Source organism: Chitinimonas taiwanensis DSM 18899 (genome assembly GCF_900119825.1).
Classification (GTDB): domain Bacteria; phylum Pseudomonadota; class Gammaproteobacteria; order Burkholderiales; family Chitinimonadaceae; genus Chitinimonas; species Chitinimonas taiwanensis.
The window spans coordinates 283715-340643 of sequence record NZ_FPKR01000001.1; the positions used below are offsets into that span (position 1 = coordinate 283715).

Genomic DNA, 56929 nt, shown 5'->3' on the forward strand with positions numbered 1-56929 from the left:
GGTGTAGCGCATGAAGTACCAGCTCGAATCGACGAAGGTATCCATGGTGTCGGTTTCGCGCCGTGCCGGCTTGCCGCACTTCGGGCAGTCGACCTTGAGGAAGTCATCGCGCTTATTGAGCGGGTTGCCCGAGCCATCCGGCACGCAATCGGTCGGCAGCACCACCGGCAGCTGATCGTAAGGCACGGGCACATCGCCGCAGCAGTCGCAGTGGATCATCGGGATCGGCGTGCCCCAGTAGCGCTGGCGCGAGATACCCCAGTCGCGCAGGCGCCAGGTGGTTTTCTTCTCACCGATGTGCTTGGCGGCCAGATCGGCAGCCACCGCATCGACCGCGGCCTTGTAGCTCAGGCCATCGTATTTGCCGGAATGGATGGTCAGGCCACGGCTCTTGTCGCCGTACCACTCAGCCCAGACCTTGCTGTCGAAGGTTTCACCCTCCACGGCCACCACCTGCTTGATGGCGATGCCGTACTGGTTCGCGAAGGCAAAGTCGCGCTCGTCATGGGCTGGCACGCCCATTACCGCGCCATCGCCGTAGCTCATCAGCACATAGTTGCCGATCCAGATTTCAACCTGCTCGCCGGTCAGCGGATGGGTGACGAACAGGCCGGTCGCACGGCCCTTCTTTTCCTGGGTGGCAATCTCGGCTTCCGACACGCCGCCCTTCTTGCACTCCTCGATGAACTCGACCAGTTCCGGCTTCAGTTCCGCAGCGCGGGTGGCCAGCGGGTGCTCGGCGGCCACCGCGCAGAAGGTCACGCCCATGATGGTGTCGGCGCGCGTGGTGAACACCCACATCTGGCCGTCACCAATCAGCTTGCCCTCGGCGTCGCGGATATCGTGGCTGAAGGCGAAGCGCACGCCTTCCGACTTGCCGATCCAGTTGCGCTGCATGGCGCGCACCTGGTCAGGCCAGCCATCGAGCTTGTCGATATCGTTCAGGAGTTCATCGGCATACTGGGTGATGCCGAAGTAGTAACCGGGGATCTCGCGCTTTTCCACGATGGCGCCCGAGCGCCAGCCGCGGCCGTCCACCACCTGCTCATTGGCCAGCACGGTCTGGTCGATCGGGTCCCAGTTCACCACCTGGGTCTTCTTGTAGGCAATGCCCTTCTCGAGCATCTTCAGGAATAGCCACTGGTTCCACTTGTAATAGGCCGGGTCGCAGGTCGCCACTTCGCGTGACCAGTCGAACGCCAGGCCCAAGGGCTGCATCTGCGACTTCATGTCGGCGATATTCGCGTAGGTCCACTCGGCCGGCGGCTTGCCATAGGCGATGGCGGCGTTCTCGGCCGGCAGGCCGAAAGCATCCCAGCCCATGGGCATCAGCACATTGAAGCCCTTCATGCGCAGATGGCGGGCCAGCATGTCGTTGATCGTGTAATTGCGCACATGGCCCATATGCAGCTTGCCCGACGGGTAGGGCAGCATCGAGCAGGCGTAGAACTTGGGCTTGTTCTGGTCTTCGACAACGCGGTAGGCATCGCGGCTTTCCCAGTGTTGCTGGGCAGCGGCTTCAACCTCGGACGGGCGGTAGTGTTCTTGCATGTGGGCTATCCTGAAGCACTTGCCGCCCACAACCAGCGTGGCGGCCAAAAATAAAGCGTCGATTATAACCGAGCCCCGTGCTCGCACCGTTTCGGGAACTGCATATGCACGCTGCCTTGTTTCGCCTGTCTGCCGCCATCCTGCTTAGCCTGGCAGCCCAGGCCGCCCCCACCACAGTGGGCGCGGTCAATATGCCGGCCTGGCTGGAACGGGCCGGCCAGATGCGCCCGCTGGCGCCCGGTGCGGTACTGCAGGCGGGCGATGTGCTGCATACGGGCCGCGCCGCGCGCGTGCTGCTTAATCTGCCCGAGGGCAGCCAGATCAAGCTGGGCGAGGAGGCGGTGTTCCGCATCGATCAGCTCAATGTCGCCGATGGCCGCAGCAGTCCGTTCAGCGCGGCGCTCAATGTGCTCAAGGGCGCGTTCCGCTTTACCACTGGCCTCTTGGCCAAGGGTCGCCAGCGCGAAGTGGACGTGCGCATCGCTACTGTCACCGCCGGCATACGCGGCACCGACATCTGGGGCAAGTCGGATGCGGAGAAGGACCTGGTCTGCCTGTTGGAAGGACGCATCAGCGTGCAGCGTGAGGGCGAGGCCGAGCAGCATGTACTCGATCAGCCACTCGACTTCTTCGTCGCCCCACGCGACAAGCCTTCGCTAGCGGTGGCCAAGGTGGCGGCCGACAAGGTCAGCCAGGAATGGGCGCCACAGACCGAGCTGCTGAATGGCCAGGGCCTGGCCAGCAGCGGCGGCAAATGGCGCTTGCTGGTGGCCATCGTGGCCAATCAGGACGAGGCACTGGGCTGGTATGACAAGCTGCAGTCCGCCGGCTACCCGGCGCGCATCCGCCCGATCAGCGGCAACCGCTATCGCGTGGGGCTCGAGCAACTGCACAGCGAGGGCGATGCCAAGCAGCTGGGTGAGCGCCTGCAACAGGAGCTTGGTACGCCGCTGAGCACTGTGCTGCCGATGGCATCCTGAGCCCGGCTCGCTTCCATAAGAAAACGGCAGCCTGGGCTGCCGTTTTGCTTTGCGCTACTGCGCCGCGTCAACGCACCACCACCGCGCGCACATCGCCGCTGGCAATGATGCGGTCGGCCATGGCCTGTGCCTGCTTACGGTCGGGATAGGGGCCAAGGCGCACGCGCCAGACACCGGCACCCTCGGCCAGCGCGGGCGCGCTGTCTAGCCAGCCCAATGCGGCGCTGACCTTGCTGCGAAAGCTTTCCGCCGCCGACTGGGTGGCGAAGGCGCCCAGCTGCACCCAGCGGATGGCGGCATTGCCATCGGCCTGCGCCACGGCGGGCAGCGCAGGCGCAGGTGGCGGGCTGCTTTCGGTATTTTCCGGCTTGGCCTGCAGCTCGGCGGCGGCCACGGTTTCGCCCGGCTGCAGCGACTCGACCTTCACCTTGGCACTGCCCAGATTGTGAAAGCCTAGCCGATAGGCGGCCGCGTAGGACAGATCAATCTCACGCCCCTTGTGGAAGGGGCCGCGGTCATTGACCCGCACCACCACCGCCTTGCCGTTGGCCAGATTGGTCACCCGCGCATAGCTAGGAATCGGCAGCAGCGGGTGGGCGGCGCTGAGCCGGAACATATCGTAGGGTTCGCCGCTGGCGGTACGTTTCCCGTGAAACTTCTTGCCATACCAGGACGCACGCCCCTCGGCGCTGTAGTCGCCATATTGCTTGAGCGGCGCATAGCTGCGCCCCAGCGCGCGGTAAGGCCGATTCGCATAGCGGTGCAGCGGTTCGGCCTTCACCTCGGGCTCCTGCAGGGCGTCCAGATCATAGGGCACGGCCAGGATGGGGCCATCGTCCTGGTAGTAGCCCCCCATCTGCTGGGGAATCTGCTCAGGTTTGGCTGGGAGCAGGGCAGGCTTGGTGGGCTCAGTCGGCTTGCTGGCCGGCGACACGGGCAGACGCGGCGCCGGGCTGGGCAGTTGACTGGCACAGCCGGCCAGCAGCAAGAGCGGCAGTAGGTAAGGGTAGATCTTCAATTCTTCATCAACTTTCGGTCACGCTGGATGGACATCAGCATACCGAAACCGATCAGGATGGACAGCATGGCCGTCCCCCCAAAACTGACCAGCGGCAGGGGCACACCCACCACCGGCAGCATGCCCGACACCATGCCCATATTGACCATCGCGTAGGTGAAGAAGGACAGGGTTAGCGCACCGGCCAAGAGGCGGCCGAATACGCTGGAGGCATTATTGGCGATCATCAGACCGCGCCCGATCACGCACAGGAACAGGATCAGCAGCACGATATTGCCGAGCAGGCCGAATTCCTCGCTGTACACGGCGAAGATAAAGTCGGTGGTGCGCTCGGGGATGAAATCCAGATGGGTCTGGGTGCCGCTCAACCAGCCTTTGCCAAACAGGCCGCCCGAGCCGATGGCGATGGTGGACTGGATGATGTGGTAGCCGGCGCCGAGCGGATCGGCCATCGGGTCGAGCAGGGTCATCACACGCTGGCGCTGGTACTCATGCATATGGGTCCAGGCCACCGGCAGGCTGGCGAGCGTAATGACCAGCAGGCTGAGCATGACTTTCCACGACAGGCCGGCGAAGAACAGCACATAGAAGCCGGCCGCCGCAATCAGCAGCGCAGTACCAAGGTCGGGCTGCTTAAGCACCAGAATCATCGGTACCGCGATCAGCAAGGCGGCCACGCCAAAGTGCTTGAGGCGCAAATTCGCCTCATAGCGTTCGAAGTACCAGGCCAGCATCATCGGCACGGCCAGCTTCATCAGCTCCGAAGGCTGGATACGCGCAATGCCGAGGTCGAGCCAGCGCCGCGCACCATTGGTGATCTCGCCAAACGCCGCCACACCAAACAGCAGGATCAGCCCCAAGGCATAGATGATGGGCGCCAGCCACATCAGCTGCTGCGGGCGCAGATTGGCGATCAGCCACATCGCACTGAATGCCACGCCGACCGAGACCAGCTTGCTGCTGATCTTGGCCATGCTCTCGTTCGACGCCGAGTAGATGGTCAGCAGGCTCACGCTGACCAGCATCAGCACGAATAGCAGCAGCCAGGGGTCGACTGGCTCGGTGATGCGTTTGAACAGGCGTTTAGTCCACATGGGGGCGACTCATGAATTCTTCGATCGGGCTCTGCGGCGGGCTGGGCGGCGGGCTGGGCGGCGCAGGCTGAGCCGGGGCAGGCGCCTCCGCGGCCGGTAGCTTGCCCAGCAGATAGTAGTCAAAGGCCTTCCGGGCGATCGGGGCCGCATGCTGGGCGCCAAAGCCGGCGTTTTCCACAATCATGGCCAGCGCAATCTTCGGCTTGTCGGCCGGGGCGAAGGCCACAAAGAGCGCGTGGTCGCGCAGCTCTTCACGCGTGGTACTGGCGTTGTACTTGGCACCCTTCAGGCTGAACACCTGCGCGGTGCCGGTCTTGCCGCCCGAGGTGTACTGGGCGCTGGCAAAGGCCTGCGCCGAGGTCCCGGCCAGGTTCACATTCACCATCGCCTGTTTGATCACTTCGATATGGGCCGGTTTATACGGTAGCTGCTTGGCCGGCTGCGGTTCAACCGGACGACGCTCGCGGCTGGCGCTGTCCTCGATAAAACCCACCAGATGCGGGCGGTACTGCACACCGTTATTGACCAGGGTGGCGGTGGCCTGGGCCAGCTGCAGAATCGTGTAGCTGTTATAGCCCTGGCCATTGCCGATCGAGATCGTGTCACCGGCCAGCCAGCGCTGCTGTTCCTTGCGCTTGAAGGCTTTGCGCTTCCATTCCTGCGAGGGCAGGATGCCGGCTTTCTCGCCGGGCAGGTCGATGCCGGTCTTGCTGCCGAAACCCAGCGGCCCCATGAAACCGGAGATCAGGTCGATGCCCATATCGTTGGCCAGCTTGTAGTAATAGGTATTGCAGCTGACCACGATGGATTTGACCATATCGACCATGCCGTGGCCGTCGAGCTTGTCGTCGCGCCAGCGGTGGTTGCCGAGGATGAAGAAGCCCGGATCGGCAATCGCATCGTGCGGGCGGCGCTTACCGGTTTCCAGCGCGGCCAGCGCCATAAAGGGCTTGAAGGTCGAGCCGGGCGGGTAGAGGCCCTGAATCGCGCGGTTGTTCAAAGGCCGGGTGGCGGCATCGTTCAGCTCGCGCCAGGACACCGGGTCGATGCCGTCCACAAAGAGATTCGGGTCGAAACCGGGGCGCGACACCATGGCCAGCACACCGCCGGTGGACGGCTCGATCGCCACCAGCGCGCCCTTGCGGTCGCCAAAGGCCTGCTCGACCAGCTGCTGCAGCTTGATATCCACGGTCAGGACCAGATTGCTGCCCGCCACCGGCGGGCTGCGACGCAGGCTGCGAATCGCGCGGCCACCGGCATCGGTTTCCACTTCCTCGTAACCGGTCTTGCCGTGCAGTACTTCCTCGTAACTCTGCTCGAGCCCGAACTTGCCCATATGGTCGGTGCCGCGGTACTCGGCCAGGCGCTCGTCTTCTTCCAGCTTTTTCAGATCGCGGTCATTGATGCGACCGATATAGCCGACCAGATGCGAGGCTGACTCACCCATCGGGTAGTGGCGGAACAGGCGTGCCTTGATCTCCACGCCGGGAAAGCGGAAGGCATTCACGGCAAAGCGCGCCACCTCCTCGTCGCTCAGACGGGTCTTGATCGGCAACGACTCGAAGTCCTTGCTCTCTTCCAAGAGCTTGCGGAAGCGCCGTCTGTCCTTGGCGGTGATCTCGATCAGGCCGGCCAGCGCGTCGATGGTGTCATTGAGCTTGCCGGGCAGCTTGGACGGGGTGACTTCCAGCGTATAGGCAGAGAAGTTGTGCGCCAGCACCACGCCGTTACGGTCGGTGACAATGCCGCGCGAGGGTGGAATCGGCACCAGCGAAATACGGTTCGATTCCGCCAGCGTGTGGTACTTGTCGTACTGGATCACCTGCAGGAAGACGAAGCGGCCGAGCAGGATGCCGAAGCCGATCAGTACGGCGGTGATCGCGACCAAGAGGCGCAGCTGGAAGCTGTAGCGCTCGCCATGGTGGTCGCGCAGAACAGTGCGCCGGCTCATGACTGGATTTCAGCGCGTTTTTCCGAGCGCTGCTGCAGCTGCAGGATCAGCGTGAGCAGCGGCCAGAAGATGGCGCCGCTCAGCGCGCCGATAAAGATGTACCAGCCGGGGAAGGCACTGCCGGTGGCCAGGCGCACCAGCAGCATGATGGCCTGATTGGCGAACAGCAGCGGGCCGATATACAGCGCCTGTTGCCAGAGCGGGAACATGCCGAGCTGGCGATGGCGCGCCAGCACGAACCAGGCGGTCAGGCAGTAGGCGAGCGCGTGCTGACCGAACACATTGCCGTCGGCGATATCCAGCACGATGCCGAGCCAGAAGGCCCAACCGATGCCGATGCGGCGCGACTGATACATGCACCAGTAGAACAGCACCAGGGCCACGAAATCGGGCAGCACGGCACGGATGGTGGATCCCCAGGGGATCAGCGCCGTGGTGACGGCGACGACGAAGGTGAACAGGATGAAACTGAAGGAGACGTGCTTGAGCAACTGGCGCGATACCGGCATCAGTGCGCTCCCTTTTTCTTGTCCGCCACCGGCTCGGGCGGGCGCGCGGGCAGCACGCGCTGCTCGTCCAGAATCAACATGAAGCGATGCATATCCACATCGGCGGCCGGCTCGCAGCTGATACGTGCGAAGGCCGAACCGGCATTGCGGTCCACCCGGGTGACCTTGGCCACCGGCAGGCCGGCCGGATAAGTGCCATCGATGCCCGAGGTGACCAGCAGGTCATCATTGCGAATATCGGCATTCACCGGCATGAAGCGCACCTCGAGCGGGTTCTGCGGACCGGCACCGAACACCACGCCGCGCAGGCCATTGCGCACCACCTGCACCGGCACCGGTTGGTTTTTGTGGGTGATCAGGGTCACTTCCGAGGTCAGCGGCTGCACGCGGGTGATCTGGCCGACCACACCGAGCGGATCGATCACCACCTGGCCCGGCTTGACCTTGTCCTGCTCGCCGCGGTCCACCACCAGCTTGGCCGTGTAGGGGTCGCGGTCGTTATAGAGCACCTCCGCCAGCACGCCGCGCCCGCCCTGGGTATCGCGCGCCACCAGGAGCTGACGCAGCTGGGCATTGTCCTGCTGCAAGGCCTGCATACGCAGCAGCTGGGCATTGGCCAATAGGCGCTCATCCTGCAGTCGGCGGTTTTCCTGCTGCAAGGCGGTCTGGGTGACGAAGAAATTGCTGACCTGATGCGCGACCGATACCGGCGCGGTAGCCAGCCACTGCAGTGGGTAGAGCGCCACCGAGACGATCTCGCGCGCCGGCTGCAGGATATGCCAGCGCACGTCGATAAGCAGCAGCGCTAGCGACAGGCTGGCGTAGATCAGCAGGCGGCTGAACGGTTTGGGGCCTTGCTTGAAGAAGGCCGGCTGGGTGGTGGCTTGCATGGCAGTGTGAGGTGCAAGGAGCAAGGGGTGAGGGGAGGGCCGTACTACGCCACTCGCCTCACCCCTCGCGCCTCACACTGTTCCGATCAATCGTTGGTGAAAATCGTGCCGACCTTGTCCATCTTTTCCAGTGCGCGACCCGAGCCACGCACCACGCAGGTGAGCGGATCATCAGCCACGATCACCGGCAGGCCGGTTTCTTCCATCAACAAGCGGTCCAAATCGCGCAGCAGCGCGCCGCCACCGGTCAGCACCATGCCCTTGTCGGCAATATCGGCGCCCAGTTCCGGCGGGGTCTGCTCAAGCGCCTGCTTCACGGCCGAGACGATCTGGTTCAGCGGTTCGGTCAGTGCTTCGAGGATTTCATTCGAGGAAATCGTGAACGAGCGCGGAATGCCCTCGGCCAGATTGCGGCCCTTCACTTCCATTTCACGCACTTCGGCGCCCGGGAAGGCCGAGCCGATGCGCTTCTTGATCTCTTCGGCCGTGGTTTCACCAATCAGCATGCCGTAGTTGCGGCGGATGTAGTTGATGATGGCTTCGTCGAACTTGTCGCCACCCACGCGCACCGAGTTCGCGTACACGATGCCGCCCAGCGAGATCACGCCCACTTCGGTGGTACCGCCACCGATATCAACCACCATGGAACCGGTCGCTTCTTCCACCGGCAGGCCGGCACCAATGGCGGCGGCCATCGGTTCTTCGATCAGCTCAACCTTGCGCGCACCGGCACCGAGCGCCGATTCCTTGATCGCGCGGCGTTCCACCTGGGTGGAGCCGCAGGGCACACAGATCACGATGCGCGGGCTGGGCGAAAACAGGCGGCTCGGGTTCACCTTCTTGATGAACTGCTTGAGCATCTGTTCGGTGATGGTGAAGTCAGCGATCACGCCGTCCTTCATCGGGCGGATGGCGGTGATGCTGCCCGGCGTGCGGCCCAGCATCTTCTTCGCTTCGGCACCGACGGCCAGGATGGTCTTCTTGGCGGCCGGGCCGCCTTCCTGCTGGATGGCGACCACCGAAGGCTCGTCCAGCACGATGCCCTTGCCGGACACGAAGATCAGGGTATTGGCCGTGCCAAGGTCGATGGCCAGGTCGTTGGAAAAGTAGCCGCTGAGAGAACCGAACATGTAGACGCTTATCCTGTATTGAGTGGCGCGGTGCGCCGGAGGCGACGAGGCATTCGTCGCATCGGTTGATTGGGCTTCCTCGTTGCGCCCGGCTTTATCGGTTTGTCCTTGAGAGTCAACGCCTTGCGTTCCTGGCTGGCCAGTCGCGCGTTTCCCCAAGGCTTGGGCGCAATAAACCCGGTATGTTACCCTAAAGCGCTGAAACGGAATAAGTCTCAGCGCATTAAATGTGCACCGCAACAAGCCGGTTTGACACAGTGTGTGGCGGGCAAGCAAAGCTGTTCGCCCCCCGTGCCAGACCCGGCTGTCTGAATAAAGTTTTGGAAGGGTTGTCCATGTCCCTCACCGACGCCGATGTGCGCCGTATTGCCCGCCTGGCGCGCCTGCGCGTTTCCGACGCAGAAGTCAGCGAAGTAGGCCGCCAGCTCAATGGCATCTTTGGCCTGATCGAACAACTGCAAGCGATTGATACCGATGGCGTCGAGCCGATGAGCCATGCGCGCGACGTGGCCCTGCGCCTGCGCGAAGACGTGGCCACCGCGCCCAACCGCCGCGAAGCCTTCCAGGCCATCGCCCCGGCGGTAGAGAACGGCCTCTACCTCGTGCCCAAGGTGATCGAATGAGCCGCGCCGCGCATATCCAGGCCACGCTGCGCGAAGGCCATGCGCTGCTGGAACGCGTGCTCAATGACGCAGGCTTCATTGCCAGCGTCGAGCAGGCGGCCGACACATTGATTGCCGCCTTCAAGGCAGGCCACAAGGTGATCTCGGCCGGCAATGGCGGCTCGCACTGCGATGCCATGCACTTTGCCGAGGAGCTGACCGGCCGCTACCGCGATAACCGCCCGGCCCTGGGCGCGATTGCGGTATCCGACCCCTCGCACCTGTCCTGCGTGGGCAATGACTACGGCTTCGACTTCGTGTTCTCGCGCTTTATCGAAGGCGTGGGCCGCGAGGGCGACGTGTTCGTCGGCATCAGCACCAGCGGCAACTCGAAGAACATCCTGCGCGGCGTAGAAGCGGCGCGCGCGCGCGGCATGCAGGTCGTGCTGCTGCTGGGCAAGGACGGCGGCCAGCTCAAGGGCCTGAGCGACGCCGAGATCATCGTGCCGCACTTCGGCTATGCCGACCGCATCCAGGAAATCCATATCAAGGTCATCCACATCCTCATCGACCTGGTCGAGCGCGGGATGGATTACGTGGAACAAGCATGACTTACACCCTCAAACAGGCAGCTGAGCTACTGGCTGCCGGCAAGACTTCGGCTGAAGAACTGGCCACCGACTATCTGGGCAAGATTGCAGCGGCGAACGCCACGCTGAATGCCTTTATCACCGTGGACGGCGACAAGACCCTGGCGATGGCCAAGGCAGCGGACGCGGCACGCGCCGCGGGCAATGCCGGCCTGTTGACCGGCGTGCCGATCGCGCACAAGGACATCTTCTGCGCCGAGGGCTGGAAGACCACTTGCGGCTCGAAGATGCTGGAGCACTTCGTCTCACCTTACGACGCGCATGTGGTTGAGCAGTGCACGGCCGCCGGCCTCGTCACGCTAGGGCGGACCAATATGGACGAGTTCGCCATGGGCTCGTCCAACGAGAACAGCGCGTTTGGCGCGGTAAAGAACCCCTGGGACCTGAATGCAGTACCGGGCGGCAGCTCGGGTGGTTCAGCCGCCGCCGTGGCTGCGCGCCTCGCCCCGGCCGCCACCGCCACCGATACCGGCGGTTCGATCCGTCAGCCGGCCGGCTTCTGCGGCGTGACCGGCATCAAGCCAACCTATGGCACGGTCAGCCGCTACGGCATGGTCGCCTATGCGTCCTCGCTCGATCAGGGCGGCCCGATTGCGCAGACCGCTGAAGACTGCGCGCTGCTGCTGAATGTGATGGCCGGCCATGACAGCCGCGATTCGACCAGCCTGGAGATGGCCCGCGAGGACTACACGCGCGATCTGGCCAAGCCGCTGACTGGCTTGCGCATCGGCCTGCCCAAGGAATACTTCGGCACCGGCTTGTCGGCTGATGTGGCCCAGGCCATCGAGGCCGCCCTGACTGAATACAAGAAGCTCGGTGCCGAAGTGATCGAGATCAGCCTGCCGCGCACCGAACTCGCCATTCCCGCCTATTACGTGATCGCCCCGGCCGAAGCGTCAAGCAACCTCAGTCGCTTCGATGGCGTGCGCTATGGCCACCGCGCAGCCGAGTACAGCGACCTGAACGAGATGTACGAGAAGAGCCGCGCCGAGGGCTTTGGCTGGGAAACCAAGCGCCGCATCCTGACCGGCACCTATGTGCTGAGCCACGGTTACTACGACGCCTACTACCTGAAGGCGCAGAAGGTGCGTCGCCTGTTGACCGAGGACTTCCTCAAGGGCTTCACGCAGTGCGACATCATCGCCGCGCCGGTGGCGCCCAGCGTGGCCTGGAACCTGGGTGAGAAGAGCAATGACCCGGTCGCCAACTACCTGGCCGATATCTACACGCTCGGCGTGAACCTCGCCGGTCTGCCCGCGCTATCGCACCCGGTCGGCTTCGGCGCCCAGGGCCGCCCGGTGGGTCTGCAGCTGATCGGCAATTACTTCGGCGAAGCGCGCCTGCTGAATGCCGCGCATCAGTTCCAGCAAGCTACCGATTGGCACAGCCGCGCACCGGCGCTGTAAGAGACAAGGAATCACACCATGACGTGGGAAGTTGTTATCGGGCTGGAAGTGCATACCCAGCTCTCGACCCAATCGAAGATCTTCTCGGCCGCCAGCACCGCCTTTGGCGCCGAGCCGAATACCCAGACCGCGGTGGTCGATATCGCCCTGCCTGGCGCGCTGCCGGTGATGAACAAGGTGGCGGTGGAAAAAGCCATCCAGTTTGGCCTGGCCATCGGTGCCAAGGTCAATCGCAAGTCAGTATTCGCGCGTAAAAATTACTTCTACCCCGACCTGCCCAAGGGCTACCAGATCAGCCAGTTCGAGCTGCCGGTGGTGGAAGGTGGCGCGATCACGATTCGCGTGGGCGACGAGGAAAAGCGCATCAATCTGACCCGTGCCCACCTGGAAGAAGACGCCGGCAAGTCCGTGCATGAAGACTTCCATGGCATGAGCGGCATCGACCTGAACCGCGCCGGCACACCGCTGCTCGAGATCGTGTCCGAGCCGGAAATGCGCTCGGCCGCCGAAGCGGTTGCTTACGCCAAGGCCTTGCACAGCATCGTCACCTGGATCGGCATCTGCGACGGCAATATGCAGGAAGGCAGCTTCCGTTGTGACGTGAACGTGTCGGTACGCCGCCCGGGCGAACCACTGGGCACCCGGCGCGAGATCAAGAACCTGAACAGCTTCAAGTTCATGGAACAGGCGATCAAGTACGAGGTGAACTGGCAGATCGAACAGATCGAGGACGGCCACAAGATTCAGCAGGCCACCATCCTGTTCGACCCGGACAGCGGCGAGACGCGCATGATGCGCAGCAAGGAAGACGCGCACGACTACCGCTACTTCCCCGACCCCGATCTGCCGCCGCTGGTGATTAGCGAAGACTGGATAGCACGCGTGCGCAGCGAATTGCCCGAGCTGCCCGAGGCGATGCAGGCGCGCTTTGCCCAGCAGTACGGCCTGTCCGACTACGATGCGCGTACGCTGACCGCCAGCAAGGCGCTGGCCGGTTATTTCGAAGCCACCGTCGCCGCGGGTGCCGATGCCAAATTGGCCAGCAACTGGATTACCGGCGAAGTGGCCGCCACCCTGAACCGTGAAGAGCAGGACATCACGGCATGCCCGGTGGCCGCCGAAGCACTGGCCGGCCTGATCCGTCGTGTGATGGACAACACCATCAACAACAAGACCGGCAAGGATGTGCTGAAGAAGATGTGGGAATCGGGCGATGCGGCCGACACCATCATCGAGCGCGATGGCCTGAAGCAGGAAAACGATGCAGGCGCGGTGGAAGCCATCATCGACGGCGTCTTGGCCGCCAACCAGGCCATGGTGGACGAGTACAAATCGGGCAAGGAAAAAGCCTTCAACGCCCTGGTCGGCCAATGCATGAAGGCCAGCAAGGGCAAGGCCAATCCGGCACAGGTCAACGAGATCCTCAAGCGCAAGCTGGGCTAAGCCTCAGCCCGCCAAGGCGCTCATAAGCCTTCGTGCCACGCCGCCAATATGGCGGCGTTTTTCTTTGTTGCACATTCAGCGCACCGCCTGGCTGGTTCAGCCAAACCGCCTTGTGCTAGCCTGCGCGGGCCTTGGCTTAGCCTATTCACCATGTACGCCGCTCCCTGTCCCTCCTGTGGCGCTCAAGTCGCCTTCCTGTCCGCCGCCTCGGTCATGGCGGTGTGCGCGCATTGCCGCAGCACGCTGGTGCGGCGCGACCTCGATTTGGACAGGCTGGGCGAGATGGCGGTGCTGGCCGAGGACCGCAGCCCCTTCGCGCTGCGCTGGCGCGGCGCCTACCGCAAGGTCGGCTTCGAGCTGATCGGCCGCCTGCAGCTGCGCTATGCCGAGGGCTATTGGAACGAATGGTATGCACGCTTCGACGATGGCCGCCTGGGCTGGCTGTCCGAGGGCTCGGGCCTGTGCTATCTGACTTTCGAGCGCACACTGAAAACCCAGCTGCCGGCCCAGGAGGCCTTCCAGATCGGCATGCAGGCACGCCTGGATGGCGTGGCTTATACGGTCAGCAATATCGAAACCGCGCATTGCGTAGCGGCCGAGGGCGAGCTGCCGTTTCACGTGGAACCGGGCTACGCGGCACCCAGCGTGGACCTGCGCGCCGAGCAGGGTTTTGCCAGCCTCGATTACAGCGATACGCCGCCCAAGGTCTATATCGGCGAAGCGCTGTCGCTCGACGAGCTGCTGGCGCCCGGCACCGCCAACGCACCGGCCCAGCCCAAGCGGGTGGCCGCACGCGCCTTCAAATGCACCAGCTGCGGTGCGCCGCTTACCGCGCGCAGTGGCGAAATCCACGCGGTGGGCTGCCAGCACTGCGGTGCGGTCATCGACCCCGATAGCGCCGAGCTGAAGATACTGAGCCGTGCCAAGCGCGCGCTGGAGATTCCGCTGCTGGGCATAGGCAGCAGTGGCCGCCTGCGCGGTCACGACTATGTGGTACTGGGTTGCCTGCTGCGCAGCTGCGTGGTGGATGGGCTCAGCTACTTCTGGGACGAATACCTGCTGCATAGCGAGCAGCGCGGCTATGCCTGGCTGGTGTGCAATGACGGGCACTGGAGCCTGGGCCAGCCCTGCAAGACGGCGCCGCAAAACCTGCGTGGCGGCAAACCCACGCTGAACAAGCGCCAGTACGCGCATTTTTCGCAATACCCGGCGGTGGTCGAGCAGGTGTTCGGCGAATTCAACTGGCAGGTGAAGGCCGGCGACAAGGTGAAGGTGGACGACTATATCGCGCCACCCTTCATGCTCAGCCGCGAGCGCGACAAGAAGGAAGAGACCTGGACCGAGGCCGAGTATCTGCAGCCCGATGAAGTGGCCCAGGCCTTCAAGCCCACCCAGCCTTTGCCCCACCCCACGGGCGTGGGCGCCAACCAGCCTTCGCCCTACCGCGATGGCAAGCGCTACCTGATGGCACTGCTCGTATTCGGCCTGCTCACCGTATTGCTGCAGATCGTATTCAGCAGCAGCGCGGACGAAGCGCGCCTGTGGCAGCAGCAGCTGACCCTTGACGCCGATCAGCAACGGCTCAGCTTCACCAGCGCGCCTTTCCGGCTCGACGGCCAGCACAATCTGGCCATCCGCCAGCACAGCAATCTCGATAATCGCTGGGTGTACGCCGATCTGGCCCTGATCAACCGCCAGAGCGGCGAGGCGATACGGCTGGGGCGCGAACTCAGCTATTACTCGGGCTATGACTCGGACGGCCACTGGAGCGAGGGCAGCAACGACGACGAAGCGCTGCTCAACCGCGTACCGGCCGGCGAGTACCTGCTGGAAGTCGAGCTGGAAACCGAGCAGCAGGGCAAGGTGCTGCAGCACCAGATCGAGCTGGTGCGCGATGTGCCGATCTGGTCGAGTTTCTGGCTATTGCTGCTGTGGCTGCTGGCCATACCCGCCTGGGCCTGGCACCGCGCGCAAGTATTCGAAACCCGGCGCTGGGCCAATAGCGACCACCCCAAGGGCGATGACTGATGCTGAAAACCTATCTGATCACCAGCCTCTTGGCCCTGCTGCTATTCGGCTGGGGCCAAAGCCGCGGCTATTCGCTGTTTGCCGATGAGGGCGAGCGCGAAGGCCGGCCCGGCACCGGCAGCGCGCGCCAACACCATAAATAAACCGGAGCCTCACCATGGAACTGCTCAAGCTCGACTATCTGCTCGCCTCGCTCGTCTACTCGCTGCTAGGCGTGGGCATCTTCTGGCTCAGCTTCATCGTCATCGACAAGCTCACGCCTTACGACTTGTGGAAGAACCTGGTCGAGGAGCGCAACCAGGCCTTGGCCACCGTGGTGGCCGCCATGTGCTTGGGCGTGGCCATCATCGTCGCCTCTGCGATCCACTAAGCGCCGCTTCGCGCCTTCCTTCTGCTCCCCCGGCGCGAGCCGGGGTGCCATTGCCATGCCGCATATCCTGCTGTTTTCCGTCTTCGTCGTTGCTGCCTGCGGCCTGGCTTACGAGCTGGTCGCCGCCGCGCTATCGAGCTATCTGATCGGCGATTCGGTCACCCAGTTTTCCACCGTCATCGGCGTCTACCTGTTTGCGATGGGAGTCGGTTCCTGGCTGTCGCGCCATGTACATCGCGACCTGGCTGGCACCTTTATCCGCGTCGAGCTGGCGGTGGGGCTGATCGGCGGCTTCTCGGCCGCCATGCTGTTCTGGGCCTTTGTGTGGATCAGCGGTCCCTTCCTGCTGCTGCTCTATCTGCTCGTTTTCCTGATCGGCACCATGGTGGGCTTGGAAATCCCGCTGGTGATGCGCCTATTGGAACCCAAGCTGCAATTCAAGGAACTGGTCAGCCAGGTGCTGAGCGTCGACTACCTGGGTGCGCTGGCAGTCTCGCTGCTCTTCCCGCTGTGGCTGGCGCCCAAGCTGGGCATGGTGCGCACGGCGCTGCTGTTCGGCCTCTTGAATGCCGGTGTCGCGCTGTGGACGCTGTGGCTATTCCGCCAGGAGTTGCCGCGCCCACGTTTGCTATGGGCGCAGGGCAGTCTGGTCGTGGCTTTGCTGACGGCCGGCTTTATCGGCGCGGACAAGCTGAGCAGCCTGGCCGAAACCGCCTTGTACGAGGACAGCATCGTGCTGAGCGAAAGCACGCCGTATCAGCGCATCGTGATGACGCGCTGGAAGGACGACTGGCGGCTGTTCCTGAACAATAATCTGCAGTTCTCCTCGCGCGATGAATACCGCTACCACGAGGCGCTTGTGCATCCGGGCCTGGCCAGCCTGCCCTGGGCGCGTCGTGTGCTGGTACTGGGTGGCGGCGATGGCATGGCGGTGCGCGAAATCCTCAAGTATCCGCATATCGAGCAGATCACCCTGGTCGAGCTCGACCCGGCCATGCCGCGCCTGTTCCGCGAGCACCCGGCCCTGCGCAAGCTCAATGGCGATGCGTTGAACTCGCCGCGCGTGCGTATCCACACCACCGATGCGTTTGGCTGGCTGGAGCAAAGCCGCGAGAGTTTCGACTTCGTGGTGGTCGACTTCCCCGACCCGAGCAATTACGCAGTGGGCAAGCTGTACACGAATACCTTCTACCGCCTGCTCGAACGCAATCTGAATGCGCGCGGCCGCGCCGTGATCCAGACCACCTCGCCGCTGTTCGCGCGCCTATCGTTCTGGACTGTGGTCAATACCGTGGAAAGCGTCGGTCTGCTCAGCCAGCCCTATCACGCCCAAGTACCCAGCTTTGGCGAATGGGGCTATGTGCTGGTCGGCCGCGAAGCCTATACCCCGCCCAGCCAGCTGCCTGCCGGTCTGCGCTATCTGAGCCCGGCCAGCCTGCCCGGCCTGTTCCATTTCCCGCCCGATATGGCGCGCCTGCCCAGCGAAGTGAACCGCCTGAACAACCAGATTCTGGTGCGCACCTTCGAGCAGGAATGGAAGCAGGTGCTGCGATGAAGCGGCGCGACTTTCTGGCCGCCAGCGCCAGCCTGGGCCTGCTGGCTTGCGGCCAGCGCGCGGGCAGTGCGCTGCCGCCCGGCGAGCTGCTCGGGCCTCGCCTTGATCTCGGCCACCGCCTGCGCGGCGGGAACAGCCTGCCCGCGCCAAGCGAGCAGCGTCGCGTCGGCGCGCTGATCGTCGGCGCTGGCATGGCCGGGCTCAGCTGTGCATGGTGGTTACAGCGCCAGGGCGAGCAGGACTTTGCGCTGCTGGAACTGGAAAACGAGGCCGGCGGCAATGCGCGCGCCGGGCGCAATGCCGTATCGGCCTACCCCTGGGGTGCCCACTACCTGCCGATTCCTGGCGAGGAAGCGATCGAGCTACGCCAGATGCTGGCCGAGTTCGGCGCCTTGCAGGGCGACCCGGCCGCCGTACGGCCGCGCTATGAGGAACGCTATCTGTGCCATAGCCCGCAGGAGCGCCTGTATATCCACGGCCGCTGGCAGGAAGGCCTGCTGCCGCAGTTTGGCCTGGCGGCGGGCGAACTGGCCGAGCAGCAGTGTTTTCTGGCCCAGATGGCCGAGCTGAAACTGCAGCGCGATGCACAGGGCCAGCGCCGCTTCACCGTACCGAGCGCGCGCGGCATGCGCAGGGACGGCGCGGAAGTCGGGCAGAGCATGTATGACTGGCTGCATGCGCACGGGTACCGCGCGCCCAGCCTGCACTGGTGGGTCAACTACGGCTGCCGCGATGATTACGGCACCGACTACCGGCACACCTCGGCCTGGGCCGGCCTGCACTATTTCGCCAGCCGGCATGGTCTGGCCAGCAATGCCAGCGAGGACGAGGTGCTGACCTGGCCCGAGGGCAATGCCTGGCTGACACGGCGCATGGCAGAACGGCTCGATGAGCGCCTCATCACCGGCGCGCTGGTCTGGCGCGTGGCCGAGGTGAAGCAAGGCATGCAGGTGGATGTCTATCTGCCGGCCGAACAGCGCAGCGTGCGCTATCTGGCCGATAAGCTGGTCTGGTCCGGCCAGCTCGGTTTTCTGCCCCATCTATGGCCGAGCCTGCCCGCGCCCTGGCGCGCCGCCTGCGCCGCGCTCGACTATGCGCCCTGGCTGGTGGCCAATCTGTCCCTGCGCCAGCCGCCGGCCGAGCGCGGTGGCGCAAACGCGCCGCCCAGCTGGGACAATGTGCTCTACCAGGGCCAGGGCCTTGGCTATATCGACGCGCGCCATCAGGACCTGTCCCAGCATCACCCAGCCACCGTACTCAGCTATTACCGCCCCTTGAGCGAGACCAGCCCGCGCCAGGCGCGCCAGCAGTTGCTGGCCACCAGCCAGGCCGACTGGGCTGCGCAGATTCTGCGCGATCTGGCCCCCGCCCACCCCGACCTGGCCCAGCACTGTGTGCAGCTCGATGTGTGGCGCTGGGGCCATGCCATGGTGCGCCCTACGCCGGCGCTGCTGGCGGGCCCGGCCCTGGCCAGCCTGCGCGTACCGCAGGGCAGGGTGATCCTTGCGCATAGCGATCTGTCCGGTTTTTCCCTGGCCGAGGAAGCGCACTACTGGGGCGTCAGGGCGGCGCGCTGGCTGGGCGGCGAGCGGGTGGTGACAGCATGAACGGCCTGCACCTGACTGCCGATCTCTACGACTGCGCGAATCAGGCCCTGCTGCGCGATGCTGACGCGCTGATGGCGCTGTGCCGCAGTGCGGTGGCCGAGGCCGGCTTGCAGGCGGTGGCCGAACGCTGGCATCCGTTTCCGCCCGGCCCGGAAGGCCCGGGCGGCCTCACCGGCGTGATCCTGCTGGCGGAAAGCCACCTGGCCATCCACACCTGGCCCGAGCGCGCGGCGGTGACGCTGGATGTGTATGTGTGCAATTTCGGGCGCGATAACAGCGCGGCGGCCGAACAGCTGCTGGCCCGCTTGCAGCAAGCGTTTGCGCCGGCCCGCCAGCAGCTGGAACGCCTACAGCGCGGCAGGGCCTGGTCGGCTTGAAGCGCAGCGCTTACTGAACCCGCCACTACGCGCTTTACACAACTGGCGGCCAGAGCGCGGATAATGCAGGCTTTCTCGTTTACCCCCTGGGTGGCCATGGCTGCCCATGCAAAGCACCATCTATGTCTGCCACCAAGCTTGCCATTCTGCTGATCTTCATCGGCGCCACCGCCTATATCCACCTGCGCGGTCGCGTACGGCTGGGCTTTTGGCGCCAGCTGACCGACCACTCGACCTTCATGGCGCCGATCAACTGCTTCATGTACCTGTTCTCCAAGGTCCCCAGCACGCCCTATATCCCGGTCGCCCAATTCCCCGAACTGCAGCGCCTGCAGGACAACTGGGAGGCGATCCGCGTCGAGGGTGAAAAGCTGTACGGCAACGGCGATATCAAGGCCTCGGACAGCTATAACGATGCCGGCTTCAATTCCTTCTTCAAGACCGGCTGGAAGCGCTTCTACCTGAAGTGGTATGACGAGGCCCATCCCTCGGCCGCCACGCTGTGCCCGTTCACCACCGCGCTGTTGAAGGAAATCCCCAGCGTGAAGGCCGCCATGTTCGCCGCTCTGCCGCCGGGCGCCACCCTGGTCCGCCATCGCGACCCGTTTGCCGGCTCGCTGCGCTACCACCTGGGACTGAGTACGCCGAATGATGATCGCTGCTTCATCGATGTGGATGGCGAGCGCTATAGCTGGCGCGACGGCCAGGCGGTGATGTTCGACGAGACCTATCTGCACTATGCGGAGAACACCACCGAGCAGAACCGCATCATCCTGTTCTGCGATATCGAACGTCCGCTACGCTTTGCGCCGGCGCGCTGGATCAACCGCTTCATCAGCCGCCAGCTGATCGGCGCGGCTGCGGCACCCAACCAGGCCGGCGACCGCACCGGCGGCATCAACAAGGCCTTCGCCACCGTGCAGCGCGTACGCCTGTGGGGCAAAGAGATCAAGGCGCGTAGCCGCTTCCAGTATTACGCGCTCAAATGGGCGCTGTTCGGCGGTCTGTTCGCGCTCTTCCTGTGGGCCTGAGTTCTACCGCACTCCTTCAATAAAAACGCCACCTTTACGGTGGCGTTTTTATTGGCTAGCCGGCGAGATCAGGGCTGGCAGGGCTTGACGGCCGCTGCCGCCAGCTTGGCGCGCACACGCGCCTCGTCGGTGTCGCTGCCAGCCGCCAGTGCTACGCCCATGCGACGGCGCTCGAAGGCCTGTGGCTTGCCGAACAGGCGCAGATCGCTGCGCGGCACGGCCAGTGCATCGGCCACGCCATCAAAGGCAATGCCGCTCGCTTCCATGCCGCCATAGATGACCGCGCTGGCACCCGGTTCGCGCAGGCCAGCATCCACCGGCAAGCCGAGGATAGCGCGCGCATGCAGCTCGAATTCCGACTGGTACTGGCTGGCCAAGGTAACCAGACCCGTGTCGTGCGGACGCGGGCTCACTTCGCTGAACCACACTTCGTCACCCTTCACGAACAGCTCCACGCCAAAGATGCCGCGTCCGCCGAGATTGTCGGTAACAGCCTTGGCAATCTCGCGCGACTTCTGCAGCGCGGCAGCCGACATGGCCTGCGGCTGCCAGCTTTCCACATAGTCGCCCTTGACCTGCACATGGCCAATCGGGGCGCAGAAAGCCGTGTCGACCGTGCCGTCGGCAGCCAGCGCGCGCACGGTCAGCTGGGTGATTTCATAATCGAAATCGATCTGGCCTTCGACGATGACCCGGCCCTGATCGACCCGACTACCGGCCGCGGCATAGGCCCAGGCGGCATCCACATCGGCCGCCGAGGTGAGCCGCGATTGGCCCTTGCCCGAGGACGACATGACCGGCTTCACGAAGCAGGGAAAACCGATCTCGGCGCAGGCGGCACGCATCTCATCCAGCGAGGAGGCGAAACGGTAGGGCGAGGTCGGCAGGCCGAGGGTTTCGGCGGCCAGGCGGCGGATGCCTTCGCGGTTCATGGTCAGCTGGGCGGCGCGCGCGGTGGGAATCACGGTGGCCAGACCCTCGGCCTCGATCTTGACCAGTTCCTCAGTGGCAATCGCCTCGATCTCGGGCACCACGAAGTGCGGCCGCTCGGCCACGATCAGCGCGCGCAGGGCGGCCGCGTCACTCATATCGATCACATGGGCGCGGTGGGCGACCTGCTGGCCGGGCGCATCGGCATAGCGATCCACGGCGATCGTCTCCACACCCAGGCGCTGCAGCGCAATCAACACTTCTTTGCCCAGCTCGCCCGCGCCAAGCAACATGACGCGCAGCGCGCTGGGGCTGAGGGGGGTTCCGATACGCATGGGGTTTTCCTGCCTGAGGCTAAGTAAAAGCCGGCATTGTAGGCGCCCCGCGCCGGGGCGCGAAATGCCTGCAGTTCGCCACCGTTGCCGACCTCGATTGCTTTCAGGCTATCGGCAGTTGCACAAAAATTAAGCGAAATGGCTTCGCGCCGCTCCGACTCGCAGGTAGAATGCCGTCCATTGCCGCTGGACGCCGAACCGTTTCGTTCTCCAGCGGCTTTGCTTTCTGCACCCCCAGCGCACCCCAAAGGGTAGGGGGGTGCGAAAGACGAGTCGCACGGCGCCGCCGACCAGCAAGACTCGGCAGCCCAGCGAATCGGAACCCATGCATATCGGACCTTATCAACTCAGCAACCGCCTGATCGTGGCGCCCATGGCGGGCGTGACCGACCGGCCGTTCCGCATGCTGTGCAAGCGGCTTGGCGCCGGCCATGCGGTGAGCGAGATGATCACGTCCAATGCCATGCTGTATGGCAGCGACAAGACCCGGCGACGGGCGAATTTTGAGGGCGAGCTGGCACCGGTGGCGGTGCAGATTGCTGGCAGCGACCCTGAGCAGATGGCCGAAGCCGCACGCCATAATGTGGCGGCCGGCGCGCAGATCATCGATATCAATATGGGCTGCCCAGCCAAGAAGGTCTGCAATGTACTGGCCGGCTCGGCGCTGCTGAAGGACGAAGACCGCGTCAAACGCATCCTCGATGCGGTGGTGGGCGCGGTGGCGGTACCCGTCACGCTGAAGACCCGCCTGGGCTTCAAAAACGGGGAAGAAAACATCCTGCGCGTGGCACAGATTGCCCAGGACGCCGGGATTGCCGCGCTGGCCCTGCATGGGCGCACGCGCGAAGACATGTACAACGGGGCAGCACGCTACGAGCTGATCGCAGAAGTAAAGCGGAGCCTGGCGATACCGGTGGTAGCCAATGGCGACATCACCAGCCCGGAAAAAGCCAAACAGGTACTGGATGCGACCGGCGCCGATGCGATCATGATTGGTCGCGCGGCGCAGGGGCGGCCGTGGATCTTTCGCGAGATCGACCATTATCTGAATACCGGTGAGCACCTGCCGGCGCCGCGTGTGAGCGAAATCCACGCGATCCTGATCGAGCACCTGCAAGATCATTATGCGTTTCATGGCGAATACTCGGGCTGCCGCATCGCCCGCAAGCATATCGCCTGGTACACCAACGGCCTGCGTGGCGCGAACGCGTTCCGCCAGGCCATGTACCAGCTGGACAGCACCGCCGAGCAGCTGGCGGCGGTGGATAACTATTTCAAGCAACTGGCGCGCGAAAACGAGCGACTGGTTTATCAGGCCGATGCCGACACCGCGCTGGCCTGAGCAGGACGTGAATAGAGGAAAACAACAATATGTCGAGTCATGATCAGATTTGTTTTGCCGTGCGCGATGCGCTGGAGCAGTACTTCCGCGATCTCGATGGTGAAGCACCGCAGGCGATCTACGACATGGTCCTCGCCAAGGTAGAAAAACCGATGCTGGAAGTGGTGCTGGACAAGGCCCAGGGTAATCAGACCCGCGCGGCCGAACTCTTGGGCATCAACCGCAACACCCTGCGCAAGAAGATGCAGGACCACGACCTTATCTAAACGATTCATCACGCCCGCGCCTTGTCGCGGGCGTGCGCATTTTCATCCTTACTTAAACTCGCAAGGCTTTCATCATGGTCAAGATTCAGCGCGCACTGATCAGCGTGTCCGATAAAACCGGTGTACTCGAATTTGCCCAGGCCCTGGCCGGCTTCGGCGTGGAAATCCTCTCCACCGGCGGCACCGCCAAACTGCTGGCCGATGCTGGCCTGAAGGTAATCGAAGTGGCCGATTACACCGGCTTCCCGGAAATGCTGGATGGCCGGGTGAAAACCCTGCACCCGAAGATCCACGGCGGCATCCTCGGCCGACGCGATCTGCCCGAGCATGTGGCCACCATGCAGGAACACGGCATCGGCAATATCGATCTGGTGTGCGTGAACCTGTATCCGTTTGAAGCCACCATTGCCAAGCCCAACTGCAGCTTTGCCGATGCGATCGAGAACATCGATATCGGCGGCCCGGCCATGGTGCGCTCCAGTGCCAAGAACCATGCCTTCGTCGCCATCGTCACCGACGCCGCCGACTACCCGGCCCTGATTGCCGAGATGCAGGCCGGCAACGGTACGCTCGGCCCAGTTACCCGCCGCAAGCTGGCCCAGAAGGCCTTCAGCCACACCGCCGCCTACGATGGCGCGATCAGCAACTACCTGACCGGCCTAACCGATGATGGCGAGAAGCTGACCTTCCCGCAGCGCCTGAATGTGTCCTTCGAGAAGGTGCAGGACATGCGTTACGGCGAGAACCCGCACCAGGCCGCCGCCTTCTATCGCGACCTCGATCCGGCCAAGGGCGCGCTGGCCAACTACCGCCAGCTGCAGGGCAAGGAGCTGTCCTACAACAATATCGCCGACTCGGATGCCGCCTGGGAAGCCGTCAAGGCTTTCGATGAGCCGGCCTGCGTGATCGTCAAGCATGCCAACCCCTGCGGCGTGGCCGTGGCACTCGACACGCTGACCGCCTACAAGCTGGCCTTCGCCACCGATACCACCAGCGCCTTCGGCGGCATCATCGCCTTCAACCGTACGGTGGACGCCGCGACCGTGGAAGCGGTGACCGGCCAGTTCCTGGAAGTGCTAATCGCCCCGGCCTTCACGGAAGAAGCCAAGGCCATCATCGCCGCCAAGAAGAATGTGCGCGTGCTGGAAGTGCCGCTCGAAGCCGGTGCCAACCGCTTCGACCTCAAGCGTGTTGGCGGTGGCCTCCTGGTGCAGACCCCGGACATCCACGCCATCAGCACGGCTGACTTCAAGGTGGTGACCAAGAAGGCACCCACGCCGCAACAGCTGAACGACCTGCTGTTCGCCTGGCGCGTGGCCCAGTATGTGAAGTCGAATGCCATCGTGTTCTGCGCGAACGGCCAGACCCTGGGCGTCGGCGCCGGCCAGATGAGCCGCGTCGACTCGACCAAGATCGCCGCCATCAAGGCCAGGAACGCCGGTCTCGAGCTCAAAGGCTCGGTGTGCGCGTCGGACGCCTTCTTCCCCTTCCGCGACGGCGTGGACGTGATCGCCGAAAACGGCGTGAGCGCCATTGTGCAGCCCGGTGGTTCGATGCGCGATGAGGAAGTGATCGCCGCCGCCGACGAGCATGGCATCGCCATGGTGGTCACCGGCGTGCGCCATTTCCGTCACTAAGCGTTTGCACGGGCTGCTGCTTGGCAGCAGCCCGGCCGGTTTCATGTGAAACCTTGCTTCAACCCCTTCCCCTCATCGAGATTCATCCATGAACATTCTCGTCATTGGCTCTGGTGGCCGCGAACACGCGCTGGCCTGGAAAATTGCCCAATCGGGCCGCGTGGGCAAAGTCTTCGTTGCACCGGGCAATCCGGGCACTGCCCGCGAAGTGGGCCTGACCAATGTGCCGATCACCGCGATTCCCGAACTGGTGGAATTTGCCAAGCGTGAAAACGTGCTGCTGACCGTGGTCGGTCCGGAAGCCCCGCTGGCCGCCGGCGTGGTGGATGCCTTCCGCGCCGCGGGCCTGAAGATCTTCGGCCCGACCCGCCAGGCTGCCCAGCTGGAAAGCTCCAAGGACTTCGCCAAGGCCTTCATGGCCCGCCATGGCATCCCGACCGCCCAGTATCAGACCTTTGCCGATGCGGCCGAGGCCCATGCCTATGTGAATGCGCGTGGTGCGCCCATCGTGATCAAGGCCGATGGCCTGGCGGCCGGCAAGGGCGTGATCGTGGCGATGAACCTGGATGAGGCGCATGCCGCCATCGACAGCATGTTGCTCGACAACAAGATGGGCGACGCCGGCGCACGCGTGGTGATCGAGGACTTCCTCAAGGGCGAGGAAGCCAGTTTCATCGTGATGGTGGACGGCAAGAACGTATTAGCCCTGGCCAGCAGCCAGGACCATAAGCGCCTGCTGGACAACGACGCCGGCCCGAATACCGGCGGCATGGGTGCGTATTCGCCCGCGCCGGTGGTGACACCAGCCGTGCATGCGCGCGCCATGCGCGAGGTGATCCTGCCCACCGTGGCCGCCATGGCCAAGGATGGCATTCCCTACACCGGCTTTCTGTACGCCGGGCTGATGGTGGACGATGAGGGCGCCGTCAGCGTGGTCGAATTCAACTGCCGCATGGGCGACCCGGAAACCCAGCCCATCATGGCGCGGCTGAAGTCGGACCTGGTTGGCCTGCTCGAACACGCGGTCAATGGCACGCTCGATCAGGCCGAGGCCGAGTGGGATCGGCGCGTGGCGCTGGGCGTGGTGCTAGCGGCCGGCGGTTATCCCGATGCGCCGCAAAAGGGCGAGGTCATCCACGGCCTGCCGGCCAACCATGGTGAGGACAGCTTCGTCTTCCACGCTGGCACCGCCCAGCAAGGCGAGCAGGTAGTGACCAATGGTGGCCGCGTGCTGTGCGTGACCGCGCTCGGCGATAGCGTCAAGCAGGCGCAGAAGCAGGCCTATGACCTGATCAGCCAGATCCATTTTGCCGGTATGCAGTTCCGGCGCGATATCGGCTTCCGCGCCCTGGCGCGCAAGCCGTCTGGCGGCAACTAAAACAGGCGTTCTGCAGACAAGCCCCTGAATTTTCAGGGGCTTATTTATATGTAGTTTCCCTAATAGACTAATGTATGCCTTAGGCATAGCGTGGCGGACTAAGATGGCAGCTAACCCGTGCTGGCCATTGCCTATTTCTGGAGAACTACCGTGAACCTCAAGCTCCTGCTGTCAGCTGTACTGGGCCTATCCCTGCTTGGCACCGCTGTCGCCGACGATCTGGATGAAATCAAGAAACGCGGCACCCTGGTGGTGGGCGTGAAGGACTCCACGCCGCCCTTCGGTGTGCGCAATACCAAGACCAATACGATTTCCGGTTACGACGTGGATTTCGCCCTGGCCATCGCCAAGAAGATGGGCGTGAAGGTTGTGGTCAAGGCGGTTGAATCGGCTCAGCGCATTCCTTCGCTGCAGAACAAGGAAGTGGACCTGATCATCGCCACGATGACCAAGAACGCCGAGCGGGAAAAGCAGGTCGACTTCAGCCATGGCTACTTCATCACCGGGCAGAAGTTCGTGGTGCGCAAGGGCAAGGTCAATGCGATTGAAGACCTGATGAATGCCACCATCGGCACCGTGACCGGTTCGACCTCGGAAAAGCAGCTGCGCCGCGAAATGCCGACCGCCAATGTCGTGCTGTTCGCCGACTATGACGAAGCCTTCGCCGCGCTGGGCAAGGGTCAGCTGGATGCCGTCAGCACCGACGAGCCAATTCTGGCCGGCCTCTTGAACAAGATGCCGAACAAGCGCGATTTCGAAATCCCCAATGTGACCATCTCGCTCGAGGTGTATGGCATTGCCGCACGCAAGGGTGAAAAGCGCCTGATCGAGGAAGTGAACAAGACCATCGTCGGCATGGAGCAATCGGGCGAAGCCGCCAAGATCTTCGATCACTGGTTCGGCCCGAACACCAATGCGCCGCTGACCCGCCTGTTCAAGATCAACGCCAAGTAAGCGCATTGATCCTGCAGCGAAAGCCCGGCCATGCCGGGCTTTTTCTTGCCCGTGCCAAGTGCTTGTCGAATAAGCGTTTCTGGCTGTCGCCCCCCGCTCTGGGGTAAAATTCCGCTCCTTTTCCCGGCCCGCTTCCCGCATGTCGCTGTTTACCCTCGGCCTCAACCACGAGACCGCCCCGATTGCGGTGCGGGAAAAGCTCGCCTTCGCGCCGCAGGAACTGGGCCCGGCGGTTGCCGAGCTGGTGGCCGTGCGCGGTGTAAACGAAGCCGCCATCGTCTCCACCTGCAATCGCACCGAGCTGTACGCGGCCGCACGCGACGAGGCGACCTTGCTGAACTGGCTGGCCCAGTCGCGTCAGCTCAAGCCGGAAGAAATCCGCCCCTTTCTCTACCGCCTGCCTGATCGCGAGGCCGCCAAGCATGTGTTCCGCGTGGCGGCCGGGCTCGATTCCATGGTCCTGGGCGAAACCCAGATCCTCGGCCAGCTCAAGGATGCGGTGCGCGAGGCGCAGGATGCCGGTGGCCTCGGCCCCGCCCTGAATGGCCTGTTCCAGAAGGCATTCTCGGTCGCCAAGGAAGTGCGCACCCAGACCGCCATTGGCGCCAACTCGGTGTCGATGGCCGCCGCCGCGGTCAAGCTGGCCGAGCGGCTATTCCCCGATATCGCCGACCTGAATGTGCTGTTTATCGGCGCGGGCGAAATGATCGAGCTGTGCGCAACCCACTTCGCCGCGCGCAATCCGCGTCGCCTGTCGGTAGCCAACCGCACGCTGGAACGTGGGCAGGCACTGGCCAGCCAGCATGGCGGCGATGCCTTCGCCCTGGCCGAACTACCTGAACGCCTGCCCCAGTACGATATCGTGGTCACCAGCACCGCCAGCCAGCTGCCCATCATTGGTCTCGGCGCGGTGGAGCGCGCGATCAAGGCGCGCAAGCATAGGCCCATTTTCATGGTCGACCTGGCCGTGCCGCGCGATGTGGAAGCCGAGGTCGGTGCGCTGCCCGATGTGTATCTGTACAGCGTGGACGACCTGGCCGAAGTGGTGCGCCAGGGGCGCGAGGAACGCCGCCAGGCGGTGCTGGACGCCGATGTGATCGTCGAGCGCAGTACTGAGGAATTCATGCAGTGGCTGGACAACCGCGCGCTGGTGCCAACCATACGCGCGCTGAAGGACCATGCCGAACGCCTGCGCCGCCACGAGCTGGAGCGGGCCGGCAAGCTCTTGGCCAAGGGCGAGGACCCGGCCGCGGTGCTCGAATCGCTGTCGCTCTCGCTCAGCAATAAATTCCTGCATGCGCCACTGGCCGCGCTGAACCAGGCCGATGCCACCCAGCACGGCGAACTGATCGCGGCCGTGCGCCGCCTTTATCACCTGCACGACGAGGAATAGCGATGCTGTCAGCCCCGCAGACCTGGTCCCGGGGCGAGTACGAGATCAGCACCGATCCCGCCCGCCTCGACCTCGACACCGCCCACGACTTCATCGCCGTACACAGCTACTGGGCGCGCGGTATTCCGCGCAGCACCTTCGAGCGTGCGCTGGCCAATTCACTGACCTTCGGTGTGTACCGCGGCACCCAGCAGGTGGGCTTGGCGCGCGTGGTCACCGACTATGCGAGCTTCGGCTATCTGGCCGATGTCTTCATCGCCGAGACCGAGCGTGGCCAGGGTCTGAGCAAATGGCTGATGGACTGCCTGCTCAGCCATCCTGGTCTGCAGGGCCTGCGCCGCATGATGCTGGCCACGCTGGATGCGCACGGCCTCTACCAACAATACGGCTTCACGCCCCTTGCCGCGCCCGAGCGCTTTCTCGAGCGGCACAACCCGAATATCTACACGCAGCCCACACCATGAAACCCAGCATCGCCCAGAAACTCGCCAATCTTGCCGACCGGCTGGAAGAAGTCGGCCAGCTGCTCGCCAGCGAGGAAGCCACCCGCGATATGGACAGCTTTCGCAAGCTGAGCCGCGAGCATGCCGAACTGACCCCGGTGGTCGAGCTGTACCGCCGCTTTCAACAGACCGAGGCCGACTTGGTCACCGCGCGCGAGATGCTGGCCGACCCGGATATGAAGGAGCTGGCCGAGGCCGAGCTGCAGGACGGCGAGGCGCGCATAGTCGCACTCGAAGACGAGCTGCAGAAGGCGCTGCTGCCGAAGGACCCCAACGACGACCGCAATATCTACCTGGAAATCCGCGCCGGCACGGGCGGCGACGAGTCGGCCCTGTTTGCGGCCGATCTGTTCCGCATGTATTCGCGCTTTGCCGAACGCAACCGCTGGCAGGTGGAAATCGTCTCGGCTTCCGAATCCGACCTTGGCGGTTACAAGGAAGTGATTGCACGCATCGTGGGCCAGGGCGCGTATTCCAAGCTCAAGTTCGAAAGCGGCGGCCACCGCGTGCAGCGCGTGCCGGCCACAGAAACCCAGGGCCGCATCCATACCTCGGCCTGTACGGTGGCGGTGATGCCGGAGGCGGACGAGCTGGAAGAGGTGAATATCAACCCGTCCGAGATCCGCATCGACACCTTCCGTGCCAGCGGTGCCGGCGGTCAGCATATCAACAAGACCGACTCGGCCATCCGCATCACCCACTTCCCCACCGGCATCGTGGTCGAATGCCAGGACGGCCGCTCCCAGCACCAGAACAAGGCACGCGCCATGCAGGTGCTGGCGGCACGCATCAAGGACAAGCAGGAGCGCGAGGCGCATGCCAAGGAAGCGGCGATGCGCAAATCGCTGGTCGGTTCGGGCGATCGCTCGGAGCGCATCCGCACCTATAACTTCCCGCAGGGCCGCATCACCGACCACCGCATCAACCTGACCCTGTACAAGCTCGACTATGTGATGGACGGCGACTTGTACGAGCTGACCGATGCGCTAATGGCCGAACACCAGGCCGAACTGCTCGCTGCGATGGCCGAGCAGGGCTAAGGTCACTCCGCTAAGCTGGATAGGTCGTCCCGCGCCGCGGACGGCCTGGTCCGGATTCCCCGCATGCGTGTCTTCCTACTACTCCACTGCCTGCTGCTCCTGCTGTGCGCCGTCCCGCTGCAGGCGAGCGAGACCAGCCTGCGCTATCGCTGCCTGCCCGATACACCGCAATGGCAGCCGCTGCCGCCCAAGGGCCTGATCCGCATTCTGGAAAGCGACCATGCAATGCAGCGCCGTTGCGAAATCCATGCGCAGATCGCTGCTAGTCAGACCGGGCAGTGGCTGACCCTCGGTGCGCTGGCGCAAAGCAGTGTGGACAGCCTGCCGCCCGCCCCCGGCCAAGCGCCGGCCCTGCTGCAAGCGCGCAGCTCACGCTCGGCAGCCTTCAGTCTGAATGCCGCGGGCGAGGCCTTGCTGCGTCTGCAGGTGCATCTGCCCATCGGCAGCCAGATCGGTGTGCAGCTGGAAGCACCAGCCGACTTCCTCGCGCGTGACAGCTTCAATGCCCAGGTACGTACCAGCCTCTTGTGCCTGCTGCTGGCCCTGGGCCTGGCCGGCGCGCTGTTCGCGCGCGCGCTGCGTGATAGCACCACCGGCTGGTATGCCGGCTTCACCCTGGCGCTGACCCTGATCTGGGCCATGCTGACTGGGCATGCGATCAGCCCCGGCGGTCTCGCCATCGAACAACCCTGGCTGGCCCAGCGCCTGCTGCTGCTTGCCTATACCGCCAGCCTGGTCTGCGGCCTGCGCTTCGCCGTGCAGTTCTGCAATCTGGCTCGCCTCAGCCCGCGGCTGAACCGTGCGCTGCGTGGCCTAGCCTGGCTGATCCTTGGCGTGGGTTTGCTCGGTCTCTTGCCCGGCCTGTATGCACCCATCGTGGTGTCCTTCAATCTGATCGCCATCCTGGCCCTGCTGGCCATGTTCCTGCCCGGCATGGTCAGCTTGCGCCATGGCGAATACAGGAGTGCGGCCTTCTACGCAGCGGGCTGGTTGCCAGTCATCGTGGCCTGGCTGGGTCTGCTGCTGCGCATCGCGCCTGGCTCGCCCGCTTATCCGGACTGGCTCGGCCAGCTGGCCGGCCAGCTCATGCAGCTGGGCCTGTTGCCCGACTGGCTAGGCTCGCCGCATAGCCGACAGATCGCGCTGGTCATCCAGGCCACCATCTTCGCGCTGGCGCTGGCCGATCGCACCGCGCGCCAGCGCCGCCGGCGCGAACGTCAGGCGCTGACCGACAAGACCACCGGCCTGCCCAACCGCGCCCACTTCCTGCTGCAGGGCAATTTGCGTCTGGCCAAGGCCGGCCAACACGCGCGCACGCTGGCGCTGTTCGATATCGCTGAATTCAGCACGGTGAACGAGACGCTTGGTTACGAGAACGGTGATAGAGCGCTGCGCGAAATCGGCCAGCGCCTGCAGCAGAAGCTAGGCAAGAAGGTGCTGCTGGCGCGCGTGGGTGGCAAGCAGTTTGCCGCCTTGCTGAACGAGCAGCCGAGCGAAAGCACGCTGGCCTTGCTGGCCAGCGGCCTCGGCCGCCAGTCGCTGCAGATCGATACCCAGTCGCTGGATATCCGCCTGCGCTGTGCGGCTGCTTACTACCCGAATCACGGTCTTGATCAGGAAGCGCTGCTGCGCCGCGCCGAGATGGCGCTGCAGGCGGCCAAGCGCGCCAATCTGACTGCCCAGGTCTATCACCAGGGCATGGAGCGCGACCATCGCTTCCAGCTCAGCCTGATTTCGGCGCTGCGCACCGCCATGGAACAGGACCAGCTGCAGCTCTTCTTGCAGCCCAAGGCGCATAGCCGCAGCGGCCAGATCTGCGGTGCCGAGGTGCTGCTGCGCTGGCAGCATCCGCAACATGGTCTGGTCTCGCCGCAGCAATTCCTGCCCTTTGCCGAGCGCAGCGGGCTGATCGTGGAGCTGACGCGCTGGATGCTGGTGGCCGTGCTCAAGCTGGCCAAGCAATGGCAGGAGGCCGGACTGAACCTGCAGCTGTCGGTCAATCTGTCCGCCGCCGACCTGGCCGACCCCAGCCTGCCCGCCTATATGGCCGACTTCCTTATGCACAGCCGCGCCAATCCGCGCCTGCTGACGCTGGAAATTACCGAGAGCGAAGTGATGCGCGACCCCAAGCTGGCGGTCAGCAGCATGCAGGCGCTACGCACGCTGGGCTTCAAGCTCGCGCTAGATGACTTCGGCACCGGCAATAGCGCGCTCGCCTATCTGCAGGACATGCCGGTCAGCGAGATCAAGATCGACCGCTCCTTCGTCACCCATGCCAGCCAGTCCAGCCAGGGCAGGGTGCTGATCCAGGCCATCGTGGCGCTGGCGCAGACCCTGGGCCTGCATACGGTGGCTGAGGGGGTGGAAACTGCCGAGCAGTGGCAGATGCTGAGCGCGGCTGGCTGCGACGAGATCCAGGGTTATCTGCTTGCCGCGCCCATGCCGGTGGCGGCTTTCGAAGCCTGGCTGGGCAAGCATCAACCGTTCAGCCATGAAAGCTGGCTGGTCAAGCCGGCCTAAGCGGTACGGTAGCCGCCATTTCGCACCCGACTGCACCGTGACAAGCCCGGCCTGCGCGCCTAGGCTGCCTGGCTTCCTGTTCGCCTTTTTCCATCCATGACACGCAGCATCCTGGCTGGCCTGTTGGCCGGCGCCCTGTGGGGCTTGGTCTTCGTCCTGCCAAGGCTGATTCCAGCCTTCAGCAGCACTGAGGTCACGCTCGGCCGTTACAGCGTGTATGGCCTGATTGCCGTGTTTGCCTGCCTCAGCAGCTGGCGCAGCCATCGGGCAGCCTTCACGCCCGCTCTGCTTGGCCAGGCGCTGTGGCTGGGCCTGTTGGGCAATGTGCTGTATTTCACCCTGCTGGTGTTCGCCGTGCGCTGGGCCGGCACCGGGCTTACTGGCCTGATCATCGGCACGATTCCCATCTGGGTCATGCTGCTCGGCCGTCCCAAGCATCTGAGCTTTGTCGCCATCGTGCCTGGTTTGTTGTGCACGCTGGCTGGGCTGTGGCTCATGCATGGCGCGGTAGCCGGCCAGCAGGCTGGCAGCCAGTTCAATGCTGGTGTGTTGTGCGCGCTGGCGGCGCTGCTGTGCTGGACCGCCTATGCCATCTTCAATGCGCGCTTTTTGCAGCGCCAGCCGGCGCTATCGAATGTGGTGTGGACCAATGCGCTGGGGCTGGCCACCTTGCTGGGTACGCTGCCGCTGTTCCTGTTAAGCGAACCAGGGTTCCTGCAGCGCCTGAACAGCAGCCAGGGCCTGGCCTTTATCGCCATCTCGCTGGCCATGGGCGGCGGTGCATCCTGGCTGGCCACCTGGCTATGGAATCGCGCCAGCCAGACCCTGCCCACCTCGCTGACTGGCCAGCTCATCGTCAGCGAAACCCTGTTTGCGCTCGCCTATGGCTATGCCTATGAACAACGCTGGCCAGGCGGCATGGAATGGCTGGCCGTCGCACTGTTCGTGCTCGGCATCAGCCTGTCGATCCGCGCGCACCGTTAATCAGCCACCTTGCCACGCAGCGCCTTGGTCTGGCCGCGCAAGGCCTTGCCGGCCAGACGGCGTTGCTTCGATCCATACGTGGGTTTGCTGGCCTTGCGCGGCTTGTCCTGCGCGGTGGCCTGGGCAATCAGCGCATTGAGGCGCGCCAGCGCTTCGGCCTTGTTCAGCTCCAGGCTGCGCTGGGCCTGGGCCTTGATCACGATGATGCCGGCCTTGCTGACCCTTTGATCATCCAGCGCCAGCAGCCTTTCCTTGGCCCAGTCGGGCAGGCTGGACGCGCGGATATCGAAGCGCAGGTGCACGGCATTCGCCACCTTGTTGACGTTCTGCCCACCTGGCCCCTGGGCGCGGATCATGCTGAAGCTGACCTGCTCCGCCAGCACAGGCAAGACCGCCTGCATGCCATTCATAGCGCTGCCTGCCCCATAAACGCCGCCTGCCGCCCTTACTGCTGGCGCAGCTCGGCCAGGTAGCGGCGGCGGTCTTCTTCCTCCTGGCGCACGCTTTCCACCTCGCGTAGCACCGCACGCACATCAGCCGGGCGGGTTTCGCGCTTCACGCGTCCGGTCAGCACGCTGTCCGGCGTCAATTCACCGGCCTCATACAGCTTCCAGATTTCCTTGCCGAACTGGCTGTGGGCCAAGCTGGGCGCGAACTGGCTGAAGTAGCTGCGTAGATTGTCCACATCGCGTTCCAGCATGGCAGCGGCGTTGTTGTTCCCCGCCGCATCCACGGCCTGCGGCAGATCGATGATTACCGGACCTTCGGCATCGACCAGGATGTTGTATTCGGACAAGTCGCCATGCACGACACCCGCACACAGCATCAGCACCACCTGGTGGATCAGCTCGGCGTGGTATTGCAGCGCGAGCGCTTCGCTCATTTCCACATCATTCAGGCGCGGCGCGGCATTGCCGTTTGCATCGGTCAGCAGCTCCATCAGCAGCACGCCTTCGAAGCAGATATACGGCTCGGGCACGCGCACGCCGGCATCGGCCAGGCGGTAGAGCGCATCGACCTCGGCGGTCTGCCAGGCTTCTTCCTGCACTTCGCGCCCATATTTGCTGCCCTTGGCCATGGCGCGCGCCTGGCGGCTGTTCTTCACCTTGCGGCCCTCGGTATAGGCGGCCGCCTGCTTGAAGCTACGCTGGTTCGCCTCCTTGTAGACCTTGGCGCAGCGAATCTCCTCGCCACAGCGCACCACATAGACCTTGGCTTCCTTGCCGCTCATCAGCTGGCGCAATACCTCATCAACCAGGCCATCTTCGATCAGGGGGAGGAGTCGTTTCGGGGTCTTCATGCGTACCTACGGGGCGTAAAAAGGGAAGGGCAGTGATGCGCGAACATCAGCTACGCCGACGGAACTGGCCACCGCCGCTGCGGCGTGCCTGCTGCTCGGGGCGTTTGCCCTGGCGCGAGCGGGTGTTCTGCACCTGCAAGAGCTTGTCGATCTTCTCCGAGGTGGACTGCATCATCATCTGCGCCATATCGCCATCCGGGAAGGTATCGGGCATGCGGTAGGCCAGCCAGGCATAGGCGGCATAGCGCTTGCAGCTGTCTTCGTAAAACTGCAGCTCGTTGCGGCCCTGGTAGCCGCCCATTTCCAGCACATGGGCAGTTTTCTTGTTCGCGCGTGCCCGCGCCCAGTCTTGCAGCGCTTGTTCCAGCAACGGAATCTTGGTCGATACCGGGCACAGGCTGAGCGTGAAGCGATCCGCGAGGGTAAGCGGCAGACTATCCAGCCAGCGCGCCTTTTCCATCTGATCGCTCAGATTGGAGGGCAGGAAGAATTCATCGTGCACATTGATGTGCTTGGTAAACAGCTCGAGCAGCGCATGCAGGCGGTTCTCGCCAGTGGCCTTGGCGATCTGCTGCAGGTAGTCGAGATTGGGTGCCACGAAGAAGCCGCTATCGGGCAGCGGTTCGGGTTTCTGGCGCAACAGCGCGGCAATCGTCTTGTGCGTATAGCTGTCCAGACCCGCCACGAAACCGGCTGCATGCTCGCCAAATCGACCGGCACGGCCAGCAATCTGCTTGGCCAAGGGTGCGGCGATCATGCCCTCGGCGTAACCATCCCATTTATTCGAGGTGGTGAAGATCACCCGGCGCGCCGGGGTGTTCAGGCCCATGCCGATCGCGTCGGTACCGACCACGATTTGGGTTTCGCCATTGATGAAACGCTCTGCCTGCGCCTGGCGCACTTCGGGCGACAGGCTGCCGTAAATGGCCGATACGCTGAAACCTGCTGCAATCACCTGGTCGCGCCAGTTCAACACTTCACGGCGCGAAAACGCGATCAGCACATCACCGGGCTTGAGGTTTTTCAACGATCCCAGCGGCTGCCTGTCCATTTCCAGCGGCGATTTACGCTGCAGCTCGCGCACTTCCAGGCTACCGCCCACGCGCTTGACCAGCGATTCAATCGCTTCGCGTGCTTCCAAGGCACCGAGCAGATACACGGTACTGGCTGGTACACCACACACGGCAGCCGTCCAGGCTGCCCCGCGGTCCGGGTCGTCCAAGAGCTGAATCTCATCGATGACCGCCACTTCAATCGGGCGATTCGGGTTGAGCATTTCCACCGTACTGGCCACATGGGTGGCTTCCGGGTGCAGCTTGCGTTGCTCGCCGGTGACCAAACTCACGGCCACACCGGCGTTTTGCAGCCGTGTGTAGTTTTCCAGCGCCAGCAAGCGCAGCGGGGCCAGATAAGCACCCGATTTGGCTTTTGCCAGATGTTCCATGGCGGCGTGGGTTTTGCCGGAATTCGTTGGCCCAAGCACGGCAATGAAATGGCGCTTCATGCCTTGTGCGACGGTGAACGATTCGGGGTAGAGCGAGAGATTGACCGCATCACGGGTCTGCTCGGCCTTTTGCGTCTCGGCCCGATTGCCCTTGGCGGCATTGATGCGGTCCAGGGCCAAGGTGCAGCGAAAACGGGCCAGCTCGTATTTGGCGATTAGCGCATGCAGCGCGCTGGTTGGGTCAAGTTCGTACTGATGCGCGGTGGCAATCACCTCATCCGCACATTTTTGCAGCTGGCTTTCCAGTTTGGCGCGCGCTGTCTCGTTCCAGCGTTCCTGCAGCAGTGCGTAGCGCTCGGCGATATCGAGCTTGCGCCATTTGCTGGTCTTGCCCAGAAAACCTTCATCCGGCACTAGGTGGTAGGGCACCACACGCTTACCGACCAGGATTTCGCCATGCACCGATACCGCGTAACTGCCATCCGTGGTGACCAGCGTGGCGCGCTGTGCCTCCAGGTAGTCATTCAACAAGGCGGCTTCGTTATCCAGGGTAGGCGTGCTGCTATCGGTCATAGGCTTTCATTTGCGTGCGTGGCCAGGGTTTTGGCCGGCCAGAAGAGGGTGTTGCGGCAGCGGCCTTGTGCGCCGCAATAACGCATTATCCATGCATAGTCCCATTTGAGCCCCAGCAAACTGCTGGCCGGCGTTTTTCCTTCCTTTTCCAGCTGGGTATTTATCGCAATGTTGCCCCTTTTACCCTGGTCCTACACGACCGAAGCCAATCTCACCCTGCGTGGTTGGCATAGCCCACCTAGCGGCAAGCCTGTGCTGCATTTTCTGCATGGCAATGGCCTGTGTGGTTTGGTCTACAGCCCGATGTTGCACGCGCTGTCCGAGCATTTCGATCTGTGGCTGTGCGATATCCAAGGTCATGGTGTGAGTGATGCCGGTGAACAGTTTCTGGGCTGGAACCGCAATGCGGATCTGGCCATGGCCGCTTTCGATGCGCATGCGTCGCTATGGCAGGGCGTTGCGCACTATGCACTGGGGCATAGTTTTGGTGGGGTGTTGACCAGTTTGCTGCTGGCTAAACACCCGCAGCGCTTTCGTGCTGCCGTGTTGCTCGATCCCGTCATCTTCACGCCGTGGATGGTGCGTGCCTTGCAACTGGGTGAACAGCTTGGTCTGCAGCATTTCACGCCTTTGGCCAAACAAGCCAAAGCCAGGCGACGTAGCTGGGCGAATCGTGTTGCCGCAGCAGATGCGCTAAACGGCCGCGGCATGTTTCGTGAATGGGCGCCTGAAGCCTTCGATGCCTATATCCAGCATGCGCTGCAACACGATGAAGGCGGTGAAGCGCGTTTGCGCTGCCCGGCAGAGATCGAAGCGACGATTTTCAGTACTACGCCGCGTGGCCTGTGGTCTGCACTGCGCGCGATTGCTGTGCCGACTTGCCTGATCCATGGTGAAAGCAGCTATCCCTTCGTGGCCAAGTCGGCAAAGCGCTTGCAGGGTTTGAATCAGGCCATCGTGGTTCAGCAGGTAGCCGGTGGTCACTGCTTCATGCAGGAAAGGCCTACAGAGGCAGCAGACTGGGTGAGCGCGTTTTTGCGCTCGCAGTCGGCTTGATGGTCTGCAAGCTGGGCTGCTGTGGCGTTAGTGCGTGAAGACAATGCTTATATCAATGATTTAAGTAAGTAAGGTTTGGTAATAGTTAGATAAAGGGCAGACCTTTCTGTGGATAAGTCCGATTCGCCAGAAATTTCAGCCACTTGGCGATTTTTTTGCCTGTGGACAGCGCGCCATGGCGCTTGTGCATGATTTGTGGCCGCTTTTTTCGCCGTGCAACGCCACCTGCCTTGTCCACACCGCCAAGCGTTTTCTCCCCGATTGCGCGCATGCCGAAATGTGTGCAGCGAAAGCCTGCAGAAAGACGCTGGCCCGGTTTTACGAACGGACAGCTTTATTCATTTGAATCAGTTGGATAGCGGTGCTAGGTGGCCTGTGTAAAGCAAAGTCATTCACGCGCTGGACAAGGCAATGGACCGGCGACTTATCCACAGGCGTGTTATCCAGCCAAGTCGCCAATGTGCGTTCAGAACAGGGAAAGATTCTGTGGACGGTCTGCCGCGTCATGGGCGGTGAATTCGGCCAGTGGCGCAAGGCTCAGCATGGTGCGCGCCATCTGCGGGCTGGCCTTCAGCCAGGCCAATTGGCGCTGCTTGGGAATGATGACCAGCGAGCGCTTTTCCTCATCGGGGCGGTGAAAGCGCCCCATCAAGGGGTGGCCATCGGCATGGATGGTCAATAGCGAAAAGGACAGCACGCGCTCGCCCTGGTGCTGCCACACATCCCAGATGCCGGCCACGGTGAAGATAGCTTCATCGCTACGCGCAATACGCCAGCGCACCGGCTTGCCCGATTCGTAATTCGGCTCGTAAAAACCACACATCGGCACCAGACAAAACTGCCCTTGCCGCCAGGCCTGCTTGAAGCTCGGCTTCTCCGCCACCGTTTCGCTGCGCGCGTTATAGGTATGCCGGCCTATCTTGGCATCCTCGGCCCAGGCCGGAATCAGCCCAAAGCGCGCCATCGCGCAGCTCAGCTGCGTATCGGAACCCGCAGCTAGGCGCAGGATGGGTGACAGATAACCGATATGCACATCGCGCCGGTAGGTATCGCCGGGAACACCTATCTCAAACGCGTCGATCAGCGCTTCCGGCGCGGGGGCTTGGTAGCTGGTGCACATAGTGTGAGCGGGGCGGGAATGACGATAGCCGCCAGCATAACGGCCGGGCGATGCGTCGTGCAGACGGGGAAGCCGTGCCCTTAACCGAGCTCGATCAGGTAATGCCCGCCGGACTGGGCCTGGACCGATATTTCGATCGGCAGGAATTTCTCGATGACCGCGATATTGCTATGCAGATGATCGGAAGCCGTGGTGGCAGTAAACGCGCCACCACCCGCCAAGGCCATGGGCAAAAGCAGCTGATCGGCCAGGTATTCGCCCACTGCCGCCTGGCTATCCAGATAGTGACGTGCCTCGCGCGCGGCTTGGTCCGCCACAGCCTCGGCCGATAAGCCGCGCTCGCCAAAGGCGGTGAATATCTCGCTGAGTGCGGCATGGCGCAGCTCCATCATCAGCACATTTCCCGGACCCTGGTTGGCCGGCAGTTCGCGAATCCGGCCATCCACATAGGCGATTTGTGCATGAATCCGGTCCAGCTCCCTCCGTGCAACACTACCCGGCACGGCGGCAACCAGTGCTTCAGCCGCGATGCCCAAGCGTTCGCCGCGTTCCAGCAACTGCAGGTTTTGCAGCTGACTTCCGACTTGCACGCTGGCGTTGAGTACGCCGCCACCGGCCGGGTAGAAGCCATAACGCTCGATATGCAGGTCTTGCCGTACGCCCATGCGTGCCAGCAGCGGCTGCCAGACCCGGATCAGGAAGTCGGCCGTCGGCGCGGCCTGGTTATGGGTGCCACCGCTCACGCTGACCGTGCTCGGTACTGCCGCAAACCATAGTGCAGGCAAGAGGGTTTGCAGCACTAGACCCGCGCTGCCTGCCGTACCAATGGCAAAGCGATAATCGCCGCCGCGAATCGGCCCGGGGCAAAAACGCAGGGTCTGTGAACCCAGGCTCGCCCCGTCCAGCTTGGCGCCGCAGATGCTGGCTGCGGCCTGGACCGCGGTCAGATGTTGACGCAGCAGACCTGGCTTGTTGCGCTTGGCCCGGATGTGCTGAATCTCAAACGGCGTGCCGGTAATCATGCTCAGCGTTAGCGCGCTGCGCAGCACCTGGCCGCCGCCTTCGCCTTGTGCACCATCCAGTGCAATCCAGTGTTGTTCTGATTTCATCGTGTTCTTACTCTCCTGCCCGGCGCTCAGGCCGGGCAGCTGTGTTGAATGGCGCGTTGCAATAAGGCGTCCAGCGCCCCGATTTCCCCCTGCGGGCGTTTGAAATCGGCCGGTGGTTTTTCCTCGGCCAGTTCACGCTCGATGAAGGCATGGATGCGCGGAAAGCGCGCACCATACTCCGCCTCGCTGGCAGCCATCTTGATGGCCAGCAGCGCATTGATCTCATCGCGCAACTCGCTATCCGTCACCATGCGCTCAGCCAGATCGGCGAAGCGCATCGGCGGCATGCCATGACCGGCATCGATCCATTGCGCGGCCAGCAAGGGGCGAAGTGCATACAGGTATTTCTTCAACCTAAGTGCTTCACCTTGCAGATGGTCTCGGAAGGTTTTTTGCGCCATGGACAGATAGTGCCAGCGGCCTTTGCGTTCGGAGAAGAACTGCTGTGCCAGCTCGCGCAGCGGCGCGCACAGCGTGCTGTCCTCGCGATAGACCACGGGCGAATCCAGCCACTCGAACAATGTGGGGTTGGCGCGGTGCATCAGTTGCAGGGCTTTGCGAAACTCCCAGCCGCAGATGTCCAGCTCATCGCTGATCGGTACTTCGATCACATCACGCTGTGCTTCGACGCGCAGATACCAGTCGCGCTGGTGCACATACAGAAAGCGCACGTCGTAGTCGCTATCGGGCGAGGCAAAGCCCCAGCCCCGGCTGCCCGATTCGCAGGCAAACAGCACCTTTACCTGGTGGCGCTGCTCGATGGCGTCGAGTTCCAGGGCGACGCGGCTGCGGATTTCATCAGAAACGGGATGTTCAAAAAGAAAAGTCATGGGTAATTCATCTTCAATGCTATGTGCTTCCAGGCCAACAGCCTGATCGATCGAGCCCATCAATCACATTTGGGTAGCCAGACAAATCTGTCCGTACCGTATCTATTTCCAACAACGCTTTGATCTGCTGCTGATCACGCGGATAGGGTTTTGAGTAGCACAGCCAGTTTTGAGGGAAATTGATTGCCTCAATTTGCCGTAACGCTCGCTCGCGGGTTTGTGCATGTTGCAGCAACTTCAGATCCAGAATCAGCTTTCCCCAGGAACCCAAGTTATCGCTTAGCCTGGCCGCCACATGGGTGTCACCCCTCATCCAGGCGCTGCTAGCCATTTCGTGCAGACTTTCACTATCCAGCACCATGTCCCGCCCCACCAGACTGGCCACCTGCGTTCTCAGCTTGGAGGATGTATCCCGCCACGCTTTGTTGAGCAAAGCGGCCTCATTGCCCCCACCGCTACGCAACAGAACCTTGAACGCGGCAATCCGGACAACGGCGCGAGGGTGCTCCAGCAAGGCTGTGGCCAGTTCTGTAGCGATGGCCGACTTACGTTTGGCCACCTCTCCAAGTAGTACAAGTCGCTGAGACGATGTCAGATCCTCTCGCACGGCTTCAGCTTCATAGTGCGCACTTACGTCAACGCCTGACTTGGCTGCGTACCAGCTCGCCGTTTGCCGCACGCTTCCGCTGGTATCCAGCAAGCGCCGCACGCACAGTTCCAGTTTCTCTGCCGAGGGTAGTTCGCTATCCAATACCAGGCGCAGGGCCGCAGACCGTAAAGCAGAGTAACGATCGTCCAGCCCTGTCCGAACGAGTGCTAGTCGGGCCAGCGGTTCCAGAGCAGGCACCGTACCAAATGCCAACAGTCGAACTACTGGATTGGCATGAGACATAGCAAGCCGGACCACTTCCTCCTTGTCCAGGCGAGCCAGCATCCAACGCAGGATCAGCCGAGCAGACTTGTCATGCGTTTCGAGGAATATGCGCCCCAAAAGCACGCCCTCATCTGCCTGGAGTAATAAATCTGCTGTTTGCTCCAGCAAGGCTGAGTGATCAAGCCGTGTTTTGTCCTGGAGTGCACAAACCGCATCCATGCACGCGAGAAAGTCGCTTACCTGGCCTTTGGCCAGATGCGCCGAATAGATGGCCTTTGCAACGGCACGTATCTCCGGTTGGAAGTCGTTCAGACGCGCAATTGCTGCACTCAGGACCAGAGGCCCCAACGAGTGCTGCAAGCGTTGCAAAGCGCGTTCACGCACAAACCCATCCCGGCTGCCAGACAAGACGATCAGCTCAGTCTCATCCGTTACCTTGTCTACCAGGGCTTCTGCACGTTTGCGCAGCATCCACCAAGGGTCTGCCTTTACCGAGCTGATTTGATCCAGCGTGTGCGAAGACGGCGATGGCTGCGCAGCTTGAACGTTGGTGACACTATGCTGCTGTTCGCTGTTCGTCTTGCTACCTAGCAATGACCTGAACCACTTCTCGAGCAACGAGGGTTGGACTGCTTGTGACACTTTCTCTCCCGTATATCTATTGGTGCCGGTCAACCGGCACCTTGTTCTAGCCCTTCACGCACACCACCTGGCGCAGCGTATGGACGATCTCGACCAGTTCGGACTGGGCGGCCATGACTTGATTGATGTCCTTGTAGGCCATGGGGATCTCGTCGATCACGTCGGCGTCCTTGCGGCACTCGACGTGGGCGGTCGCCTTGATCTGGTCTTCGACCGTGAACAGCTTCTTGGCCTTGGTACGGCTCATGGTACGGCCGGCGCCGTGGCTGCAGGAGCAGAAGGCTTCTTCGTTACCCAGGCCGCGCACGATAAAGCTCTTGGCGCCCATCGAGCCCGGAATGATGCCCAGCTGGCCCTTCTGTGCCGATACCGCGCCCTTACGGGTGACCAGCACCTCACGGCCGAAGTGCGTTTCTTTCTGCACATAGTTGTGGTGGCAGTTCACCGCCTCCACATCGGCCGCGAAGGGCTTGCTGATGATCTTGCGGGCGGCGGCGATCACGTTCTGCATCATCACCGCGCGGTTACGGCGCGCATAGTCCTGCGCCCAACCGACTGCTTCCACATAGTCGTCGAAGTGCTGGCTACCTTCTTCGAAGTAGGCCAGGTCACGGTGCGGCAGGTTGGCGATGTGCTGGCGCATATCGGCCTGGGCCAGCTCGATAAACAGGTTGCCGATAGCGTTACCCACCCCGCGCGAACCGGAGTGCAGCATGAACCAGACACGGTTTTCCTCATCCAGACAGACCTCGATGAAGTGGTTACCGGTCCCCAGCGTTCCCAGATGCTTATGGTTATTGGTGCGCTCCAGGCTCGGGTATTTCTCGGTAATGCGCTTGAAGCCGCCATGCAGCTCGCCCCACATCGCGTCGACCGTCTCGGGCGGGGAATCCCAGGCGCCTTTATCGCGCTTACCCATGGTCTTACCGTGCGGCACGGCTGCCTCGATGGCCGTGCGCAGACCGGCCAGGTTATCGGGCAGGTCGGACGCGCTCAGCGTGGTGCGCGCGGCCATCATGCCACAGCCAATATCCACGCCGACCGCAGCCGGAATGATCGCGCCCAGCGTAGGGATCACGCTACCGATGGTCGAACCCTTACCCAGGTGCACATCCGGCATCACGGCCAGGTGCTTGTAGATAAAGGGCATCTTGGCCGTGTTCATCAGCTGCTGTTCGGCATCGGCTTCCACCGGCACGCCCTGGGTCCACATCTTGATCGGCGCGCCATCGGCGGCGGCCAAAGTACGGTAATTGCTCATGCTGCTTTCCTTATTTTTTTGGGGTACCGCCGTGGGCCAGTCGCCGTGCCAAACGGCAGCTCAGGCAACGCACCGCGGTTGAATACACATAGCCTTTGGCGATTTCGTACCACCATTGCTGTTGTTCGGCCTTCCATACCTGGCGTGCGCCACAGTCGCGGCAGTCGAACATCAGGTCCTGGTAGTAACCTCGCTTGGCAAACTCGGGTTCGCCATAGCTGTTGCACGGTGCCAGTGCTTGCTTGTTCACCACCACCGTGGCCGGCGGCCGCAGGCTGGGGGTGGCCGTGATCAAGCTGGCGATTGCGGCCTTGTCCCGCTTGGCCTGACGGCGTGCCAGCATGGCCGCGCGCTTTTGCTTTCCGCTCAACATCGTCTTGCTCCTTCTTGCAGACGGGCTGTTGCCCGTCTGCCGATCAGGTCTTGATCTTCACCAGACCGTTCAATAGCTGATCCAGTCCACCGAATACCGAGATCTTGTCGATCCGCTCCGCCAGTCGTTCCAGTGTTTCCAGCTCCTTCAGGCGCAAGGCGGTCGGATTGTCTTCCATGACCTTGGCGGTGTTCAGCAAGGATCGGGTTGCCCCGGTTTCCTCGCGCCGACGGATCACATTGGCCTGGGCGGCTTTTTCTGCCTCCACCACCTGAGCCAGCAAGAGCTTCATCTCGCCGGGCAGCACAATGTCCTTCACCCCGAGGCTGCAGATGCTGACGCCGAAACCCTGCAGCTTGGCGGCCAGATGCTGGCTTATCACCTCGTCGATGATCTGCTTGTTTTCCAGCAGCTCATCCAGGCTGCGGGTACCCACCGCGGCACGCAGGCCAAACTGCAGCTCGCGGTAGATGTGCTCGGCTGGCTTGGCCAGTCGCGAGTAGGCCAGTTCCACATCGCTGAACTGCCAGTTGGCGGTCAGATTGATGCGCAAGCTCACCTTGTCGCGGGTCAGGATTTCCTGCCCGCTTACTTCCAGAGCCTGCAAGCGGGTATCCACCAGTTCCACCGCGATATCACGGTTGAAGCGCCAGTAGGCGTAGCGCCCGGCTTGCAGCAAGCTGGTCAGCTTGCCATCCACCCGCAGCAGGCCGACGTGGAAGGCCGGCACCTGCACCATCAGCACCGATGCGAGGCCCGCAATCGGCCTGCCGCGCAGATTCGGCTGAACCATGCGTGCCAGCAGTGGGCCTGGCACGCTATAGCTCTCGGTCAGTGCGATGCGCTCCAGGCGTTGGGGGGCCGCGGCTTTCCAATACAGCTTGCGCGAGCCCGGCGGCAGGATTTCCACCAGCGCATCATTTTCGAAACGCAGCCCCGCTTCCTCGTCGCTCAGATCGAATACATGGCATTGCTCGGCCAGCAGCGCAGGCTCTGCGCGGCGCAGATAATCGGCCAGCGGGTGTTCGAACAGCGCGACATCGAGCGGGAGGGTACACACGCTATAGCGCCGACCCAGGTCGAACAGCGTGTATTCACCTGCGGACAGAAAGCGCTGGAAATCACCGGCACGCAGCAGGATCGCGCACTCGTTTTTGCGAATCAGAAAGCGTTGCAACATATTGTTTTTCTCCTATTCATTGCCTGTAAAAGCCGGCGGGCACCGGCCTGATCGGCTTGTCGGATACGCTGCCGGGGGGCCAGGTCGATCGCACAGTGCTCTGTCACGTCACGCGGATGATTTGCGTGTGCCGCTCAGGCGCGCTGCAACGACCGATCTGGCTGCCCGGCGCTTGAATCCTGCAAGCGGACCAGGTCGGCGGCGATGTTTCCATCGCACCGGGTACTGCCGAACTACTTCAGATCAATCACCTTTGGAGGGTGGTTTCGAGCGGGAGTCGAACCCGCGACAGGCTGAGGTTTTGTCAGCTGCTCTACCCATTGAGCTATCGAATGGCGGCGATATCGGGAGTCGAACCCGATGCAAGCTACCCAGCATCGCCCGTGACCGCTTTCGCTTTGGCGCGGCATGCGCACCCACAACCGGACTTGCCTGGTAGTGCGCACCGGCACGGTGGATATCCGTTTACCCAGGGCAGCCATCGTTCCGGCGGTCGGGATAAGTATTGCGAAAGGTGTGCCAGCACCTTCACCCGGACGATGAGTAAACCCAAGCCTATGTTTTGAATGATGAATTTTCTTGATCAGCGAAGTTGCTGTATCAGGAAGATATGAATTCTCAATACAATGAGCGAGTGATTTATCCAAAAAGATAAAAGTGTATGAAGAAGACCGTGGTGATCGGCTTTGTAGGCACCGTGCTCGACTATGTGGGCAAGGGACGCGATCGTTGGGAGAAATGGCGGCCTACGGTCAGCCTGTGCCAGCAGGAGGATTGGATCGTCGATAGGTTGGAGCTGCTGCACGACAGCCGCAGCCGTAGCCTGTTTGAGCGGCTCAAGGAAGATATCGCTGCGATCTCGCCCGAGACCGAGGTGCGTAGTGTCGAAATCAACCTGCGCGATCCATGGGACTTCGAGGAGGTGTATGCGAGCCTGCATGACTTCGCCCATGGCTATGCCTTCGACACCGAGCACGAGGATTACCTGATTCATATCACCACCGGCACCCATGTCGCGCAGATCTGCTGGTTCCTGCTCGCCGAGGCGCGCTATCTGCCGGCCAAGCTGCTGCAGACATCGCCGCCGCGCAAGAAGGAGCTGGCCGAGGTGGTGGGCAGTTGCGCGCTGATCGACCTCGACCTGTCCCGCTACGACAAGATCGCCACCCGCTTTGCGCGCGAGCGCGATGAATCGGTGTCCTTTCTCAAGTCGGGCATCGCCACCCGCAATGCGCGCTTCAATCGCATGATCGAGCAGATCGAGCGGGTGGCCATGCGCTCGAAGGCGCCGATGCTGTTCTGCGGCCCCACCGGTGCCGGTAAATCGTTCCTGGCGCGGCGGGTATACGAAATGAAGCGCAGCCGCCATCAGCTGGCTGGCCGCTTTGTGGAAGTGAACTGCGCGACCCTGCGTGGCGATAGCGCGATGTCGGCCCTGTTTGGCCATGTGAAGGGGGCGTTTACCGGTGCGCAGACCGAGCGGGCAGGGCTGTTGCGTAGTGCCGATGGCGGCCTGCTGTTTCTGGACGAGATCGGCGAGCTGGGTCTGGATGAGCAGGCCATGCTGCTGAAGGCGATTGAGGAAAAGCGCTTCTTCCCCTTCGGCAGCGATAAGGAAGTGGCCAGCGATTTTCAATTGATTGCCGGTACGGTGCGCGATCTGCGCCAGTGGGTGGCAGAAGGCCGTTTTCGTGAGGACTTATACGCACGGATAAACCTGTGGACTTACGAGCTGCCCGGATTGGCGGAACGTGCCGAGGATATCGAGCCCAATCTGGAGTTCGAGCTGGAGCGTTTTGCGCGCGAGCAGGGTGAGCAGGTGCGTTTCAATGCCGAGGCCAGACGCGCTTACCTGAAGTTCGCCGCCTCGCCTGATGCGCGCTGGGCCGGTAATTTTCGCGAACTCTCAGCCTCGGTCACCCGCATGGCCACGCTGGCCGAAGCAGGGCGGATTGCCATGCCCGAGGTGGAGGAAGAGATCGCCCGCTTGCAGGACGCCTGGCGTGATCAGGCGCACAGCCCGCTAGCGGCCGTCTTGGGGGAACAGCTCGCGCAGCTTGATCTGTTCGACCGCTTGCAGCTGGAAAGCGTGCTCAAGGTCTGCCGTCAGTCGAATTCGCTGTCAGATGCCGGGCGGCGGCTGTTTGGGGTGTCGCGCCAGGAGAAGGCCAAGGCGAACGATGCGGATCGCCTGCGCAAGTATCTGGCCCGCTTTGGCTTGGAATGGAAGCAGCTGCACGAGCTGGCCTAGCGCTGCCAGTAGCGCGTTCCACGTGAAACGCGCGTGCACAAGCTAGCAGGCAGCAACACGCCCGGCGTGGCCGGGCGTGAGCAGTACAAATCCTGTGGGGCGATGGCGCACCGATCACTCGGGACGATTGGTGACGAAACCTTGCTTGGCTGCCCATAGGCCAAGGTCCTGTTTCTGGATTGCTGCCGCCATCAGCTCCGGAAAACGGTCCGGCGTGCAGGCGAAGGCTGGGATGCCCAAGGTGGCGAAGTGGGCGGCGTTCTGGTGGTCGAAGCCCGGTGCGCCATCATCGGCTAGGGCCAGCAGGCAGATCACATTGACCCCGGCGGCCTTCAGCGCTGCCGCGCGGCTCAGCATTTCCGCCCGATTGCCGCCTTCGTACAGATCGGTAATCAGTACCAGGATGGTTTTCTCGGGCCGGTCGATGATCTGCTGGCAGTAGCCGAGTGCGCGGTTGATGTCGGTGCCGCCACCCAGCTGAATGCCGAACAGCAGCTCGACCGGGTCCTCGGTCTGCTCGCTCAGGTCGACGACTTCGGTATCGAACACCACCATGCGCGTACGCAGCGCGCGCAGCGATGCCATGACGGCGGAGAAGATGCCGGCGTACACGACCGAGGCGGCCATCGAGCCACTCTGGTCCACGCATAGCACCACATCGCGCAGAGCCGAGCGCTTGCGCGTGTAGCCGATCAACTTTTCGGCCACCACGGTGCGGCGCTCGGGCAAGTAGTTGCCCAGATTGGCGCGCAGGGTGCGGTGCCAGTCGATCTCGGCCAGGCGGGGGCGCAGCTTGCGCTCAGCCCGGTTCAGGCTGCCGCTGACCGCCGCGCGCATCGGTTCACGCAGGCGCCGCTCCAGTTCTTCCACCACCTTGCGCACCACGCGCCGGGCGGTATCGCGCGTCTTGGCCGGCATCACGCGCGCCAGCGACACGATATTGGCGACCAGATGCACATCCGCCTCCACCGTCTCCAGCAACTCGGGCTCCAGCAACATCTGCTGCAGGTTCAGGCGCTCCAGCGCGTCCTGCTGCATGACCTGCACCACCGGGGTGGGGAAGAAGCTGCGGATATCGCCCAGCCAGCGGGCAATCTTCGGGCTGCTGGCACCCAGCCCCGCCCGACGTTCGCTCTCGTCGCCATACAGGGCGGCCAGCGCGGCATCCACGCGGCTCAGCTCGCTGCCCAGCTCGGTGGCGCAGCTTTGCTGGGCCGCGCCGCCCAGTACCAGGCGCCAGCGTTGCATGCGGTCAATCTGCTCAGTCATAGTTACCTCAGCCGCCCAGAATGCTGGCCAATACCGGCAGCACGCGCTGGGCGCGGTGGTGGTCGATCTGCTGCGGCGCAGTGGCCGCGCTGCTGGTGGCTTCCAGCCGCCTTACCTTGTCACCCATCTGGCGCCGCTCGGCTGTGCTGAAGTCGGCAAAGGCACGCCGCAGCAGCGGCAGGCGCTCAATGAAGAGCGCGCTATCGAGCCCCTGCAGCCAGCCATCGATGGTGCGCCACAGGCTGTCATGCTGCAGAAGCAGCAGACCGCTGCCGCGCAGCAGGCCAGTGAGCCAGGCGGTGGATTCCGCTGCCGGTACCGCGCTGGCCAGCGCCAGGCGCGCCTGCTGGCCCAGGGTGTCGGCATCGACCTGCTGGCGGTCGAAAGCCAGGCGCAGGGCAAAGCCACGCACCATGGCGGCCACACCCGCAGCACCGATCAGCTGGCTGAGGCTGGCGAACCAGTCGGCGCGCAAATCGGCCTGATCCAGCGTGTCGAGCGCCTGTTGCACCGCTTCCATGCGGCCGATCAGCCGCTCGGCCGCGTCTTGGTCAAGCTGGCTGGCCGCGGGCAACAGGCCCACGCAGATGCGCTCGACCAGGCCGGTTACGATGGGCTGCACGCTGCTGGTGGCCGTGGCGCGCACATCACCGTAACGGGCCAGCCTGGCCAGCGGTGGCAGCGCCTCCATCAGATGGGCCAGGTCGGACGCCAGCGCGGCCTGGCTGTGCACACAGCCCAGCAACACCGTGCTGGCTAAGGGCAGCTGGGCCAGTATGGCCTGGTCCAGCATTTCGGTCAGCTCGGGCAGCGCGACAGCGCGGCGTGCCCGTTCGCACAATATCTGGCTGGCCGCGCTGTCGATGGTATTGCCATAGCGGCTAGCCGCGATCAGGTCGACCGAGAAGTCGGCCTGCCAGCGCAGCTCCCAGCTTTCGCGAAAGGTGCCGGTGTGGTTGCCATTGCGCAGCAGCTGGCCCCAGGGCACACCGATGATCTGCAGCCGGTGCAGCAGGCAGCTGCGCTCGCGGCCCAGCTCCTCGCGCAGGTCGAGGTCCTGGCGCTTGGCATCGATGCTGGGCTTGAGGCGCAGGCGTTTCTGCTGGTTTTCCAGGTCGCGCTGCAAGGGCGCAGCCTCGGCCGAGGCGGGCACGCTGCCCAGGCGGCTGCCGATTTCCAGCTTGCGGCGTATCAGCTCGAGTGCACCGGTCTCGCCGTGGCATAGCACGGTCTGCATTGCCTCGCGCTGTTCAAGTAGGCCGGGCTGGGCCTGTGCGCGCAAAGCGGCCAGGGCCTGTGCCAGGCGCACGGCTTCGATCACGCTGGCGGACGAGATATCCAGCCCTTGCTCGCGCATCAGCCGCGCGGCCTCGGTCATCCAGCGTATGCCGCTGCGCTCATCGCTTTCCCACAGATGGCGATACCAGCCTGGCGAGCTGACCCCGGCGCCATAGCCGCTGGCCAGGGCCAGGCGATCATCACTCCAGGGCACCCAGGTAGCGGCCACCTTGGTCTTGGGCAGGCCCTTGAGCAAGGCCTGGTCGTGCTTGAGTGTGAATGGCTGCTGCAGGGCCGGCAGATGCCAGGCGCCGCAGATGACAGCGATATTCTGATAGCCGGCCTTCTCGGCCGCGCGAATGCGCTGGCGCATATGCGCTTCGCGGCGCTGCTCACGTAGATCGGGGCTGGGCGCCTGCTCGCGCACCGCGTGCATCGCCTCGGCAATCGCCGCGAAAAGCTCATGTGCATCGGCGCGCTGCTCGATCTGTAGCTCCCACCACAGCTCCGGGTCCTGGTAACCGGCGGCACGCGATAGTTCGGCAATCGGGTCGATGCGTGCAGCGGCGGACGGTGCGTCTGTCGCCTCGTCTGCATCCGGCACTGCCACGGCTTCATCCACACTGGCCGAGCTTTCCTCTGGCTGCAGTACGGCCTCTGCGGCCAGCGCCTCGGCAAAGCCATGGGTGGGTGGCAGGTCGATGAACCAGAGTGGGATCTGCTGTTCAAGCGCATGGCGTATGGCGCGCCACTCGGGCGAGAACTCGGCAAACGGGTAGAACACGCCGTGCTGCGGTGCTTCGCTCGGGTAAACCAACAGGGCGACCGGAGGCTGCATGGCCGGGTCGGCGGCCAGCGCGATCAGCGCATCGGCCTCGGGCGGGCCTTCCAGCAAGACGATGTCCGGCTGCTGCGCAGCCAGCGCCGCCTGGAGCGCTCGTGCGCAGCCGGGGCCATGGTGGCGGATGCCGTAGTAGTGAATCGCCATCAGCCTTGCTCCGGCCGGGCGATGCGTGGAAAGCGGGATACGCGCATGGCCGGCCTAGACCACATCCATGCAGGCGCGGTACAGGTCCTTCCAGCCATCGCGCTCCTTGGCCACCGTCTTCAGGTATTCCAGCCACACCACCTTGTCTTGTACCGGGTCCTTGATGATGGCGCCGGTCAGCCCCGCGGCCAGATCGGCGGCGCGCAGCTGGCCATCGCTGAAATAGCCGGCCACCGCCATGCCATGGCCCAGCACCGAGATCGCCTCGGCGGTGGACAGCGTGCCGCTGGGCGACTTCAGCTTGGTCTTGCCGTCCTCGGTCAGCCCATTGCGCAGTTCGCGGAAGATCGCCACCACGCGGCGTACTTCCTCCAGCGCCGGCTTTTCGGCCGGCAGGGCCAGGGCATGACCCAGCTCGCCGACACGGCGGGTGACGATGGCCACTTCCTCATCAAAGCTGTCTGGAGTGGGCAGGATCACGGTATTGAAGCGGCGCATCAGCGCCGAGGACATCTCATTCACGCCCTTGTCGCGGTTATTGGCGGTGGCAATCACATTGAAGCCGCGCTGGGCCTGCACCTCGATGCCCAGCTCGGGCACGGGCAAGGTCTTTTCCGATAGCAGGGTGATCAGGGTGTCCTGCACCTCGCTGGGCACCCGGGTCATTTCCTCCAGCCGTGCCAGTTTGCCGTCGCGCATGGCCTTCAGCATCGGGCTGGCCACCAACGCGGCCTCGCTCGGCCCATCGGCCAGCAGGCGCGCGTAGTTCCAGCCATAGCGCAGCGTGGATTCATCGGTGCCGGCCGTACCCTGGATCAGCAGCGTGGAATCGCCGCTGATGGCCGCAGCCAGGTGTTCCGACACCCAGCTCTTGGCCGTGCCCGGCACGCCGTACAGCAACAGCGCGCGGTCGGTGGCCAGGGTGGCAATGGCAATCTCCATCAGGCGTGCCTGACCGATGTACTTGGGGCTGATCTGGAAACCATTCTCCAGCTGGCCGCCCAGCAGATAGGTCTTCACCGCCCAGGGCGACAGGCGCCAGTTGGCCGGACGTGCTTGCTTGTCCTGGCGGGCCAGCTCGGCCAGCTCCTCGGCATATTGCTGCTCGGCATGCTGGCGCAGTACGGCGTTCAGATTGGCGCTCACAGTGGCATCTCCTTGATTGCGGTTTGTTTGGCTTCGGCCAGGGCCACGATCAGCCTGGCGCGTTCATATTGGCGTTGTCCGGCCAGCGGCCCCTGGGCCAGCCTGTCGGCATACAGGGCCACCAGCTCGCCCAGCTTGGGCAGATCGTCATCGGCGCAGTGCAGCAGCAGCTGTTCGCTCAGCTGACTGAAATCGAAGCCCGGCCGTTGCGTGTCGTTGGACGCTGGCTGGCTGGCATCGGCCAGCACGGCCTGGCAGACCGCCGCGCTGAGCGTGCTGGGCCAGGGTGTGCGCATGCCGCGCAAGCCATAGCTGGCGGGCATTGGCGAGCCCTGGTGCAGATGCTGGCAGATCAACGCTTCGCGCTGCACATCATTCAGGCAGGCCCACAGCTTGCCCTCGTCGCCGCGCAGCAGCGGGTTGTCCGCCAGATAGGCATCCATCAGCGCTGCGCCCCATTCGGCATCCTGATAGCGGTAGCTGGCGTCCAGCACCCCAGTCAGCAGCGCCTTATTCCATTCGTCCGCAGCCAGGATGGGCAAGAGCTGGGCCGGCGTGAGGCCGGTCAGATCAGACCAATGGCTGGGCGGCACATGTTCAAGTAGCTGGCAGAGCAGGGCAGCGCGTTTGCCCAGACCTGTGGCCGACTGCTCGCGCAGACCATCGCGCTCCCAATCCTTGGGCAGGTCTTCGGGCAGATCGACACGCAGGCTAGCCGGTGCCGGTTTATTGAGCAGATTACCGAGCTTGGCCAGCACGCCCCGGGCCGGTGCCGCCACCTGCCAGTGCAGACAGGCTTGGGCACGCGCCAGCATGCGGCCGCGAAATGCCGATTCGGGCAGTAGGGTCAGCAAGCGGGCCGCGGCCAGGCGCACCGGCAGATTGCGGTCATCGAGCAGGCTTTCCAGCAGCGGTTCATCGGCCAGGCTTAGCCCGGGCTTCAGCGCCTGGACCAACGCTACTTTCGGTTCGCCTCTCTCCTTGGGCAGCCGCACCAGCAGCCATTCGCGCGCCAGGGCCGGGTCGCGCTTGCGCAGCGTGGCCAGGGCATGGCGGCGCTGGTCGATATTGCCTTCCTCCCAGTTGCGCTGCAGCGTGGCTTCATCCAGCTGGGTTGGGAGCTGGCCTTCCAGGCGGCGCTGCCAGCTTGGGTTGTGGCCGGCCAGCCAATGGCCGCGCACGCCGATCACCGTGTGCCAGGTTTCCAGAGCTGCCTGCTTATCCAGCACCTGGGGCAGTAGCTGGGCAGGCAGGCGCAGGCCGCAGGCGCGCAGGCGCTGCACCAGCCAGGGCGCAATGCCGCCCAGCTCGCCGCCGATGGCCGCATTCAGCAGCGGGTGCAGCGTGGCGGGCACTTCTGCCTGCGCGTCGAGCGGCGCGCCCTGCGGCAGGCTGGCAGTTTGGGGGCGCTGCCCGGCTGCCAGGTAAACCGCCAGGCTTCCGGCCTGCCAGAGCAGACGTTGTTCGCGGCTGCTGGCGGCCTGCAGCGCCGGTGTATCGATAACGGTGCACACATCCTGGCCGGCATTCGCACAGCCCAGCAGGGCAAGGCGGGTCAGTTCCTGCATCAGTCGCCCCTCGTCAGCGGGTGGTAGTGGTGGCCGATGAACAGGCCCATGGGCTGGATGGCTTGCCCATCCCATTCCACCGCCAGTGCATGGGCGTGTCCGCCCGATAGCGCCAGCCATAGCCAATGCTCATTACCTGCCAGGGGCAGTGCATCACCGGCGCCATCCACCAGCTGCCAGCCATCGGCGCCACAGCGCGGTGCAACGTCTTGCAGCACGGTGGCCTGGCGTTCGTGCCAGGGGTTGGCTGCCAAGTAGTGCGCGGCATCGTCCAGCAGCTGGGCAACGCTGCGGCTGGGTGGCAGGCTGGCGGATGAGGGCAGCAAGCTGGGCTGGCCGGTCAGCAACGCACGGCGCAGGCCGGCGCCCGGCCAGAACACGAGTTCCGCTTCCAACAAGCTGCCGGGCAAATAGCTGGCCGCAAAAGGCTGCTTGCCAGCGGCAAACTGCAGCATCAGCGCAGTCTGGCCGGTTTGCGCCCCCAGCAGCCAAGTGCGCTGGCTGCGGATGCGCCCATCGTTCTGTGTAGTCTGGCCTATCACCCACCACTGGTCGCGGCAGCGCTCGCCCGTGGCCAGCACCTCCTCCTCGCGCAGGCTGAAGCCAATGTATTGGCGCAATACGGCCTGCAGATCGGGCGCGAGCTGTTCGATGCGCTCATAGGCCTGCACCGCCAGGGAAATCCGCCCCAGCTCGGCCAACAGGCGTTCGGGCCAGTGCTCGCCGGCACCGGGCAGGTCGGCCAGCGCGCGCACGCGCGCCGCCAGTGCACCGGCCTGTGCATCCACCAGCCGGCTGGCCTGCTGTTCCCAAGGCGCCGGGCCTTCGCTGGCCAAGGGCGCCAGGCCGTTGCGCACCAGGTCTTCCAGCCAGCGCTGCAAGCCGGCCAGACCTTCGCGTACCCGGTCTTCACGCTTCTCGGCCCGCTTGCGCTGCGCGGTTTCGTCCACCGGCGCCTCGGCCTTGGCCTGTGCGCGCACTTCCTTCTTGCTGGCGGTATCCGCACGTTTGTCCAGCCAGCTGGCCACCCATTCCGGCTCGTTGCCCTCGCTCAGCAAATCGGGCTGGTTGGCTGCCAGTACCAAGAGGCCAAGCGCATGTTTGCAGGGGAATTTGAAACTGGGGCAGGAACACTTGCTGGCAAAGTCGGCCAGATCGACGCGTACCTGGTAGGGCGTCTTGCCACTGCCCTGGCATTCGCCCCAGGCAGCGCGCGGGCTGCGCCCCAGCGTGGGCCATTGCTTGGCTTGGGCAAGCTTGCGGCCATTGCTGGCCGAGCCGCTATCGGGCGCGAGCGCCAGGACTTGCTGTTCGGTGAGTTGCATCGTGGATGCGGGGCAAGGGAAAGGCGCGCAACTTAGCACGCGCCTTCCAGCGCGCGAATCCGCCGAATGGGGGAAAGCCGGCTGCGCGCCATGCCAGCACTGGCGCGGCAGACAGGGAATTGCGGCTGGTTTGGTACACCAATTGGGCAGGCGCCCCAAGGCCAATCGAGGCCATGCACGCCTCCAGCCGGCAAGTTGACACTCCCCGCCAGAAGGGCGAACCTCTCGGCCTCCCATTCAGCCTGTATTGCCTTATGAAGATCACCCAGAACACCGCCGTTACCCTGCGTCTGAAAGCCACCGATATCAATGGCTTCGTCTACGACGAGGGCAAGCAGCCGGTTGCCTACCTGCACGGTGGCTACGACAACCTGTTCCCCAAGATTGAAGCCGCACTGGAAGGCCAGGAGCCGGGCTTTCAGACCACCGTGGACCTGGCCCCGGAAGACGCGTTTGGCGAGCGCGACGAAGCACTGGTCACCAGCATGCCCAAGGCCGACTTCCCGCCCGGCGTAAAGGTCGGTGGCCAAATCCAGCGCCCTGGCCCGGACGGCGAACCGCGCTACTACTTCGTCACCAAGATCAAAGGCCCCACCGTGCTGCTGGACGGCAACCACCCGCTATGCGGCAAGACCATGCGCTTCATCATCAAGGTGCTGGACGTACGCGAAGCCACGGCCGAGGAAATTGCCCACCAGCATGTGCATGGTGAGCATGGGCATCATCACTGAGCTGGGTATCTGCTTCGAGTGAGCAATAAATAAAACAGGCCTCCTGAATCAGGAGGCCTGTTTCTTTAGGGTGGGCTGTTTTTCGGCCAAAGCGGACACTGACTGAGTGACGTCAGACGGTTCGCTGCTGAGACCAGGCGGTCACTGGCTGATTGGCAACGTAGACATAACGTTGGACTTATCGGGCGCCGGAGTGCATCGGAGGGAACCAAAATGCGCAGCATTTTGGCATTCCGTTGACGGAATGGTTGGGCGTCATTGCCAGCCCTCTACCTTGGTTATGTCCGAGAACGAACCGCTAAAGCGTGGCAGTTGCGGTAAAGCTAAGACTTTCTTCTCAAGCGCTTGGCTAGCGACGCCTACAGGAGCTGCCCGCTTTTCATAGGGGCCTCCAGGAAGAGCCCAGTCGAATACAAACAAGCCTAAAGCCGCGTAATCATTCCACACGTCTGGAGTCCCGTTACGTGGCGTGGGCAATGAATCCGACACCTGTGAATGATGCACGTGATGGGCGCCAACACTTCCGGGCATAAAGCCCTCTCCTGCCGTAGCGAAAAGTGCAAGGCTTCCTTCGTCATCCACGGCAAACCAGTCAAATTCCAATCCGGTTAGTTCGAAGACCATAGCTTTGCCTCTGACGCCCAACGTTGCGCTAAAAGGCGAGCAAAAGCGTAGCTTTTGCGATTCCAGCGCTCGAAGCGAACGATGTTGAGCGCATTGTTATGAGTTGATAATTCACCAGTACTCAGCGCCTTTGATTTTATCTTGGTCAAGACACAACATTGAATCATCAATTATTTCTTCAGCTTGAGCTAGAAGCTGTTCGAAAACAATGTGCTCGTACTGGTTTAAGTAGTATTTTGTGACGATTGTCTGATAACTGGCTGGGTGATGTAGGGTGGCTGAGTAATGCAAGCACAACCTACTGCCATCATAAGAGAGTATAGCGTCTAGGGATGTTTCGCATTCAGAACCACTTAGATACAGATATTTTCCAATATTAGATTTTACAAGGCTACGAGCGTCTCGCCATTGAAAAACAGATGCCCCTTCAGGCTGACCAATATAAGATAAAGGCGAAGCTTTTTCTTCACTTACTTTACTAAAGTAGTCGACTAGTTTTGTGCAAAAAATTAC

Annotated in this window: 51 protein-coding genes and 1 tRNA gene (2 of these 52 cut by a window edge); 25 read left to right on the forward strand and 27 right to left on the reverse strand. The window is 63.3% G+C overall.

The genetic code is table 11. From position 1 onward, the window contains the following. Nucleotides 1–1551 carry the 5' portion of a leucine--tRNA ligase gene (leuS, locus tag BT173_RS01280; RefSeq protein WP_072426802.1) on the reverse strand. Its footprint begins 1056 nt before the window's first position, so 1551 of the gene's 2607 nt are visible here — the first part of the coding sequence; it begins with the start codon at nucleotides 1549–1551; its stop codon lies off the left edge, out of view. Nucleotides 1552–1655: 104 nt separating this feature from the next. On the opposite strand from leuS, the gene BT173_RS01285 reads away from it, so the two are divergent. After that, nucleotides 1656–2531: a FecR domain-containing protein gene (locus tag BT173_RS01285; RefSeq protein WP_072426803.1), complete on the forward strand. Its 876-nt coding sequence runs from the start codon at nucleotides 1656–1658 to the stop codon at nucleotides 2529–2531. A gap of 67 nt (nucleotides 2532–2598) precedes the next feature. Here BT173_RS01285 and BT173_RS19925 read toward each other — a convergent pair whose 3' ends face one another. The 6 genes from BT173_RS19925 to BT173_RS01315 all read right to left on the reverse strand — a co-directional run bounded on the left by BT173_RS19925 (nucleotide 2599) and on the right by BT173_RS01315 (nucleotide 9123). Next, a complete protein-coding gene (locus BT173_RS19925; RefSeq protein WP_072426804.1) occupies nucleotides 2599–3549 on the reverse strand; it encodes a septal ring lytic transglycosylase RlpA family protein in 951 nt (316 codons plus the stop codon). Beyond that, a complete protein-coding gene (gene rodA / locus BT173_RS01295; protein ID WP_072426805.1) occupies nucleotides 3546–4643 on the reverse strand; it encodes a rod shape-determining protein RodA in 1098 nt (365 codons plus the stop codon). Before rodA ends, BT173_RS19925 begins: the two co-directional genes overlap by 4 nt. Continuing rightward, nucleotides 4633–6594: a penicillin-binding protein 2 gene (mrdA, locus tag BT173_RS01300; protein ID WP_072426806.1), complete on the reverse strand. Its 1962-nt coding sequence runs from the start codon at nucleotides 6592–6594 to the stop codon at nucleotides 4633–4635. The genes rodA and mrdA overlap by 11 nt, the downstream gene beginning before the upstream one ends. Continuing rightward, complete coding sequence (mreD, locus tag BT173_RS01305) at nucleotides 6591–7103, reverse strand: rod shape-determining protein MreD (protein WP_072426807.1); 513 nt, start codon at nucleotides 7101–7103, stop codon at nucleotides 6591–6593. Before mreD ends, mrdA begins: the two co-directional genes overlap by 4 nt. Next, on the reverse strand, nucleotides 7103–7993 hold the full coding sequence (gene mreC, locus BT173_RS01310) for a rod shape-determining protein MreC (RefSeq protein WP_072426808.1): 891 nt from the start codon (nucleotides 7991–7993) through the stop codon (nucleotides 7103–7105). Before mreC ends, mreD begins: the two co-directional genes overlap by 1 nt. Before the next feature lie 86 nt (nucleotides 7994–8079). Beyond that, nucleotides 8080–9123 (reverse strand): rod shape-determining protein, encoded by a 1044-nt coding sequence (locus tag BT173_RS01315; RefSeq protein WP_072426809.1) that lies wholly within the window; start codon nucleotides 9121–9123, stop codon nucleotides 8080–8082. Between the two features lie 335 nt (nucleotides 9124–9458). Between BT173_RS01315 and gatC the strand changes: the two genes are divergently transcribed. The 11 genes from gatC (at nucleotide 9459) to lpxO (ending at nucleotide 20192) form a co-directional block, all read left to right on the forward strand. Next, the gene (gatC, locus tag BT173_RS01320; protein ID WP_072426810.1) at nucleotides 9459–9746 is read left to right on the forward strand and encodes an Asp-tRNA(Asn)/Glu-tRNA(Gln) amidotransferase subunit GatC; all 288 of its coding nucleotides are present in this window, start codon (nucleotides 9459–9461) and stop codon (nucleotides 9744–9746) included. Continuing rightward, nucleotides 9743–10336 carry a D-sedoheptulose 7-phosphate isomerase gene (lpcA, locus tag BT173_RS01325; RefSeq protein WP_072426811.1) on the forward strand — a complete coding sequence of 198 codons (594 nt, stop codon included), beginning with the start codon at nucleotides 9743–9745 and terminating at the stop codon, nucleotides 10334–10336. Before gatC ends, lpcA begins: the two co-directional genes overlap by 4 nt. After that, complete coding sequence (gene gatA / locus BT173_RS01330) at nucleotides 10333–11781, forward strand: Asp-tRNA(Asn)/Glu-tRNA(Gln) amidotransferase subunit GatA (RefSeq protein ID WP_072426812.1); 1449 nt, start codon at nucleotides 10333–10335, stop codon at nucleotides 11779–11781. Before lpcA ends, gatA begins: the two co-directional genes overlap by 4 nt. A gap of 18 nt (nucleotides 11782–11799) precedes the next feature. Next, entirely contained in the window at nucleotides 11800–13224 is a 1425-nt protein-coding gene (gatB, locus tag BT173_RS01335) for an Asp-tRNA(Asn)/Glu-tRNA(Gln) amidotransferase subunit GatB (RefSeq protein ID WP_072426813.1), read from the forward strand. Nucleotides 13225–13374: 150 nt separating this feature from the next. Further along, on the forward strand, nucleotides 13375–15252 hold the full coding sequence (locus tag BT173_RS01340) for a DUF4178 domain-containing protein (RefSeq protein WP_175545527.1): 1878 nt from the start codon (nucleotides 13375–13377) through the stop codon (nucleotides 15250–15252). Next, nucleotides 15252–15395, forward strand: coding sequence for a hypothetical protein (locus BT173_RS19545; protein ID WP_175545528.1), 144 nt, complete (start codon nucleotides 15252–15254; stop codon nucleotides 15393–15395). Before BT173_RS01340 ends, BT173_RS19545 begins: the two co-directional genes overlap by 1 nt. 14 nt (nucleotides 15396–15409) lie before the next feature. Beyond that, nucleotides 15410–15622, forward strand: a complete 213-nt coding sequence (locus BT173_RS01345) for a DUF350 domain-containing protein (RefSeq protein ID WP_072426815.1) — start codon at nucleotides 15410–15412, stop codon at nucleotides 15620–15622. 49 nt (nucleotides 15623–15671) lie between these two features. Next, nucleotides 15672–17177 (forward strand): polyamine aminopropyltransferase, encoded by a 1506-nt coding sequence (locus BT173_RS01350; RefSeq protein WP_373279654.1) that lies wholly within the window; start codon nucleotides 15672–15674, stop codon nucleotides 17175–17177. Next, the gene (locus tag BT173_RS01355) at nucleotides 17156–18784 is read left to right on the forward strand and encodes an FAD-dependent oxidoreductase (protein WP_072426817.1); all 1629 of its coding nucleotides are present in this window, start codon (nucleotides 17156–17158) and stop codon (nucleotides 18782–18784) included. The genes BT173_RS01350 and BT173_RS01355 overlap by 22 nt, the downstream gene beginning before the upstream one ends. After that, complete coding sequence (gene speD / locus BT173_RS01360; RefSeq protein WP_072426818.1) at nucleotides 18781–19161, forward strand: adenosylmethionine decarboxylase; 381 nt, start codon at nucleotides 18781–18783, stop codon at nucleotides 19159–19161. Before BT173_RS01355 ends, speD begins: the two co-directional genes overlap by 4 nt. 122 nt (nucleotides 19162–19283) lie before the next feature. Next, nucleotides 19284–20192, forward strand: a complete 909-nt coding sequence (lpxO, locus tag BT173_RS01365; protein WP_072426819.1) for a lipid A hydroxylase LpxO — start codon at nucleotides 19284–19286, stop codon at nucleotides 20190–20192. Between the two features lie 68 nt (nucleotides 20193–20260). On the opposite strand, the gene purT is transcribed toward lpxO, so the two are convergent. Continuing rightward, complete coding sequence (gene purT, locus BT173_RS01370) at nucleotides 20261–21457, reverse strand: formate-dependent phosphoribosylglycinamide formyltransferase (protein ID WP_072426820.1); 1197 nt, start codon at nucleotides 21455–21457, stop codon at nucleotides 20261–20263. A gap of 325 nt (nucleotides 21458–21782) precedes the next feature. Here purT and dusB point away from each other — a divergent pair, with 325 nt between their 5' ends. From dusB to BT173_RS01420, 10 genes are all read left to right on the forward strand, one after another. Next, nucleotides 21783–22799: a tRNA dihydrouridine synthase DusB gene (gene dusB, locus BT173_RS01375; protein WP_072426821.1), complete on the forward strand. Its 1017-nt coding sequence runs from the start codon at nucleotides 21783–21785 to the stop codon at nucleotides 22797–22799. Between the two features lie 29 nt (nucleotides 22800–22828). Next, entirely contained in the window at nucleotides 22829–23065 is a 237-nt protein-coding gene (locus BT173_RS01380; protein ID WP_072426822.1) for a helix-turn-helix domain-containing protein, read from the forward strand. Nucleotides 23066–23139: 74 nt separating this feature from the next. Then, on the forward strand, nucleotides 23140–24702 hold the full coding sequence (gene purH / locus BT173_RS01385; RefSeq protein ID WP_072426823.1) for a bifunctional phosphoribosylaminoimidazolecarboxamide formyltransferase/IMP cyclohydrolase: 1563 nt from the start codon (nucleotides 23140–23142) through the stop codon (nucleotides 24700–24702). 88 nt (nucleotides 24703–24790) lie between these two features. After that, on the forward strand, nucleotides 24791–26080 hold the full coding sequence (gene purD / locus BT173_RS01390) for a phosphoribosylamine--glycine ligase (RefSeq protein WP_072426824.1): 1290 nt from the start codon (nucleotides 24791–24793) through the stop codon (nucleotides 26078–26080). A gap of 150 nt (nucleotides 26081–26230) precedes the next feature. Beyond that, the gene (locus tag BT173_RS01395; protein WP_072426825.1) at nucleotides 26231–27034 is read left to right on the forward strand and encodes a transporter substrate-binding domain-containing protein; all 804 of its coding nucleotides are present in this window, start codon (nucleotides 26231–26233) and stop codon (nucleotides 27032–27034) included. 139 nt (nucleotides 27035–27173) lie between these two features. Continuing rightward, nucleotides 27174–28427, forward strand: a complete 1254-nt coding sequence (hemA, locus tag BT173_RS01400) for a glutamyl-tRNA reductase (RefSeq protein ID WP_072426826.1) — start codon at nucleotides 27174–27176, stop codon at nucleotides 28425–28427. Nucleotides 28428–28429: 2 nt separating this feature from the next. Further along, entirely contained in the window at nucleotides 28430–28891 is a 462-nt protein-coding gene (locus BT173_RS01405) for a GNAT family N-acetyltransferase (protein ID WP_072426827.1), read from the forward strand. Continuing rightward, the gene (gene prfA, locus BT173_RS01410) at nucleotides 28888–29970 is read left to right on the forward strand and encodes a peptide chain release factor 1 (protein WP_072426828.1); all 1083 of its coding nucleotides are present in this window, start codon (nucleotides 28888–28890) and stop codon (nucleotides 29968–29970) included. The genes BT173_RS01405 and prfA overlap by 4 nt, the downstream gene beginning before the upstream one ends. Before the next feature lie 63 nt (nucleotides 29971–30033). After that, a complete protein-coding gene (locus tag BT173_RS01415; protein ID WP_072426829.1) occupies nucleotides 30034–32490 on the forward strand; it encodes a putative bifunctional diguanylate cyclase/phosphodiesterase in 2457 nt (818 codons plus the stop codon). A gap of 96 nt (nucleotides 32491–32586) precedes the next feature. After that, nucleotides 32587–33474, forward strand: a complete 888-nt coding sequence (locus BT173_RS01420) for a DMT family transporter (RefSeq protein WP_072426830.1) — start codon at nucleotides 32587–32589, stop codon at nucleotides 33472–33474. Here BT173_RS01420 and arfB read toward each other — a convergent pair. Genes arfB through BT173_RS01435 form a run of 3 tightly spaced genes read right to left on the reverse strand, consistent with a single transcriptional unit; the run spans nucleotide 33471 to nucleotide 36791 of the window. Continuing rightward, nucleotides 33471–33884 carry an alternative ribosome rescue aminoacyl-tRNA hydrolase ArfB gene (gene arfB / locus BT173_RS01425; protein WP_139255989.1) on the reverse strand — a complete coding sequence of 138 codons (414 nt, stop codon included), beginning with the start codon at nucleotides 33882–33884 and terminating at the stop codon, nucleotides 33471–33473. The genes BT173_RS01420 and arfB overlap by 4 nt on opposite strands. Nucleotides 33885–33919: 35 nt before the next feature. Continuing rightward, nucleotides 33920–34774: a PA4780 family RIO1-like protein kinase gene (locus tag BT173_RS01430; protein ID WP_072426831.1), complete on the reverse strand. Its 855-nt coding sequence runs from the start codon at nucleotides 34772–34774 to the stop codon at nucleotides 33920–33922. Between the two features lie 46 nt (nucleotides 34775–34820). Next, nucleotides 34821–36791: a helicase-related protein gene (locus BT173_RS01435; RefSeq protein WP_072426832.1), complete on the reverse strand. Its 1971-nt coding sequence runs from the start codon at nucleotides 36789–36791 to the stop codon at nucleotides 34821–34823. A gap of 168 nt (nucleotides 36792–36959) precedes the next feature. Here BT173_RS01435 and BT173_RS01440 point away from each other — a divergent pair, with 168 nt between their 5' ends. Beyond that, the gene (locus BT173_RS01440) at nucleotides 36960–37847 is read left to right on the forward strand and encodes an alpha/beta fold hydrolase (protein ID WP_245794110.1); all 888 of its coding nucleotides are present in this window, start codon (nucleotides 36960–36962) and stop codon (nucleotides 37845–37847) included. A gap of 85 nt (nucleotides 37848–37932) precedes the next feature. Here BT173_RS01440 and BT173_RS19090 read toward each other — a convergent pair whose 3' ends face one another. The 9 genes from BT173_RS19090 to BT173_RS01480 all read right to left on the reverse strand — a co-directional run bounded on the left by BT173_RS19090 (nucleotide 37933) and on the right by BT173_RS01480 (nucleotide 45569). After that, entirely contained in the window at nucleotides 37933–38118 is a 186-nt protein-coding gene (locus BT173_RS19090; RefSeq protein ID WP_139255990.1) for a hypothetical protein, read from the reverse strand. A gap of 195 nt (nucleotides 38119–38313) precedes the next feature. After that, the gene (locus tag BT173_RS01445; protein ID WP_072426833.1) at nucleotides 38314–38967 is read right to left on the reverse strand and encodes an SOS response-associated peptidase; all 654 of its coding nucleotides are present in this window, start codon (nucleotides 38965–38967) and stop codon (nucleotides 38314–38316) included. Nucleotides 38968–39047: 80 nt separating this feature from the next. Continuing rightward, nucleotides 39048–40076, reverse strand: a complete 1029-nt coding sequence (rtcA, locus tag BT173_RS01450; protein ID WP_072426834.1) for an RNA 3'-terminal phosphate cyclase — start codon at nucleotides 40074–40076, stop codon at nucleotides 39048–39050. A gap of 26 nt (nucleotides 40077–40102) precedes the next feature. Next, nucleotides 40103–40906: a nucleotidyltransferase domain-containing protein gene (locus BT173_RS01455; protein WP_072426949.1), complete on the reverse strand. Its 804-nt coding sequence runs from the start codon at nucleotides 40904–40906 to the stop codon at nucleotides 40103–40105. Between the two features lie 19 nt (nucleotides 40907–40925). Continuing rightward, complete coding sequence (locus BT173_RS01460; protein WP_139255991.1) at nucleotides 40926–42422, reverse strand: hypothetical protein; 1497 nt, start codon at nucleotides 42420–42422, stop codon at nucleotides 40926–40928. Between the two features lie 46 nt (nucleotides 42423–42468). Further along, nucleotides 42469–43683 carry an RtcB family protein gene (locus tag BT173_RS01465; RefSeq protein WP_072426836.1) on the reverse strand — a complete coding sequence of 405 codons (1215 nt, stop codon included), beginning with the start codon at nucleotides 43681–43683 and terminating at the stop codon, nucleotides 42469–42471. A gap of 10 nt (nucleotides 43684–43693) precedes the next feature. Beyond that, nucleotides 43694–44056 carry a zinc-ribbon domain containing protein gene (locus tag BT173_RS01470; protein WP_072426837.1) on the reverse strand — a complete coding sequence of 121 codons (363 nt, stop codon included), beginning with the start codon at nucleotides 44054–44056 and terminating at the stop codon, nucleotides 43694–43696. A 43-nt stretch (nucleotides 44057–44099) separates the two neighbouring features. After that, nucleotides 44100–45236, reverse strand: coding sequence for a slipin family protein (locus BT173_RS01475; protein ID WP_072426838.1), 1137 nt, complete (start codon nucleotides 45234–45236; stop codon nucleotides 44100–44102). 261 nt (nucleotides 45237–45497) lie between these two features. Then, nucleotides 45498–45569, reverse strand: a tRNA-Phe gene (locus BT173_RS01480). Nucleotides 45570–45897: 328 nt separating this feature from the next. Between BT173_RS01480 and rtcR the strand changes: the two genes are divergently transcribed. After that, entirely contained in the window at nucleotides 45898–47487 is a 1590-nt protein-coding gene (gene rtcR / locus BT173_RS01485) for an RNA repair transcriptional activator RtcR (protein ID WP_072426839.1), read from the forward strand. A 114-nt stretch (nucleotides 47488–47601) separates the two neighbouring features. On the opposite strand, the gene BT173_RS01490 is transcribed toward rtcR, so the two are convergent. From BT173_RS01490 to BT173_RS01510, 5 genes are read right to left on the reverse strand one after another with little or no spacing between them, the layout of a single operon-like run. Beyond that, a complete protein-coding gene (locus tag BT173_RS01490; protein ID WP_072426840.1) occupies nucleotides 47602–48756 on the reverse strand; it encodes a VWA domain-containing protein in 1155 nt (384 codons plus the stop codon). Between the two features lie 7 nt (nucleotides 48757–48763). Beyond that, on the reverse strand, nucleotides 48764–51022 hold the full coding sequence (locus BT173_RS01495; RefSeq protein ID WP_072426841.1) for a DUF5682 family protein: 2259 nt from the start codon (nucleotides 51020–51022) through the stop codon (nucleotides 48764–48766). A gap of 54 nt (nucleotides 51023–51076) precedes the next feature. Then, nucleotides 51077–52168, reverse strand: coding sequence for an ATP-binding protein (locus BT173_RS01500; RefSeq protein WP_084658042.1), 1092 nt, complete (start codon nucleotides 52166–52168; stop codon nucleotides 51077–51079). Next, a complete protein-coding gene (locus BT173_RS01505; RefSeq protein ID WP_072426842.1) occupies nucleotides 52165–53736 on the reverse strand; it encodes a DUF5691 domain-containing protein in 1572 nt (523 codons plus the stop codon). The genes BT173_RS01500 and BT173_RS01505 overlap by 4 nt, the downstream gene beginning before the upstream one ends. Further along, nucleotides 53736–55061 carry an SWIM zinc finger family protein gene (locus tag BT173_RS01510; protein WP_072426843.1) on the reverse strand — a complete coding sequence of 442 codons (1326 nt, stop codon included), beginning with the start codon at nucleotides 55059–55061 and terminating at the stop codon, nucleotides 53736–53738. The genes BT173_RS01505 and BT173_RS01510 overlap by 1 nt, the downstream gene beginning before the upstream one ends. A gap of 254 nt (nucleotides 55062–55315) precedes the next feature. On the opposite strand from BT173_RS01510, the gene BT173_RS01515 reads away from it, so the two are divergent. Then, nucleotides 55316–55792: an FKBP-type peptidyl-prolyl cis-trans isomerase gene (locus BT173_RS01515; RefSeq protein ID WP_072426844.1), complete on the forward strand. Its 477-nt coding sequence runs from the start codon at nucleotides 55316–55318 to the stop codon at nucleotides 55790–55792. Nucleotides 55793–56047: 255 nt separating this feature from the next. Here BT173_RS01515 and BT173_RS19095 read toward each other — a convergent pair whose 3' ends face one another. Continuing rightward, entirely contained in the window at nucleotides 56048–56416 is a 369-nt protein-coding gene (locus tag BT173_RS19095; protein WP_139255992.1) for a hypothetical protein, read from the reverse strand. A gap of 111 nt (nucleotides 56417–56527) precedes the next feature. Next, on the reverse strand, nucleotides 56528–56929 hold the 3' portion of the coding sequence (locus BT173_RS19100; protein ID WP_139255993.1) for a hypothetical protein. It continues 294 nt past the right edge of the window; 402 of the gene's 696 nt are visible here — the last part of the coding sequence; the start codon falls outside the window, past its right edge — the gene reads right to left on this strand; its stop codon occupies nucleotides 56528–56530.

Bases quoted from the DNA above. Each gene is read 5' to 3' on its own strand.
- BT173_RS01355 (WP_072426817.1), top strand. From the start codon at position 17,156: ATGGAAGCAGGTGCTGCGATGAAGCGGCGCGACTTTCTGGCCGCCAGC.
- BT173_RS01285 (WP_072426803.1), top strand. From the start codon at position 1,656: ATGCACGCTGCCTTGTTTCGCCTGTCTGCCGCCATCCTGCTTAGCCTG.
- mreD (WP_072426807.1), bottom strand. From the start codon at position 7,103: ATGCCGGTATCGCGCCAGTTGCTCAAGCACGTCTCCTTCAGTTTCATC.
- BT173_RS01495 (WP_072426841.1), bottom strand. From the start codon at position 51,022: ATGGCGATTCACTACTACGGCATCCGCCACCATGGCCCCGGCTGCGCA.
- BT173_RS19545 (WP_175545528.1), top strand. From the start codon at position 15,252: ATGCTGAAAACCTATCTGATCACCAGCCTCTTGGCCCTGCTGCTATTC.
- BT173_RS01510 (WP_072426843.1), bottom strand. From the start codon at position 55,061: ATGCAACTCACCGAACAGCAAGTCCTGGCGCTCGCGCCCGATAGCGGC.
- BT173_RS01405 (WP_072426827.1), top strand. From the start codon at position 28,430: ATGCTGTCAGCCCCGCAGACCTGGTCCCGGGGCGAGTACGAGATCAGC.
- gatB (WP_072426813.1), top strand. From the start codon at position 11,800: ATGACGTGGGAAGTTGTTATCGGGCTGGAAGTGCATACCCAGCTCTCG.
- mreC (WP_072426808.1), bottom strand. From the start codon at position 7,993: ATGCAAGCCACCACCCAGCCGGCCTTCTTCAAGCAAGGCCCCAAACCG.
- BT173_RS01440 (WP_245794110.1), top strand. From the start codon at position 36,960: ATGTTGCCCCTTTTACCCTGGTCCTACACGACCGAAGCCAATCTCACC.
- purD (WP_072426824.1), top strand. From the start codon at position 24,791: ATGAACATTCTCGTCATTGGCTCTGGTGGCCGCGAACACGCGCTGGCC.
- rodA (WP_072426805.1), bottom strand. From the start codon at position 4,643: ATGTGGACTAAACGCCTGTTCAAACGCATCACCGAGCCAGTCGACCCC.
- BT173_RS01455 (WP_072426949.1), bottom strand. From the start codon at position 40,906: ATGACTTTTCTTTTTGAACATCCCGTTTCTGATGAAATCCGCAGCCGC.
- BT173_RS01345 (WP_072426815.1), top strand. From the start codon at position 15,410: ATGGAACTGCTCAAGCTCGACTATCTGCTCGCCTCGCTCGTCTACTCG.
- BT173_RS01475 (WP_072426838.1), bottom strand. From the start codon at position 45,236: ATGTTGCAACGCTTTCTGATTCGCAAAAACGAGTGCGCGATCCTGCTG.
- gatC (WP_072426810.1), top strand. From the start codon at position 9,459: ATGTCCCTCACCGACGCCGATGTGCGCCGTATTGCCCGCCTGGCGCGC.
- purT (WP_072426820.1), bottom strand. From the start codon at position 21,457: ATGCGTATCGGAACCCCCCTCAGCCCCAGCGCGCTGCGCGTCATGTTG.
- mrdA (WP_072426806.1), bottom strand. From the start codon at position 6,594: ATGAGCCGGCGCACTGTTCTGCGCGACCACCATGGCGAGCGCTACAGC.
- BT173_RS01505 (WP_072426842.1), bottom strand. From the start codon at position 53,736: ATGCAGGAACTGACCCGCCTTGCCCTGCTGGGCTGTGCGAATGCCGGC.
- BT173_RS01430 (WP_072426831.1), bottom strand. From the start codon at position 34,774: ATGAAGACCCCGAAACGACTCCTCCCCCTGATCGAAGATGGCCTGGTT.
- BT173_RS01315 (WP_072426809.1), bottom strand. From the start codon at position 9,123: ATGTTCGGTTCTCTCAGCGGCTACTTTTCCAACGACCTGGCCATCGAC.
- gatA (WP_072426812.1), top strand. From the start codon at position 10,333: ATGACTTACACCCTCAAACAGGCAGCTGAGCTACTGGCTGCCGGCAAG.
- arfB (WP_139255989.1), bottom strand. From the start codon at position 33,884: ATGAATGGCATGCAGGCGGTCTTGCCTGTGCTGGCGGAGCAGGTCAGC.
- dusB (WP_072426821.1), top strand. From the start codon at position 21,783: ATGCATATCGGACCTTATCAACTCAGCAACCGCCTGATCGTGGCGCCC.
- BT173_RS19090 (WP_139255990.1), bottom strand. From the start codon at position 38,118: ATGCGCGCAATCGGGGAGAAAACGCTTGGCGGTGTGGACAAGGCAGGT.
- BT173_RS01490 (WP_072426840.1), bottom strand. From the start codon at position 48,756: ATGACTGAGCAGATTGACCGCATGCAACGCTGGCGCCTGGTACTGGGC.
- speD (WP_072426818.1), top strand. From the start codon at position 18,781: ATGAACGGCCTGCACCTGACTGCCGATCTCTACGACTGCGCGAATCAG.
- BT173_RS01380 (WP_072426822.1), top strand. From the start codon at position 22,829: ATGTCGAGTCATGATCAGATTTGTTTTGCCGTGCGCGATGCGCTGGAG.
- rtcA (WP_072426834.1), bottom strand. From the start codon at position 40,076: ATGAAATCAGAACAACACTGGATTGCACTGGATGGTGCACAAGGCGAA.
- BT173_RS01515 (WP_072426844.1), top strand. From the start codon at position 55,316: ATGAAGATCACCCAGAACACCGCCGTTACCCTGCGTCTGAAAGCCACC.
- purH (WP_072426823.1), top strand. From the start codon at position 23,140: ATGGTCAAGATTCAGCGCGCACTGATCAGCGTGTCCGATAAAACCGGT.
- BT173_RS01470 (WP_072426837.1), bottom strand. From the start codon at position 44,056: ATGTTGAGCGGAAAGCAAAAGCGCGCGGCCATGCTGGCACGCCGTCAG.
- BT173_RS01340 (WP_175545527.1), top strand. From the start codon at position 13,375: ATGTACGCCGCTCCCTGTCCCTCCTGTGGCGCTCAAGTCGCCTTCCTG.
- lpxO (WP_072426819.1), top strand. From the start codon at position 19,284: ATGTCTGCCACCAAGCTTGCCATTCTGCTGATCTTCATCGGCGCCACC.
- BT173_RS01420 (WP_072426830.1), top strand. From the start codon at position 32,587: ATGACACGCAGCATCCTGGCTGGCCTGTTGGCCGGCGCCCTGTGGGGC.
- BT173_RS19095 (WP_139255992.1), bottom strand. From the start codon at position 56,416: ATGGTCTTCGAACTAACCGGATTGGAATTTGACTGGTTTGCCGTGGAT.
- BT173_RS01435 (WP_072426832.1), bottom strand. From the start codon at position 36,791: ATGACCGATAGCAGCACGCCTACCCTGGATAACGAAGCCGCCTTGTTG.
- BT173_RS01415 (WP_072426829.1), top strand. From the start codon at position 30,034: ATGCGTGTCTTCCTACTACTCCACTGCCTGCTGCTCCTGCTGTGCGCC.
- BT173_RS01465 (WP_072426836.1), bottom strand. From the start codon at position 43,683: ATGAGCAATTACCGTACTTTGGCCGCCGCCGATGGCGCGCCGATCAAG.
- rtcR (WP_072426839.1), top strand. From the start codon at position 45,898: ATGAAGAAGACCGTGGTGATCGGCTTTGTAGGCACCGTGCTCGACTAT.
- prfA (WP_072426828.1), top strand. From the start codon at position 28,888: ATGAAACCCAGCATCGCCCAGAAACTCGCCAATCTTGCCGACCGGCTG.
- lpcA (WP_072426811.1), top strand. From the start codon at position 9,743: ATGAGCCGCGCCGCGCATATCCAGGCCACGCTGCGCGAAGGCCATGCG.
- hemA (WP_072426826.1), top strand. From the start codon at position 27,174: ATGTCGCTGTTTACCCTCGGCCTCAACCACGAGACCGCCCCGATTGCG.
- BT173_RS01445 (WP_072426833.1), bottom strand. From the start codon at position 38,967: ATGTGCACCAGCTACCAAGCCCCCGCGCCGGAAGCGCTGATCGACGCG.